The sequence below is a fragment of the Bacillus sp. FJAT-29814 genome (genome assembly GCF_001510715.1).
Taxonomy (GTDB): Bacteria; Bacillota; Bacilli; order Bacillales; family Cytobacillaceae; genus Neobacillus.
The window spans coordinates 198,031-255,701 of sequence record NZ_LMTJ01000005.1 but is presented as its reverse complement, the minus strand read 5'-3'; the positions used below and the strand labels follow the sequence as shown (position 1 = coordinate 255,701).

Annotated in this window: 51 protein-coding genes, 1 tRNA gene, 1 riboswitch and 1 other annotated feature (2 of these 54 only partly in view); of the genes, 3 read left to right on the top strand and 49 right to left on the bottom strand. The window is 42.0% G+C overall.

The genetic code is table 11. The annotated features are described in order from the left end of the window. From radC to AR334_RS13530, 21 genes are all read right to left on the bottom strand, one after another. Nucleotides 1-363 carry the 5' portion of a DNA repair protein RadC gene (gene radC / locus AR334_RS13630; RefSeq protein WP_066311615.1) on the bottom strand. 327 nt of this gene lie to the left of the window's left edge, so the window shows 363 of its 690 coding nt (coding positions 1-363); its start codon is at nucleotides 361-363; its stop codon lies beyond the left edge, outside the window. Between the two features lie 33 nt (nucleotides 364-396). Continuing rightward, nucleotides 397-969 carry a nucleoside triphosphate pyrophosphatase gene (locus AR334_RS13625; protein ID WP_066311613.1) on the bottom strand — a complete coding sequence of 191 codons (573 nt, stop codon included), beginning with the start codon at nucleotides 967-969 and terminating at the stop codon, nucleotides 397-399. Between the two features lie 383 nt (nucleotides 970-1,352). Then, complete coding sequence (locus tag AR334_RS13620; protein ID WP_066311611.1) at nucleotides 1,353-2,435, bottom strand: hypothetical protein; 1,083 nt, start codon at nucleotides 2,433-2,435, stop codon at nucleotides 1,353-1,355. A 129-nt stretch (nucleotides 2,436-2,564) separates the two neighbouring features. After that, on the bottom strand, nucleotides 2,565-3,377 hold the full coding sequence (locus AR334_RS13615) for a hypothetical protein (protein ID WP_066311609.1): 813 nt from the start codon (nucleotides 3,375-3,377) through the stop codon (nucleotides 2,565-2,567). Then, nucleotides 3,374-4,162, bottom strand: coding sequence for a PilN domain-containing protein (locus tag AR334_RS13610; RefSeq protein ID WP_066311607.1), 789 nt, complete (start codon nucleotides 4,160-4,162; stop codon nucleotides 3,374-3,376). The genes AR334_RS13615 and AR334_RS13610 overlap by 4 nt, the downstream gene beginning before the upstream one ends. Continuing rightward, the gene (gene pilM / locus AR334_RS13605; RefSeq protein WP_066311604.1) at nucleotides 4,162-5,157 is read right to left on the bottom strand and encodes a type IV pilus biogenesis protein PilM; all 996 of its coding nucleotides are present in this window, start codon (nucleotides 5,155-5,157) and stop codon (nucleotides 4,162-4,164) included. Before pilM ends, AR334_RS13610 begins: the two co-directional genes overlap by 1 nt. A 16-nt stretch (nucleotides 5,158-5,173) precedes the next feature. Beyond that, nucleotides 5,174-5,935, bottom strand: coding sequence for an A24 family peptidase (locus tag AR334_RS13600; protein ID WP_066311601.1), 762 nt, complete (start codon nucleotides 5,933-5,935; stop codon nucleotides 5,174-5,176). Between the two features lie 3 nt (nucleotides 5,936-5,938). Beyond that, nucleotides 5,939-6,412, bottom strand: coding sequence for a prepilin-type N-terminal cleavage/methylation domain-containing protein (locus tag AR334_RS13595; protein WP_066311598.1), 474 nt, complete (start codon nucleotides 6,410-6,412; stop codon nucleotides 5,939-5,941). 140 nt (nucleotides 6,413-6,552) lie between these two features. Beyond that, nucleotides 6,553-7,764 (bottom strand): type II secretion system F family protein, encoded by a 1,212-nt coding sequence (locus tag AR334_RS13590; RefSeq protein ID WP_066311596.1) that lies wholly within the window; start codon nucleotides 7,762-7,764, stop codon nucleotides 6,553-6,555. Then, nucleotides 7,757-8,806: a type IV pilus twitching motility protein PilT gene (locus AR334_RS13585; protein WP_066311594.1), complete on the bottom strand. Its 1,050-nt coding sequence runs from the start codon at nucleotides 8,804-8,806 to the stop codon at nucleotides 7,757-7,759. The genes AR334_RS13590 and AR334_RS13585 overlap by 8 nt, the downstream gene beginning before the upstream one ends. Nucleotides 8,807-8,818: 12 nt before the next feature. Further along, nucleotides 8,819-10,480 (bottom strand): GspE/PulE family protein, encoded by a 1,662-nt coding sequence (locus tag AR334_RS13580; RefSeq protein ID WP_066311586.1) that lies wholly within the window; start codon nucleotides 10,478-10,480, stop codon nucleotides 8,819-8,821. Nucleotides 10,481-10,494: 14 nt separating this feature from the next. Continuing rightward, entirely contained in the window at nucleotides 10,495-11,796 is a 1,302-nt protein-coding gene (locus AR334_RS13575) for a VanW family protein (protein ID WP_066311583.1), read from the bottom strand. A 27-nt stretch (nucleotides 11,797-11,823) separates the two neighbouring features. Continuing rightward, nucleotides 11,824-12,744 carry a hypothetical protein gene (locus AR334_RS13570; RefSeq protein ID WP_066311580.1) on the bottom strand — a complete coding sequence of 307 codons (921 nt, stop codon included), beginning with the start codon at nucleotides 12,742-12,744 and terminating at the stop codon, nucleotides 11,824-11,826. 251 nt (nucleotides 12,745-12,995) lie between these two features. After that, a complete protein-coding gene (locus AR334_RS13565) occupies nucleotides 12,996-14,369 on the bottom strand; it encodes a PilX N-terminal domain-containing pilus assembly protein (RefSeq protein WP_066311577.1) in 1,374 nt (457 codons plus the stop codon). An 8-nt stretch (nucleotides 14,370-14,377) separates the two neighbouring features. Next, complete coding sequence (locus tag AR334_RS13560) at nucleotides 14,378-14,767, bottom strand: prepilin-type N-terminal cleavage/methylation domain-containing protein (RefSeq protein ID WP_066311575.1); 390 nt, start codon at nucleotides 14,765-14,767, stop codon at nucleotides 14,378-14,380. An 11-nt stretch (nucleotides 14,768-14,778) separates the two neighbouring features. After that, nucleotides 14,779-15,222, bottom strand: coding sequence for a prepilin-type N-terminal cleavage/methylation domain-containing protein (locus AR334_RS13555; RefSeq protein ID WP_066311571.1), 444 nt, complete (start codon nucleotides 15,220-15,222; stop codon nucleotides 14,779-14,781). Between the two features lie 185 nt (nucleotides 15,223-15,407). Then, nucleotides 15,408-16,829 (bottom strand): hypothetical protein, encoded by a 1,422-nt coding sequence (locus tag AR334_RS13550; protein ID WP_066311568.1) that lies wholly within the window; start codon nucleotides 16,827-16,829, stop codon nucleotides 15,408-15,410. Nucleotides 16,830-17,008: 179 nt separating this feature from the next. Beyond that, nucleotides 17,009-18,727 carry a sensor domain-containing diguanylate cyclase gene (locus AR334_RS13545; RefSeq protein WP_082692936.1) on the bottom strand — a complete coding sequence of 573 codons (1,719 nt, stop codon included), beginning with the start codon at nucleotides 18,725-18,727 and terminating at the stop codon, nucleotides 17,009-17,011. 69 nt (nucleotides 18,728-18,796) lie between these two features. Next, the gene (locus AR334_RS13540; RefSeq protein WP_066311565.1) at nucleotides 18,797-20,119 is read right to left on the bottom strand and encodes a folylpolyglutamate synthase/dihydrofolate synthase family protein; all 1,323 of its coding nucleotides are present in this window, start codon (nucleotides 20,117-20,119) and stop codon (nucleotides 18,797-18,799) included. A gap of 64 nt (nucleotides 20,120-20,183) precedes the next feature. After that, nucleotides 20,184-22,826: a valine--tRNA ligase gene (locus tag AR334_RS13535; RefSeq protein ID WP_066311562.1), complete on the bottom strand. Its 2,643-nt coding sequence runs from the start codon at nucleotides 22,824-22,826 to the stop codon at nucleotides 20,184-20,186. 61 nt (nucleotides 22,827-22,887) lie between these two features. Then, nucleotides 22,888-23,122: a binding site (T-box leader), on the bottom strand. 101 nt (nucleotides 23,123-23,223) lie between these two features. Next, the gene (locus AR334_RS13530; protein ID WP_172799217.1) at nucleotides 23,224-24,171 is read right to left on the bottom strand and encodes an O-antigen ligase; all 948 of its coding nucleotides are present in this window, start codon (nucleotides 24,169-24,171) and stop codon (nucleotides 23,224-23,226) included. Nucleotides 24,172-24,724: 553 nt separating this feature from the next. On the opposite strand from AR334_RS13530, the gene AR334_RS13525 reads away from it, so the two are divergent. Beyond that, a complete protein-coding gene (locus AR334_RS13525) occupies nucleotides 24,725-24,913 on the top strand; it encodes a hypothetical protein (protein WP_066311554.1) in 189 nt (62 codons plus the stop codon). A gap of 30 nt (nucleotides 24,914-24,943) precedes the next feature. Here AR334_RS13525 and ysxE read toward each other — a convergent pair whose 3' ends face one another. From ysxE to hemA, 8 genes are all read right to left on the bottom strand, one after another. Continuing rightward, on the bottom strand, nucleotides 24,944-25,984 hold the full coding sequence (gene ysxE / locus AR334_RS13520; RefSeq protein WP_066311552.1) for a spore coat protein YsxE: 1,041 nt from the start codon (nucleotides 25,982-25,984) through the stop codon (nucleotides 24,944-24,946). Between the two features lie 106 nt (nucleotides 25,985-26,090). Beyond that, nucleotides 26,091-27,242 (bottom strand): stage VI sporulation protein D, encoded by a 1,152-nt coding sequence (gene spoVID, locus AR334_RS13515; RefSeq protein ID WP_066311550.1) that lies wholly within the window; start codon nucleotides 27,240-27,242, stop codon nucleotides 26,091-26,093. A gap of 138 nt (nucleotides 27,243-27,380) precedes the next feature. After that, nucleotides 27,381-28,667: a glutamate-1-semialdehyde 2,1-aminomutase gene (gene hemL, locus AR334_RS13510; RefSeq protein WP_066311547.1), complete on the bottom strand. Its 1,287-nt coding sequence runs from the start codon at nucleotides 28,665-28,667 to the stop codon at nucleotides 27,381-27,383. 68 nt (nucleotides 28,668-28,735) lie between these two features. Beyond that, on the bottom strand, nucleotides 28,736-29,716 hold the full coding sequence (hemB, locus tag AR334_RS13505; RefSeq protein WP_066311544.1) for a porphobilinogen synthase: 981 nt from the start codon (nucleotides 29,714-29,716) through the stop codon (nucleotides 28,736-28,738). 366 nt (nucleotides 29,717-30,082) lie between these two features. After that, nucleotides 30,083-30,856 (bottom strand): uroporphyrinogen-III synthase, encoded by a 774-nt coding sequence (locus tag AR334_RS13500; protein ID WP_066311541.1) that lies wholly within the window; start codon nucleotides 30,854-30,856, stop codon nucleotides 30,083-30,085. Further along, the gene (gene hemC / locus AR334_RS13495; protein ID WP_066311538.1) at nucleotides 30,849-31,787 is read right to left on the bottom strand and encodes a hydroxymethylbilane synthase; all 939 of its coding nucleotides are present in this window, start codon (nucleotides 31,785-31,787) and stop codon (nucleotides 30,849-30,851) included. Before hemC ends, AR334_RS13500 begins: the two co-directional genes overlap by 8 nt. 9 nt (nucleotides 31,788-31,796) lie before the next feature. Further along, nucleotides 31,797-32,630, bottom strand: a complete 834-nt coding sequence (locus AR334_RS13490; protein WP_066311534.1) for an inner membrane protein YpjD — start codon at nucleotides 32,628-32,630, stop codon at nucleotides 31,797-31,799. Between the two features lie 18 nt (nucleotides 32,631-32,648). After that, on the bottom strand, nucleotides 32,649-33,989 hold the full coding sequence (gene hemA / locus AR334_RS13485; RefSeq protein ID WP_066311531.1) for a glutamyl-tRNA reductase: 1,341 nt from the start codon (nucleotides 33,987-33,989) through the stop codon (nucleotides 32,649-32,651). Nucleotides 33,990-34,204: 215 nt separating this feature from the next. On the opposite strand from hemA, the gene AR334_RS13480 reads away from it, so the two are divergent. Then, entirely contained in the window at nucleotides 34,205-34,693 is a 489-nt protein-coding gene (locus AR334_RS13480) for a DUF5668 domain-containing protein (protein WP_066311528.1), read from the top strand. A 41-nt stretch (nucleotides 34,694-34,734) separates the two neighbouring features. Here AR334_RS13480 and yihA read toward each other — a convergent pair whose 3' ends face one another. The 18 genes from yihA to AR334_RS13385 form a co-directional block, all read right to left on the bottom strand. Beyond that, nucleotides 34,735-35,316: a ribosome biogenesis GTP-binding protein YihA/YsxC gene (gene yihA, locus AR334_RS13475; RefSeq protein WP_066311524.1), complete on the bottom strand. Its 582-nt coding sequence runs from the start codon at nucleotides 35,314-35,316 to the stop codon at nucleotides 34,735-34,737. Then, complete coding sequence (lon, locus tag AR334_RS13470) at nucleotides 35,313-37,646, bottom strand: endopeptidase La (protein ID WP_066311521.1); 2,334 nt, start codon at nucleotides 37,644-37,646, stop codon at nucleotides 35,313-35,315. The genes yihA and lon overlap by 4 nt, the downstream gene beginning before the upstream one ends. Before the next feature lie 217 nt (nucleotides 37,647-37,863). Continuing rightward, complete coding sequence (gene lonB, locus AR334_RS13465) at nucleotides 37,864-39,531, bottom strand: ATP-dependent protease LonB (RefSeq protein ID WP_066311518.1); 1,668 nt, start codon at nucleotides 39,529-39,531, stop codon at nucleotides 37,864-37,866. Between the two features lie 298 nt (nucleotides 39,532-39,829). Continuing rightward, nucleotides 39,830-41,089 (bottom strand): ATP-dependent protease ATP-binding subunit ClpX, encoded by a 1,260-nt coding sequence (gene clpX, locus AR334_RS13455; protein WP_066311512.1) that lies wholly within the window; start codon nucleotides 41,087-41,089, stop codon nucleotides 39,830-39,832. A gap of 374 nt (nucleotides 41,090-41,463) precedes the next feature. Next, the gene (gene tig, locus AR334_RS13450; protein ID WP_066311503.1) at nucleotides 41,464-42,750 is read right to left on the bottom strand and encodes a trigger factor; all 1,287 of its coding nucleotides are present in this window, start codon (nucleotides 42,748-42,750) and stop codon (nucleotides 41,464-41,466) included. Between the two features lie 159 nt (nucleotides 42,751-42,909). Continuing rightward, a complete protein-coding gene (locus AR334_RS13445; protein WP_066311501.1) occupies nucleotides 42,910-43,974 on the bottom strand; it encodes a lipopolysaccharide assembly protein LapB in 1,065 nt (354 codons plus the stop codon). A 103-nt stretch (nucleotides 43,975-44,077) separates the two neighbouring features. Next, nucleotides 44,078-44,154: transfer RNA gene (locus tag AR334_RS13440), tRNA-Arg, on the bottom strand. A gap of 107 nt (nucleotides 44,155-44,261) precedes the next feature. Beyond that, nucleotides 44,262-44,777, bottom strand: coding sequence for a metallophosphoesterase family protein (locus AR334_RS13435; protein WP_066311497.1), 516 nt, complete (start codon nucleotides 44,775-44,777; stop codon nucleotides 44,262-44,264). Beyond that, nucleotides 44,774-45,385, bottom strand: a complete 612-nt coding sequence (locus tag AR334_RS13430) for an XTP/dITP diphosphatase (RefSeq protein WP_066313825.1) — start codon at nucleotides 45,383-45,385, stop codon at nucleotides 44,774-44,776. Before AR334_RS13430 ends, AR334_RS13435 begins: the two co-directional genes overlap by 4 nt. A gap of 19 nt (nucleotides 45,386-45,404) precedes the next feature. After that, nucleotides 45,405-46,160 carry a ribonuclease PH gene (rph, locus tag AR334_RS13425; protein WP_066311491.1) on the bottom strand — a complete coding sequence of 252 codons (756 nt, stop codon included), beginning with the start codon at nucleotides 46,158-46,160 and terminating at the stop codon, nucleotides 45,405-45,407. Nucleotides 46,161-46,253: 93 nt separating this feature from the next. Beyond that, nucleotides 46,254-47,303, bottom strand: coding sequence for a GerMN domain-containing protein (locus AR334_RS13420; RefSeq protein WP_066311487.1), 1,050 nt, complete (start codon nucleotides 47,301-47,303; stop codon nucleotides 46,254-46,256). A gap of 110 nt (nucleotides 47,304-47,413) precedes the next feature. Next, nucleotides 47,414-48,208, bottom strand: coding sequence for a glutamate racemase (gene racE, locus AR334_RS13415; RefSeq protein ID WP_066311483.1), 795 nt, complete (start codon nucleotides 48,206-48,208; stop codon nucleotides 47,414-47,416). Between the two features lie 67 nt (nucleotides 48,209-48,275). Continuing rightward, the gene (locus tag AR334_RS13410) at nucleotides 48,276-48,725 is read right to left on the bottom strand and encodes a MarR family winged helix-turn-helix transcriptional regulator (RefSeq protein ID WP_066311479.1); all 450 of its coding nucleotides are present in this window, start codon (nucleotides 48,723-48,725) and stop codon (nucleotides 48,276-48,278) included. A 498-nt stretch (nucleotides 48,726-49,223) separates the two neighbouring features. Continuing rightward, nucleotides 49,224-49,448 carry a spore germination transcription factor GerE gene (gene gerE, locus AR334_RS13405; protein WP_019154738.1) on the bottom strand — a complete coding sequence of 75 codons (225 nt, stop codon included), beginning with the start codon at nucleotides 49,446-49,448 and terminating at the stop codon, nucleotides 49,224-49,226. A 167-nt stretch (nucleotides 49,449-49,615) separates the two neighbouring features. Then, a complete protein-coding gene (locus tag AR334_RS13400) occupies nucleotides 49,616-50,197 on the bottom strand; it encodes a class D sortase (RefSeq protein WP_066311475.1) in 582 nt (193 codons plus the stop codon). 125 nt (nucleotides 50,198-50,322) lie between these two features. After that, nucleotides 50,323-51,084: a succinate dehydrogenase iron-sulfur subunit gene (gene sdhB, locus AR334_RS13395; RefSeq protein WP_172799235.1), complete on the bottom strand. Its 762-nt coding sequence runs from the start codon at nucleotides 51,082-51,084 to the stop codon at nucleotides 50,323-50,325. Nucleotides 51,085-51,103: 19 nt separating this feature from the next. Next, entirely contained in the window at nucleotides 51,104-52,855 is a 1,752-nt protein-coding gene (gene sdhA, locus AR334_RS13390; protein ID WP_066311470.1) for a succinate dehydrogenase flavoprotein subunit, read from the bottom strand. A 44-nt stretch (nucleotides 52,856-52,899) separates the two neighbouring features. Beyond that, nucleotides 52,900-53,508, bottom strand: a complete 609-nt coding sequence (locus tag AR334_RS13385) for a succinate dehydrogenase cytochrome b558 subunit (protein ID WP_066311468.1) — start codon at nucleotides 53,506-53,508, stop codon at nucleotides 52,900-52,902. Between the two features lie 421 nt (nucleotides 53,509-53,929). Between AR334_RS13385 and AR334_RS13380 the strand changes: the two genes are divergently transcribed. Then, nucleotides 53,930-54,382 (top strand): YslB family protein, encoded by a 453-nt coding sequence (locus AR334_RS13380; RefSeq protein WP_066311465.1) that lies wholly within the window; start codon nucleotides 53,930-53,932, stop codon nucleotides 54,380-54,382. A 174-nt stretch (nucleotides 54,383-54,556) separates the two neighbouring features. Here AR334_RS13380 and AR334_RS13375 read toward each other — a convergent pair whose 3' ends face one another. Both AR334_RS13375 and uvrC read right to left on the bottom strand, forming a co-directional pair. Further along, nucleotides 54,557-55,774: an aspartate kinase gene (locus tag AR334_RS13375; protein WP_066311463.1), complete on the bottom strand. Its 1,218-nt coding sequence runs from the start codon at nucleotides 55,772-55,774 to the stop codon at nucleotides 54,557-54,559. Between the two features lie 127 nt (nucleotides 55,775-55,901). Beyond that, nucleotides 55,902-56,079: riboswitch (Lysine riboswitch) on the bottom strand. 68 nt (nucleotides 56,080-56,147) lie between these two features. Next, a protein-coding gene (uvrC, locus tag AR334_RS13370; RefSeq protein ID WP_066311461.1) for an excinuclease ABC subunit UvrC crosses the window boundary here: on the bottom strand, nucleotides 56,148-57,671 show its 3' portion. It continues 252 nt past the right edge of the window; only the last 1,524 of its 1,776 coding nucleotides appear in the window; its start codon lies beyond the right edge, outside the window; the stop codon is at nucleotides 56,148-56,150.

Below are 57,671 nucleotides of genomic sequence, written 5' to 3'. Positions count from 1 at the left end.
ATCGTTCATGACATATTTAGCGCCATCCTCTGGTGATCGAATCACATACCGATCGTTATAGTTGAGGTTGGCAATCCTCCGGCCGATTTCTACAGCGGCCAGAACTTGGATTGCCTTTGCCGAACCAATTCCTTTGATTTCGGTAATTTCCTCCAATGTTGCCGACTTTAATAGACGTAACCCTTCAAAATGGGTCAAGAGCCGATTGGATAATTGCAGTACCGATTCTTCCTTGGTTCCTGTCCTAAGCAGGATGGCAATTAGTTCATGGTTCGATAGGCTTTGCGGGCCATGGTTTATAAAGCGTTCCCTTGGCCGTTCGTCTTGAGGAAAATCACGGATCATTAATGTATTTGTGGACACTTTTCTTCCTCCCTTTGATTCGGGAGTAGAAGATTAATACGGCAATTGATAGCCCAGCTGCCGCAATTCCCGCACCGTTCTTGCGACCGGCAAGCCGACAACCGCAAAATAGTCTCCATGTATTTTCTTGACAAGCATGCTTCCAAGTTGCTGAATGCCATATGCTCCTGCTTTATCAAACGGTTCGCCGCTTTTCACATATGACCGTATTTCATCGTCACTTAACTCCCAGAACCATACTTCTGTTTTTTCATAAAACTTTGTGGAGTTCGTTGGAGACACAATCGAGACACCAGTAAACACATGATGTTGTTTTCCAGATAAACTTTGTAGCATTGTAAAAGCTTCGGCCTCATCTGCTGGCTTTCCTAAAATTTTGTTATTCGCAACCACAATCGTGTCAGATCCAATCACAAATGCATCCCGGTTGTTTTGAAAAACTGCCTGGGCCTTGCGATCAGCCAATTCCATCACTACTTCCTCGGGGGAGAGTGCCGGATCAAAGCTTTCATCCACATCACTGCTCGAAATTGCGAATGGTAAGCGGAGAGTTTCTAGAAGTTCTTTTCGCCGTGGAGAAGAAGAGGCTAAAATGAGGTTTTGCATGTCATCACCTTACCTTCTTGCAACGCATTAGGGAGATACAAATCAATCGTATCAGAAATGAACGCTGCAAACAATTTTTATATGATTAAATTTTGAAGAAATATGTCAATTTATGCAAATATATATATAATGTTGGGATACTTGCAAGGCATAGTTTTGGGTCATCGCAGATAAATGCTGATTATCGCAGATATATTTGTTTTTTCGCAGATATATTGAAATTACCGCAGATATATTAATTTTTCCGCAGATAAGTTGTAATTTATCGCAGATATAATTTAAAAAATTTTAGTAAATAAAAACCTGCCCACGTTAGGGCAGGCAATATGCTAAAATAATTTCCCGGAAAATATCAAGTGTTGCATTTGTATGTCGTTTTAGTGTCACATGGAGTAATAGGCGGACAGAAAGTTCAACAAATGTTGCTGTGCTTCGCTAAGATCCTTTTTGTTCTTTGACTTTTGAAATGCCTTCACGCTATCATTGGCCGAAGTTAATTCAGCATTCAATTTTTTTACGTTGTCATTTTTTAGCCCAGTTGCCTTCAGTTGCGCTTCTATTCCCGTCAGTGTCTTGGTCGTTTCCTCTGAGATTGATTTAGTCGCGATAGCTGCAGAGGTTGCATTCGAAAGAGTTTGGTAGATTGTTGGTATCGCTTCAATAAAACTCTTTTCACTCTCACTTAACTCCGAAATTTTCTTTTCCTTAATTACTAGCGGTTTGGCAAAAGCATCTTCGACTCCAGTTTCTTTATATTGACCGCCGATTGATTTGGCTGTTTCAATGGAGTCCGCAACACCGAAAAAGAGATAATGCTTGCCATCCATTTCGATGATTTGGGCTGGAATACCACTTTCTTTTACTTCATTCAAAGTTTCACTTGCGCCATCTTCAGAGCTAAATACCCCACCTTGAATCATATAGGTGGATAACTCGGGCACAGCTGCGGACACTGCCTTACTATCCTTACTACCAGGTTCCTCTTTTTCACCGCCCTGATCTTCCTCCACAACAGTAGGCAGTGCAGCCGGATTTTCAGTTGAGTCTGTTATGACAAGGTTATACATAAAAACTCCAATGGTTGTGCCTATTAATACAGCAAACACTACAATAGAAACAAATTGACTGATTGGCCAGTTCGGCCTCTTTTTATTTTTAAACGAAAAAGGAGTGATAATTTTATTGCTGCTCTTTTTGGGGCTTTTAGGCGGAACGATTTTATATTCCTCAATATCGTCGTCAGAGGATTCCGGAATGATCCAATCGAAGCTTTCATCGACAGATTCTTGCGCTGCCGCTGTTTCCTTGTCAGCATCTGATTCAGATAGTACAGGGTCTATTTTTATCACTCTTGGAATAGGTTCAATAATAGGTTCCGGTTCACTTTTTGTTCGTTCTTCTTTAAACTTTTTAGTTTCCCCATTTAATTTAATTGTTATTGTATGGCCTTTTTTAGGCTTGTCCACTATTTGAGCTCCTTTCCGTTCGACAGTGATTTGTTCCATCCTATCATACCGGCAAAAAAAAATAACAAGACTTTTGTCGTCTTGTTATCATAGAGTTTCGTCAAAATATTTGTAACTTCGTAATGTTGTTTATGGCTGTGAATTCGTTGCTGCCGGCTGCTGAAGTAATGGATTGGTTTTACCTGCAGGTGCCGGGGCATCAATTTTTGGCAGGTCTGCTGCCAGGTCAGCCAAGTCAGGCATGTAAAATGCCGAAATGGTCAGTGAATAGGTCAATTTTTCAGCCTGTTGCTCGGCAGTTGTAGCCTCCTGTCCGCCTGAATAATTAATGGCTTCCACGACAACAATCCGTTTTAAGGCTTCCAGTGTTTGTACAAATTTTTCTAGTTCCACATAGCTCGGTGATTCCACCGATAGCTGCACAGTCAATTTTTTTAATGTAGGTGATGCCGGCTGTTGCGCAGCTGCCGGGTCAGCTGCATTCTGGGAAGCAGCACCTTCTGAAGCGGCTGGTGTTTGACCGGCTGCATTAGGATCTGCCTGACCATCAGGATTTTGCTGGGCGGCTTCCCCTTCCCCTGCAGGCTGAGAAGTTTCCATGGCCACTTCGCCGTCCTTGGAGAAGGCCATCGATAGGATTTGGCTGTTTGAAACTGCTTCCGCTTTTTCCAGGTCCAAGATCAATTGCTCTTGTAATGGCAAGATTGGGAGCACCTTTTGCAGCTCTCTTGTGCCTTCGACAACCTGGTTCGTATTGTCCACTTTCTTTTGCGTAACAGCTTCCAGAAGTTTTTGTTCCGTTTTCAGGGATTGCTGCTTGGTTTCCAAATCAGTTTTTAAAGGCGACAGCTTAATAAATTGAGCATAGACAATTACCAGGATCACAACAAGAGCCACAGCGGCCAAGATTAAATTGTCCCGTTTAGAGAAATGAAGCTTCATGAACCGCTCACTCCCTTCTCATCCTTTTGGGCAATTTCCTTCACCTTGGTCTTGTTAAGAGTAATTTCAAACTGTCCGTTATACCGCGGCAAATATGGACTTATCACTTGGTTGTTTCCTGATTCAGCAGTAGCAGATGAGTTATTAGAACCGGTTGTATTTGTCTCAGTCCCAGACGGTGCAGTTCCTCCAGTCGAAGTGTCAGTAGGACTTGTCGGGCTTTGAGTTGCTGGATTTGCAGCAGCGCTGGCAGTTGCATCTGTTCCGGTTGTACCGGTTTGAGTTCCCTCTGTATTTTCATCTTTTTGCTCAACTGCAGCTAATGAACTTAGGTTTACATCAGCAATCCATTCTGATTCTTTTAAACTATTCAAAAAGTAAGCAGCTTCTCTGGAACTGTCAAATTGTACGGATAACGTTATTGTCCCTGCCTCTGTATAGCCAAAGGACTGAATAAATCCACGGTCTGGCAATAACGAGGTAAGGTGACGCATGACAGGGATGGTTTGAATTGGATACGTATCAGCCCAATCAATCGCACTTTTCAGCTTGCTTACTGAATCAGCAGACTCAACAACATCGCTTTTTTGTTCTTGTTTTTCCCTGACTTTTTGGGTCATGGAAATTTCGCGGCTTACAGACTCGATACTAATCTTTGTTGAACTGATTTGAAAGTAATAGAAGACACTCGCAAAAATCAGCGCAAGAACGAAGACTGCTAGAACAATAAAAAACGCTATTTTCTTCGGTTCCTTTTGGGGCAGCAGGTTAATTTCAACTAACATTAAACCACCCCTTTTAAAGCAAGTCCAAGCGGTACCAATAAATGATCTGGAACGGTATCTTTTTTATCCGTAAATTCTGGGTTAAATGTAATCTTTTCAACCGGCACCTCAAAACGTTCATTGATTTCAGCTTCCACCGCTTGAAGCATCGGATGATCACCTAGCAAGAGAATCTTTGAAATGTCATGAATTTCATTATTAAGCGTATATCGGTAGTAATCGATTAGTTTATTCATTTCTTTAAAAATGTCTTCAAACTGGAGAACAAGTTCATCAACATCACCCAAGTATTTACAGGCAATTAAGCCTCTAAGGTCACGCTTTACCTCCCATTGATCAACATTAAATGCCATGGCAAAGGTCCGCATGACCAATGGAACAGTCCCTTCAAAAATACTGAGATTGACACTTGTTAAATCGAATTGAACCGAAAACAGAACTTCATGTTCAGTTGGCTGATGTATTTGATGGTATAACCGATACAAAGCCAACGGCGATATATCCGCAGCCACGGAATGGAGTTTTTGCCGTGAGAACAAATCTTCATATCCCATTACATGTTCCTCAGGTGCAGCGAATAAAAGCAGTTCTCTTGTCTTACCGTTTTTGCCAAGCGGATAAATGTCAAAGACAGGTTCTTCGAACGGCAGATGAATCGTTGAGCCAAGTTCCAAGTACAAATAACCCTTTAACTCATCATCCTGAATATCGACGGGTACATTGATTTTCCTGATGATGACAAGCTGGTCTGGCACAATAAAACGAATCGAACGCTTCTGAATTTTCCATTCATCGATACACTCTTCCAAGATACTCGAAAGCGCATCGAGATTGACGATTTTTCCATCAGTGATGATGCCCGGTGTCAGGAACCGTTCACCCCACCTAAGTGCAACAGGAGGATTGGCCTGCTTTAACTCTAGAAAGCGGATGGAGTGGTCGTTAAGCATCAAATTTATTATGCGGTTTTTGGTTGAAAACAGGGAAAAAGCCATGTAAAAAACCCCTTAGTTAAAATCCATTATTTAAAAAATTTATATAAAAATCGATAATTTCCGAACCCCAAAAATAAGCTGACAGCGTCCCTGCTGCAATGAATGGACCAAACGGGATAGGCTGCCTTCTCTTGACAATCCTGAATAACATTGCCAAACCGCCTAAAACGGCACCATATAAAGTGGATAAAAAGAATGATAAAAGAACAAGTTTAAAGCCAAGTACAAAACCAAGGACCGCATAAAGCTTTACATCGCCAAAGCCCATTCCACCTTTGCTTACAAGCGCAATAACCAGCAGAAGGGTAAAGCCGGTCACAGCCCCTAAGAGGCTGTCCCACCATGGGGATAACGGAATAAAAATTCGTTCCAATAAAAAAATCCCTGCAAACCAAATTAAAATTTTATCAGGGATGATCATATAATGAATATCGGAAACTATGATAATCATAAACAACGAAATGAGTGTTAACGCAACTACTAACTCTCCTGACCATCCTACTACAAGTGGTGCTGCTGCAAACAGAATGCCCGTAAGTAATTCCATTATCGGATAGATAGGAGAAATCCGCGACTGACAGCCGCGGCATTTCCCCTTTTGAAGCAAATATGATATTACTGGTATAAGTTCGTAAGCTTTTAATTGATGTCTGCAGGTTGGACAAGCCGACCTTGGAGCAACAATTGATTTCTTTAATGGAATCCTTAGGCCAACAACATTAAAGAACGAGCCTAAGACTAAACCATATATTAAAAGAAAAAAATAAATTGTAATCATTATTTATGGAGTCACGACGCCTCTCGCTAAGTTTTTAGCTTCAATAGCATCTATATGAAGTCCATTATTTTTACCTTTTAAGGTTACTTTATAGGTAAGTGAGCTATCGGCGTTTAAGTGGACATTAACAAAACTATCTGTTTTATCAGTTAAATAACCACCATCATCAGTTGGATTCTTAGGTAATTCCATTAATTGCTTAGTAACCAATTCCCCTAAACCAATCTGTATATCATCGGCTGTAGCTGTAGAAGTTGGTGCTGTAAATTCGCCATTCGCAATACCATTTCGAGCAGATGCAACCATTTGTTGAGCATTAGCAACGTGTGCATCTTTCTTAGTATTATTAATGATACCCATAATTGACGGAATTGCAATTGCAGCGATGATTCCCAAGATAACAATAACTGCGAGTAGCTCAATAAGTGTCATACCTTTTTGATCTTTTTTAAGCCTGTTGCTTAATTTTTTCAACATAGTTTTCTCTCCTTTTAGGTTCTATTAACCTAGTAGTTATTTCTCTTGTATTATACAGTATTTTACAAGCCAAAGAAAAGAGTATTTTATGGCATTTTGTCACTTTTTCGCAATTTTTTTGTAATTTTGTTATATTATTGTTACATTTGCTGAAATTGCTCGAACATGCCAAACATTGGTACCATTATTGATGTAACAATTGTACCGACTAACCCAGCTAATACAACAATCATTAATGGTTCAATCATCGATTTTAGTTGGTCAGTTCCATTCTCCACTTCTTTTTCATAGAATTCTGCAATTTTTGATAGCATGGCATCAAGTGCCCCCGTTTCCTCCCCAATTACAATCATCTGGGTTACAAGAGGCGGGAACGCCCAATGTTTTTCCATCGGTTCAGTCATTGACCGCCCTTTTTCAAGTGTGCTCCGAGATTCACGAATGACTTTGGAAAGTACTTCATTCTCTACTACTTTTTCCACTATGGCCATTGCTTGAAGTATTGGAACAGAACTTGAAAAAAGGGAACTTAGTGTCCGCATCATTCTAGCTAGCGCTGCCTTTTGAAGTAAATTACCAAAGACAGGCATTTTCAATAAAAAATAATCCATGTAGTACTTTGTTTTCTTATTTTTGTTTAAATAGATAATTCCCCCGGTTAATACTAAAATAAATAATAATATTAGCCACCAATATGATTGCATAAAATTACTGGCACCTAAAACAACTTTTGTGATAGTCGGAAGTTCTCCACCCATATCATCAAACATAGTAACAAAAGTCGGAACAATAGATACAAGTAAAAAGATAGTAACAGCGATTGCAACAATCCCAATAACTATTGGATAGGATAATGCAGATTTTATCTTTTGTTTTGTATAATGTTGCTTTTCAAAATGGTCACCCAAACGATCTAACGTTTCATCTAAGTTACCACTAACTTCCCCGGACTTCACCATATTAATAAACATAGTTGAAAATATTTTTTTATACTTAGCTACAGCTTCAGAAAGCGGATTACCTTCTCGCAAGTCTTGTTCTACAGCAAATAACGCTTTTTTTAACGCTTTACTCTCTGTTTGCTGGGCAAGTATCCCAGTGGCATCCACAACGGTTACCCCAGCCTTCATAAGAGTCGAAAATTGCCTTAAATAAATGACAAAATGCTCCAACTTCACTGGATTCCCAATTGAAATTTCTTTAGTAAACATGGTTTCAGGAATTTCTGTCATTTCAATAACCCGGATACTTTGCTCTTTCAGCTTCTCCATTGCTTCACGCCTGGAAGCAGCTATTACGGTGCCCTGCCGTTTCCCCTTCCGGTCTCGTCCAGAATATTTGAATTTAGCCATTCATCTGCATCTTTTCATGTAAATATTGGGCTGCTGCTTCCTGTTCGATTAATCCACGTTCAATTAGGTCACGGATGCTCATTTCAAGTGTATGCATGCCCTGGGCACGGGACGTTTGCATTGTGCTTGAAATTTGGTGAATCTTTTCACTTCTTATTAAGTTCGCTATCGCCGCATTATTAACCAATATTTCCGTAGCGGCTTTCCGGCCCTTTTTATCAGCGGTCGGAAATAACCGCTGCGAAATAACCCCAACCAAAACGGACGCAAGCTGTACGCGAATTTGCGGCTGCTGTGCGGGCGGGAATACGTCAATGATCCGGTTGATGGTTGTCGGTGCACTTGACGTATGGAGTGTCCCTAGAACCAAGTGGCCGGTTTCGGCTGCGGTAATCGCGATACCAATCGTCTCTAGGTCACGCATCTCGCCGACCAGGATAACATCGGGGTCTTGTCGTAAAGCTCCTTTTAAGCCGCTTGCATAATTCTTCGTGTCGAAACCAACTTCCCTTTGATCAATGATTGAATTTCCATGCTTATGAAGAAATTCGATTGGGTCTTCAAGCGTAATAATATGCTTGCGCATATGGCGATTCATGTAATCAATCATTGACGCCAAAGTTGTTGATTTACCACTCCCCGTAGGTCCTGTCACCAATATGAGGCCCTGTGGTTTTTGAACCAGCTTGGAGATGATTTCCGGCAATTGTAGTTCTTCCAGCGTTGGCGCCTTGGACGCCACTGTTCTAAGGGCTATCGAGACACTCTTCCTCTGATGGTAGGCATTAACACGGAAACGGGAACTGCCTGGAACACCGTAGGAGAAGTCGAGCTCTCCCTTTTCCTTAAACAATTCCCACATGTCTTCAGGAACGATGGCTTTAGCCATCGCCTCCGTATCATCCGGCAATAATTTTTCGGTACCATAGCGTTTCAAATCACCATTAATCCTCATTACCGGAGGAACACCGACAGATATATGAATATCTGACGCTTTATATTCAACAGCTGCTCGTAAAATTGCATCTATTCTTTCCTTCATAATTTGTTCTCCCTAGTCTGGAATAGCTACTCGTAAAACTTCTTCGGTGGTGGTTAGGCCTTGTTTTACTTTCAATAGTCCATCATCAATTAAGAAAATGGTTTTATTTTTTATAGCGATTTCCCTTAAACTTTGGAAGGAATCACCATTCATGATCACCCTGCGCATATCATCACTCACCACAAGGACCTCATGCAGTGCAACTCGGCCTTTGTATCCAGTCATGTTGCAGGATGGACAGCCTTTGCCACGATGCACTTTATCAATTTTCATGCCTCGTTTTGCGAAGATTTCCTGTTCACGCTTCGAAGCTTCATGTTCTTCCACACAATCACGGCATACCCGGCGGACCAGGCGCTGGGCGACGATTCCACTTAGTGTGGCTGCGAGTAGAAAAGGTTCTACGCCCATGTCCAATAGACGTGTTACTGTCCCAAGGGAATCATTGGTGTGCAGTGTACTAAGGACTAAGTGACCTGTTAACGAAGCGCGAATCGAAACCTCGGCCGTTTCTTTGTCCCGAATTTCCCCGACCATGATGATATTCGGGTCCTGACGGAGAATCGACCTTAATCCTGCCGCGAACGTCATGCCAACATTCTGATTCACCTGTACTTGATTGATGCCTTCCAACTGGTACTCAACAGGGTCCTCGACTGTGATAATGTTGACTTCATCACTGTTTAATTTATTTAGTGCAGCGTATAGGGTCGAAGATTTCCCCGAACCTGTTGGCCCTGTAATTAACACAATTCCCGTTGGCTTTTCAACCATTTCTTTAAAACGTTTCAGGTTAAGTGAATTAAATCCTAATTTATTTATGTCATTTAGAGTTGAGCCCATATCAAGAAGACGCATGACAACCTTCTCGCCATAAACGGTTGGCAGAGTGGAGACACGCAGGTCAACCGGATGGAAGTCAAGATTTAGTTTAATTCTGCCATCCTGGGGAATTCTATGCTCTGTAATATCCAAGTTAGACATTATTTTAATTCTTGCCGTTAATACGCTTTGCATATTTTTTGGCAGGACCCGTTCCACTTTCAAAACACCGTCAATCCGGTAACGAACAATGACTTTCGTTTCCTGTGGGTCAATATGGATATCACTTGCTCTTTGAATCACTGCGTTGGATAACAACTGATTGACGAGGCGGACAATCGGCGAATCCAAGTCGGTAATATTATCAGTTTGGCCGCGTTCATTTTGCGGCAGTTCATCGAGAAGCTCATCCAAGCCATCGTCGACCTCATAATATTTGTTGATGGTCCGAAGAATTTCGTCTTTTGTAGCAATAGTCGGTTCAATTTGGAACCCTGTCGATAACCGTAAATCGTCAATCACAATGAAATCCATTGGATTTGCCATTGCAATAAAGAGTTTATTACCTTCTCGTTTTAACGGAATGATTAAATTCCTTCTAGCTGTCTCTTTTGAAATTAAATTAAAAAGGTTAGCCTCAAATGGATATTGAAACAGGTTAACATGAGGAATTCCGAGCTGTTGTTCCAACACTTCTATTAATTGCTGCTCTGTTAAAAAACCTCGCTGAATCAATGCTTCACCAATCTTCTGGTTTGGATCCTTTCCATTCAAAACTGTTTGAAGCTGTTCGGCTGTAATCAAGCCTTCTTCAATTAACAGATCACCAAGTCGTTTTCTTGTTTGCCTCATTTTTCACCCCTGCTTTACTTAGGTTGTTCATTTGGCTTACCCCATATATCGCTATCAGTTGTTTTTGGACCTGTTTCTGTTGTATTTGTCTCCGAATTTGTTGAATTACTTGTTCCGGTGTTTGTTTGGCTATCAGCAGTACTGGTTGTAGGTGCCTTAGTTCCCGCAGTAAGTCCATGGATTTCCACTTTATAAACGGCCGGATAGTAGTCCTCCGAAACAAACTCACTTTTAATCAATTGGGTATCTAGGTAAATATCACGGTAAATTTTGATAATCTGTCCATCTGCACCATTGGCTTGAATCTTAGTTTCCCCTGGTTTAACAGTTGTACTGTACTGTATGATCGTTTTCGGTGTAAGCTTTTGTTCATCCTTTGCGGTCAGTTTATAATTATAAAGTAGTTTTTGGCCTTTAAGTGTGACCTTTAACTGATTGTTGTCCACTTGCATTTCAAGGGAATAGCTTCCCTTGTTTGGATTTTTGACAATTAGGTCTGCCTTTTTGTCCTGTTTTACCATTGCTTCATATCCTAGTTTTGCATAACTAGGCAGTGAAGAGCTAAGATTCCGCTCAACTATTCCAAAGTTTGAAGCTAACACAGCCTGATAAATTCCAGTAGCTAGTAAATTAAGAGTCTGCAGGTCGGTCAGATTATTACTCGCAGCGAAGGAAAGTAATGAAAAATTGGAATCAGCAGCAATTTCAATCTTTGGAGATTGATTAACAATCGACAGCAGCTCACTAGGAGAATTGTCCATTTGCACAACTGTTTCACTAATGACAGCATCGTTTTGGATTTGGTCAGCCATTAGATAATCAGGGTAAATATTGTAGCTATGTGTACCAGACTCGAAAAGTGAAGCCGTTTGATTTAATGCTTGTGTGAGTTTCTCCCAATCTATCTCTTCCGCTTTCAAAAGTGGAAAAAGGCCTTTTAGGTGTTCTTCGACTATTGTTTTGTCAACGGTAATGCTGGCCGTATTTTTTTGTCCATCATTGATGGCTGCAATAGTAGCGTTAGAATCTAAATCAAACAAATTAACGTCAAATGGAGCAGACTTGTCTCCGTACTGCATATCAAATGAAATTCCTTTTATCCACTCCACGTATTTTTCCTCGAGCAGGTTTACGGCTTCCTCTTTTGTCTTGTCAGAAATATCTATCGTGCCAATCGTGGTTCCAACGGCAAACTTGCCGTCTACCTTGGCTAATCCATTTATCGCTTTAGCACCAAAATGGGAGGAGCTAAATATAAATGCCGTACTGAAAAACAGTACAACAAACAATTTTATCAATTGCTGATGCTTGCCCAAATTCCTTGCCTCCCTCAATTTACCCCTCTACATGTTGGCTATTTTCTTTCTATCATCGATTATCTCTAACGTATCCTCTAGGTCTGCAGTATCTTCTTTAGAACGATTTAAGAAGTCGAATAGTGACTCGTCAATAGGATTGTTATCTTCTTTAATGTCTAGGAGAACATCGTCTTGATCTCCTTCAGCATCATCAACGTATTTAGCTGATTCCACCGATTCCAATTCTAGTAAGCTTTCAATATCTGACAAATATCCTTTCTCTTCTGTCAAGATTTCAGGATCATTATCATCAATCTGTTCTGTTTCTCGTTCGAGTAAAAAGGAGATATCTTCTTCCTCAACAGATACAGCTACCTCTGCTAAAGAATCCGTAGTAGGCCCGGTTGATTCAATTATTTCCTTAGCCAAAAGACTTTCAATTTCCGATAAAGAGACAGAGTCAGGAACTAATTCTTCCTTTGAAATGCTGTTGGCAACCAATACATCTTCCTGATCATCCAATACCCCAATTTCTTCTTCCAAGACATCGGTAACGCTAGCGGCAGTTATTTTAAGGTCAGGTAATTCACCTGCCTCTTTTGCCAATATCGAATTACCAACAGGTATTAATAGATCCGGTTCCTCGTAAGCTGGCAATTCATTCTTAATAGACGATGCAAACTCAGGTTCTTCCTCATCTTCTTCTTCGAAACTAACTGCTTTTTGGTAGACCATTCCATTAAATTTTTTATCAATAAAATAAGCTGAAATAAACACAAGTACAAATAGCAATAATCCTACTTGCACAAATGGAACTACAGTGACTGCCGCTATGCCACATAGTGCAAGAATAAAACTTGCCAAAGAGATTAGTATCTTCCCTTTCATTGTAAACCCAAGCGGCAAAGCGAGTATAATTAAAAAAGTTATCAGCAAGGACCCTGCAGCCAATATCATCGTTTGCATTTATCCACTCCCCTTTTTATCTATAACTTTTATACTATCAAACTACATATTTTAACAAATTATCATATTTTTTAACCTTTTCTGCAAAAATAAGACAAAATTCGTCTACTAAATATTGTATAATATTTTCTATCACATTAAAAGAAGCTGGAAAATATTTAGTTTAGAAATAACAAAAACAACCACTTCATAGGAACATAGTACCAAGGTAAAATACATTCCAATGAAAGTGGTGTTTTTTTAATAATTATTTATTTTTCACGGACCGGATCAATCTTAATCGGATTTACTTTAAAAGAAGGTAATGGCAGCAATGCATCTTGTTCTACGAAGGTAATGCTGGAACTCCCTTTTAAATGCATATTTTTTGCAATAATTGCCCCTTCAATCACATTATTTCCACCAACTTCAACATTTCCCCCAGTTACAAATCTGCCACGGAAGGTCCCTCCAGTAAAATCAAATAGTGCATCTTCTGCAAAAATACTGCAGTTAATGCCTGTTCCGCTTGAACTGGCGGTTACTGTTTTAGGGTTGTTAGGATCCGATGACTTCCTCAGGTAAATTATTATTTTGTCCTTCTGAGAATTTTCTGTTTTAATTTCAGAATTATTAATTTTAAGTGAACCATCGACATAGATGTGAAGTTTTCCAGAACCCTTAACATAAAGTACACTATTGTTCTTTAACTCGAAATTCTTTACAAACATTTCTACATCTTTTGCCCCAACGTCTATAGTTAGTGTAGTGTTATTATCAATTATTACATTATTTATAGAAACTACATCTGGCATACCACTGATAGTCGTATTGGAAGAAATATTCATGTTGCCATCCTGACCAATCGGAAAAGTCCCCCCCAAAGTCATTGGGTAAGTAGGAGCAGGAGTTGCTTTAAAAGGTTTCAATTCTAGTGATATTTCTTCGTCCAATACTTTAATCTTTTGAGAAGAATAATAGGGATAAACAACACCTTGCCCTTGCCTAGGTGCATTTGGTCCAACAATAATTTCAGATCCGTTTTGTAGGCTACTCTCATTAAACAATTCTATCGCTTTATCAACTATAGAATTTGTTCCGATCGAACCATTGATTATGGATGCATTTGAATCTACTTTAATTTTATTATCAACAAAAACAGCTGTCTTTGGAAAATTGACGCTCCAGCGGAGTTGAAATTGTTGCTCTACTGTTTTTGTTCTATTATCTACTGTTCCTGAGGAAATAATTTTATATATTCGATTTGTAAGATCAATAGGTTCAACTTTCAATTTTGCAACAGGTTGACTCCCAAAATTTTTCTCAAAGTTGGTTTCTTGCCGTTCAACTTTATAATTATCTACAATTGGTACGGCAGCGCTGTAAAATTCACTACTAGTTTTTGCATTTTTATAGATATCATTTATTTTCGTGGTAATCTCACTCATAAGCAGAGTGGCCCCCGATTCAGCAATGTAATAAGAAGATTGATTATCCCTTTCTCCTGTACTCATCTTGACATTCGAGGCAGCTAATCCCATCAAACTTAGTCCAAGGATCGAGGCAACTATAATGACAATTAAAACAGCAATTAAAGCCATGCCCTTCTCACTATTGGAAATTTTAAATAGGGGTCTTTTTTTCATTATCTCACCTATTTTCTCAAATAAATTGTTGTAGAATTTGTTCCTATTTTTATAGTTATTTTGTCGCCGCTCTGTGCTGGTGTAAATGTTTCTATATTAGATACAAGAACCTGGTCTCCTTTTTTTAATGAGGTACCCTCCAAATAATAGTTAATGCCATCAATTGTTAAAATGTTATTTTTCGCCTCTACTTTTGTAGGGTCCGCTTTCCTAATTTCTTTTGTTAAAATATTCATGGCAAGGCGGTAATCTGTTTGTTTTTGGATCTCCGTTTTTTGGGCATTTGATTGCTTTACACTAAAGATATGAATAGAATTTGCCAATAATAAAACCATTGAAAGAAGAGCAAGGGAGGCTAATAATTCCACTAAGGTTATCCCTTTTTCATTATTTTTCATTTCATCACCTACTACTTTTTCCAGGTTACGATCATCTCCATTTGCGCTTCCTGGCTAGTTTTAGAATTATCTTTGTACACTTTTATTAAGACTTTTCCTAAATCTGTTGAAACAGTTGAAACATTTTTAAATTGCACTAACACATAGTGTCCACTTATTGGTTTACCATAGCAATTACTACAGCTGCTATTTGCTGTATATCCATTTTTATTTTTAATTTCATCCGCTAAATTTGCCAAGGAAGGGGAGGATAACGATTTATTGAGATTATTAATTTCCTCCATTTGTGTTTCTGCAACATAGGTGGCATCGACAATTCTTTTGGAAAAATTATTAGTCCGTGATGATTGAACAAACATAGACAAGAATGATACAACGATTAAGGATAATATTACGATTGATGCTAATATTTCTATTAATGTTAACCCTTTTTCAGTAGAAAAATAGTTCTTCATGGACATCATCCTTTAAAAAGCAGATTTCTCATCCTACCCTAAATATAACAAATTTTTACTTCTTTTTACAGTATCTTTTGAAATCAAACAAACTTCTCCACTTTCTAGTGTATAAGTATTATTAATACTTTGCAAACAAGGAAAAGAAGTCGATTTAACTCGAATCGACTTCTTTTCACAGCTCCTTATTTTTCCCTAACAGCCAAGGTACTTTCAATGTTGACAGTGGCATTTTGCCCACTGGTTTCAAAAAATGATAAATCATCAATGTTCGGCATACCGTAGTTAATAACACTTGCCCCGGAAACCCGGACTGTATTTGCGATAACTGCCCCTGAAAGATTTGCACCGTTGGAGAAAGAAATAGTTGCATTTGGAGCGTAAACCATGCGAATATTCACTACGGTACCACCTGAGAATGTCAAATTTTTCCCTAGTGAAACGATATGCCCTTGAAAACCCGCCCCATTTGTTATATTCACATCTGCTTTCTGCACAAACAAAGAACCATAGACTTTGGTGTTGCCACCAACATTAATGCTATTAGTACCTCGATAAAAAATTTCTAACTGATTTGTTTTATCCTCACTGTTAATCCTACTTGATGAGCTCATGGTAAATTGATTATTTACATAAATTTTTAGTTTACCAGTTCCGATAATATTAATAATGCCATAAGGCAAATCAAGCTGGTCAACAACTATACTTCTATCAACGTTGCCGATATTAATGTTTAGGGTGGCACCTTTTGCAAGGGTGATAGAAGAATAATAAAAGTTTTGGTCCATTGTTATGGGAGTAGTGCCTGATGATTGATTGATTGAGGCTTTATTAACCCCGATTGGATTACTAGCAGGAAAATCAGGCATAATAAACTTGGTTTCTGGTACAGGAACCGGTGTTTTTATCCTATTTGAAGTAGAATTGGAAACAACATCACTTTTTGAATTGGGTCCGACGTATATATTCCCCGTAATATTTGCGGCGCCCCCAAGAACAATGGAATTTGTCTTTGATGAATTCGTACCTACATCGCCATTAATAGTTGGTCCCCCATCGGGCATTTCTATTTTTTCATTCGCGAAGACACCGGCATTTAGGATCCCTTTAACATTCGCGCCTGAGCTCCATGTAATCGAGAATGGTTTTTCAACAGTTCTAGATTGGTTATCAATCGCCCCAATAGATGTCATGAGATAATTTCTAGTGTTGGAATTAGAATTATACGTGGAGGCTTTCGTAATTTTAACTTTGCCTATAGGTGACTGACCAAATGAATCTTCAAAGATGCCTCCCGGAATGGAGACCAATTGATCTAATTTCAGTAATACTTCTGCATTAGTAAAATATTGATTCATATTGCTTCCAGGAGTAAGACCAGAAATAGTTCTTTGAATTTCATTCATTTTATAGGTAATCCCTGATTCAGCTATATAATAGGTTGATTGATTTTTTCGTTCGATCGAGCTCCATTTCATGTTATTGGCTGCAAAAGCGGTAATCGATAAACATAATATCGAAACAACTACCAAAACAACTAAAACGATTACTAATGCAACCCCTTGTTGATTGTTTTTTCGTTTTAATAACGAAAGGTATTCTTTCATATTTTTCTCCTCTTTTTTAGGTAATTGGAAAATAGTAATTGTAGTTTAGCAGGTGGGCAATTGCTAATCAATAAAATCATGTTCCTGTAAGGCTCCCAAAAGTTACTGTGTCACTTTTTGGACAAAAATAAAAAGAGGGACCATAGAGAACCCTCTTTTTGATAATATTAATAGAAAATTTAGCTCGAAGAATACTCCGCCACCCGATTTCGTCCCGCACGTTTCGCTCCAACGTACAAAGCCCTGTCAGCATGGCGAATTAAGGATAATGAATCCTCCGCATCCTCTGGTGCAGTTGCCACTCCAATTGAAACGGTTACCTTTACTTGGATTTTCTTTTGTTCCTGATCAAGAGCTTGATAGAGGATAAATGGCCAGTTGGCTATCGATTGTCGGATTTGCTCCGCTATTTGATATGCTTCTGCTTTCGAAACATCCGGCAGGAGCACCACAAATTCTTCGCCACCATAGCGGGCAACGGTTCCGCGGACTGCTACCAATTTACTGATCCGATTGGCGATATCGGCAAGGATTTCGTTACCACTTTGATGGCCATAGGTGTCATTAATACTTTTAAAATGATCGATGTCCAGAATGATTAACGATAGCATCCGATGTTCGAACCTTGTAAGCCGTTCAAATTCATTATTCAATAATTCCTCAAAATAGCGATAATTATATAAATTTGTTAGTGCGCAGCGTTCGCTTTGGTTTTTGGTCCGTTCATAATGCTTGGCATTTTCCATTGCGACCGCAAAGTAAGAGCAAAGAATATCTACAATCGTAAGTTGATATTTTTCATAAGCTCGTTTCGTTCTCGAGGCAAGCAATATGATCCCGATTACCTTTTTATTGCGGATGATGGGTACGCATAAAATTGCTTCTATGTCACCAGGCAAATACCCTTTTGTTTTCTGCCTCCAGTCTTTTTTGGAGGAAAATATTTGGGCCTTCTGTTTGTCCCATACTAAGCCGCAAATTCCTTCCCCTTTTCTGATCGGGGGCATATCCATACATATCCCTTTACCTGATTCAACCCTGCGATTTAATTTTAGTTCATCGCCCGTCACTTCAAAAATATAAGCATAATCAACGGGAAGCATTTCTCCAAGCTTTTGAATAAACAAATTAATGACATCATCGACCCGCAGCCGTTCCGCCATCTGGTGGCCGATTTCGGCAGCTCCTTGCAGGTAATGATTAATTTTTTGACTAGAATAATAGAGTTGAAAAATAAGTGATAAACCTACGAACGGAACGCCAACAAACAGAACCGAAAGTAGCCCCACCTGGTTGTACAAGATGTAAAGGACAATCCCAATCGGTAATGTGATTAAAGTCGTAACCGTTTCCACAATGAAGTCTTTTCCAAAGTAGGATTCTTTACTCTTGTATATATAGTAAAGACTAAAAGAAACAAGCACTTCATTCACAAAATAATATAGGACTGAATACAAGATGGCGAGCCATAAGGACTTGGCGTCAGATGCCAAATGCGGGGATGTTTCTCCACCTAACGAATAATAGACTGCACCGCTGACAAAGGAGACGATAAAAAACATAATCAAATTGAGCGGCAAGCGGAAGAGCTGTTCCTTAGGTAAGCGTAATTTTATCATTAAGGCCACGACGGCAATCTGTGTAATTACTATTTCAACAAATAGGCCAAACGTTAAAAAAGTGGCCAATGCCACCCATTGGATTAAGAAAATGGGAGTATTATTAATCACGATCGGCATGGCGGCAACTAGTACTGTCAACACCAAAAATGCCAGTAGTTTTAGCCAATTACCGGAAAATTGGGGAGGGTAGGCCTGATAGGTGAACCACATTCCCGCAGGAACCAGTAAAAGCCAAACAAGAAATATCGTCTTTTGAATATGCGGTTTCACACCCATCCGACCTGCCTCCTTCCTAAATTTGGTTATAACAAGATAATTCCATTTTACCAAATGTCAAAAATTCTGTCATAAAGAAATCGTCATATTTTTCAAATATTTATGCACAAATGGTTTCGCTTCCGATATAAAATACAACGATCCTGTGATGACTAAAATATCTATTGACTTGAGGGACTGAATTTCTTCAGGGATATAGGTCTGCCAGTCATCAACAGCAAGTTTATTAGGGGATTGGCTGAGTTTCACCAGCTCTTCCGCTTTTGCTGCCCTTGGGAAATCAAAGCTGACAAAAGAAATTTGGCTGGCAATTTTGTCGAGTTTTGCAATCATCGCATCCAGTTTCTTATCTTTTAGGGCCGCAAACACTACATGAATGCTTTTGCCTTCATACCGATTGGTTAATTCCTCTACCAATGCCGTGATTCCCTCGTCATTGTGTGCCCCATCAATGATGACTAGCGGGTCTTCAGACAAAATATCAAATCGGCCTGGCCAGTACGCTTGTTTTAAGCCATTTCGAATAGCTTGCTGGTTGAGAATGAGGTCGCCTTGTTGAGTTAAATATTGCGCGGCCGTGACGGCAAGCGCGGCATTTTCCGTTTGATGCTGACCTATCATCGTTATTTCAAGCTGCTCCAAGTTATTGAATCTGGTCTGCAAGGTGAACTGTTCCCCATGGGTTAGTGACTCATGATGGCTTATCGAGAAATCATGATTTAGTTTAAAAATCGGAGCTTGCATTGTGTCAGCCTGTTTTTCGATGACTTTCAGAGCGCCGGGATGCTTAACAGCAGTGAAAATTGGTGTATGCTCCTTGATGATTCCCGCTTTTTCGAATGCTATTTCTTCATACGTGTTCCCAAGGATATTTGTGTGATCAAGCCCAATATTGGTAATAATTGATGCTAATGGGTTAATAATATTGGTTGAATCAAACCGACCACCTAAACCAACTTCATATAGTACGATATCAACGCTGCTGTTATTGGCAAAATAATAGAACGACATCGCCGTAATAACTTCAAACTCAGTTGGCCCGCCGAGTTCTGTTTCCTCCAACTCATCTGCCAACGGGCGGATGATATTGGTGAGATCCAGAATTTCCTGATCGCTGATTGGCTTGCCATTAATACTTATCCGCTCATTGAACTGCTCAATATAAGGCGAGGTAAAAGTACCGACCGTATATCCGCCAGCCTGAAGAATACTGCGAAGGAAGGTAACAGTTGACCCTTTACCGTTGGTTCCTCCAATATGGATGGTCTTAATTTTTGCCTCCGGATGTCCAAGCTTGTCCATCATCCATTCCATTCGCTTCAGACCGGGTTTAATGCCAAGTCTCAGTCGTCCATGAATCCAGTCAAGGGCTTCTTGATAGGTAGAAAACATTTTTGTTACCCCCTTTTAATAAAGCTGAGACGAACCCTAAGTTGGATTCGCCTCACTCCCCTTTTTATCCTTTTAATTCTTTAATACGAGCTTCAACAATTCCGCGTTTTTCTAGATAGTCTTTTTCCTTTGCCCGTTCTTCGGCAACAACATTTTCAGGCGCTTTTTTCATGAATCCTTCGTTGCTTAATTTCTTTTGGACTCTTTCCACTTCTTTGTTTAGTTTATCCCATTCTTTTTCAAGACGGGCAATTTCTTCGTCAATATTGATGAGCCCTTCGAGAGGCAGAATAATTTCCAAGCCGGTAATAACCGCTGTCATCGCTTTGTCGGGAATTACAATGTCTGTACTCATTTGGAGTTCTTCCGGATTACAGAAGCGCTCAATATAACTGCGGTTTTTCTCGACAGATTTTAGAACTTTTTCATCCTTCGCTTTCACAAGCATTTTAATTTTCTTGCTTAATGGTGTGTTTACCTCGGCACGAATGTTACGAACAGAGCGAATCATTTCTACTAGCAGTTTCATTTCCTGTGCTGCTTCCTCATCGGTGAATTCCGGTTTTACCACTGGCCAAGCGGCAGTAGTAATTGACTCGCCAGCATGAGGCAGGTTCTGCCAAATTTCCTCGGTGATAAATGGCATGAATGGATGAAGCAGACGCATGGTATTGTCTAGGACATAAGCAAGAATCGAACGAGTTGTTTTCTTGGCTGCCTCGTCTTCACCATATAGCGGAAGCTTCGCCATTTCAATATACCAGTCACAGAAGTCATCCCAGATAAAGTTGTATAGTGCGCGGCCAACCTCGCCAAATTCATAACGCTCGGAAAGCTTTGTCACATGTTCAATCGTTTCATTTAACCGTGTTAAAATCCACTTATCAGCAACTGACTTCTCGCCGCTAAAATCGATTTCCTCATAGGTGAGTCCATCCATATTCATAAGGGCAAAACGCGAAGCGTTCCAAATCTTATTAGCAAAGTTCCAAGTTGCTTCCACTTTTTCTGTGCTATAGCGCAAATCCTGACCAGGTGAAGAGCCGGTGGACAGGAAGTATCTTAATGCATCCGCACCGTATTTGTCGATAACCTCCATCGGGTCAACACCGTTTCCAAGCGACTTACTCATTTTCCGTCCTTGTTCGTCACGAACGAGACCATGAATAAGAACATCTTTGAACGGACGCTCGCCAGTAAATTCGATACTTTGGAAAATCATCCGAGATACCCAGAAGAAGATAATGTCGTAACCTGTTACAAGAACATCGGTTGGGAAGTAACGCTTGAAATCGGCTGCTTCCTTGTCCGGCCAGCCCATTGTCGAGAATGGCCATAGTGCCGAACTGAACCACGTATCCAAAACGTCTTTGTCCTGTTCCCAATTTTCAATGTCTGTCGGCGCCTCTTGACCAACATAAACCTCACCGGTTTCCTTGTGATACCATGCTGGAATACGATGGCCCCACCACAATTGTCTTGAAATACACCAGTCGCGGATATTTTCCATCCAATGCAGGTATGTCTTTTCGAAGCGATCCGGAACAAAGTGAACTTTGTTTTCTTTTGCTTGCAGAGCGATTGCCTCATCAGCAAGCGGCTGCATTTTTACAAACCACTGGGTCGATAAATAGGGCTCAACTACAGCGCCGCTACGCTCAGAGTGGCCAACGGAATGAAGATGATCTTCAATTTTAAATAGAACGCCTTGCTCTTGAAGATCTTTAACAATTTGCTTTCGGCATTCGAACCGATCTAAGCCTTGGTACTTGCCGGCGTTCGCATTCATCGTGCCGTCCTCGTTCATGACAAGAACACGCTCAAGATTGTGGCGATTACCTAATTCAAAGTCGTTCGGGTCATGGGCTGGGGTAATTTTAACCGCACCGGAGCCGAATTCCATATCGACATAATCATCGGCAACGATTGGGATTTCCCGGCCAACAATCGGAAGTTTAACAGTTTTTCCAATTAAATGCTTGTAACGATCATCTTCAGGATGAACAGCAACCGCTGTATCGCCGAGCATCGTTTCCGGACGAGTTGTGGCAACTTCAATATGTCCTGAACCATCGGTAAGCGGATAATTCATATGATAAAACGCACCTTGAACATCTTTATAGATAACCTCGATGTCTGAAAGTGCTGTTTTTGTTGATGGGTCCCAGTTGATGATATATTCACCGCGGTAGATGAGGCCTTTTTTATAAAGAGTTACGAAAACCTCACGAACAGCCTTTGAAAGACCTTCGTCAAGGGTGAATCGTTCCCGGGAGTAGTCCAGGCCTAGGCCTAATTTGGACCACTGCTGGCGGATGTGGGAGGCATACTCTTCCTTCCACTTCCAAGTTTCCTCAACGAATTTCTCGCGACCAAGATCATAACGGCTTTTGCCTTCAGCACGGAGCTTTTCTTCAACCTTTGCCTGGGTCGCAATCCCAGCATGGTCCATTCCCGGCAGCCAAAGAACATCATAGCCCTGCATTCGTTTCATCCGGGTGATAATATCCTGCAATGTCGTATCCCAGGCATGCCCTAAGTGAAGCTTCCCTGTTACGTTTGGCGGCGGGATTACAATTGTATAAGGCTGTTTTCCCTCGTCATCCTTCGCTTCGAAAAATTTACCGTTTAGCCACCAGTCATAACGCCCCTTTTCAATACTTTGCGGGTCGTATTTGGTCGGCATCGTTAATTCTTTTGTTTCCATCCGATTTTGCCTCCTTTATTTATTCCTAAGGTACCAAAAACACAAAAAACCCCATTCGTCGTAAAAGGACGAATGGAGTTTGCTTCGCGGTACCACCTTTTTTCCAATCAAAACTCTGATTGGCACTTAAATCGATAACGGATTTGATCCGTCTTCAACTACAAGGATTCTTGAATCCGTTCGCAGAAGAAGCTCTTGGGCGACATTCCGATGGTCCGCTTAGGAAATCTTTCAGCTAATGATTTCCCTCTCTTTAAGCCGGCTGGCACCGTACTCTTCCCGGTCAAAGCTTGATTTTAAATTATATAGTTATACTACCCAAAATAAGGGGTTGTCGTCAATCATGATAACCAAATTTTTTAGATTCTATACTATATTCATATTCGAGGGATGTTGACTATGCACTTTGAATCTTATTAATTAGTTCCTCATGTAATCTTTTGCTCTTATTTAGTGCGAATTCAGACCTTGCCAGAGTAATGCCAAGAAATGCCCAGAATAATGGGGCAACTGGTACGACACTAATATTAAAAAATGCCTGGGCAAGGTATCCGATGATAGTCGCCAGCAAACAAAGCAAGAAGATTTTTTCATTTCCTTCAGCTACCCTTACTGCAGATAGTGCTTTGTATAATATTGCCGCTATTAAAGAAAGGTAGATTAATAACGCTGGGACACCCAATGTAATTGCCATATGTAAATATTCATTATGTGCTTTGTCTACTATCATATCTCCAAATATTTGTTTTTTCTCTTTATCATTTGGAAAGACGTATTCAAATGTATCAGGCCCCGAACCAATCCAAAAATAATCATCGATTAATGGCAAGGACTTTTTCCATATAAAAAAGCGGTAAGAGCCAATTTGTTCTACATTTTCTTTTGATGCCAATTTGATGGAATCGGTAAAAAACGTATTAAACCGTTTTGAGTAATTTCCATCCTCAAAAATATTGATAACTGCAAAAATTATTCCCAGCGTTAAAAGCAGCTTAATCCATTTTCCCCAAAGGAATTTTCTTTTATATATGACGAAATTTGTAATCAATAAAATACCAAGAAAAACTCCAACATACCCGCTTCTGGTTTCGGAGAAGGTCAAGGCACTAAAAGCAAAAGCAATTGCAATTAAATAAAAGGATAATAATTTTGTTCTGTTTTCAATTAAATATAATGATATCGAAAGTAAAATAATTAAAACCAGATATGAGCCAAAGAAATTTGCGTTATCAAAAAATGAATAACTTCTTGGGTCATAAAGCTTCACACTATTTTTAGGGAGAAAATCGATAAAGTAATGTTGTAGTATCCCGTAAATGGAAGCCAGAATTGATACTCCAGCCATGCCGGTAAACAGCTTCTTTATATTCTTAACCTCAATCAGCCTATAGGAAAAAAGAAAAATACTGCAATAGGAGAAAATGGTTAAAACCCCTTCATACCTGTATTTTGTCCCATATAAGGATGTCTCAACATTCACAGAAAAAACAGTCGAAATGACCACTAAGGACATAAATATAAGGATAAGAGTCTCCACATTTGCATGGGGTTTTTTCAGATTAATTGTCCAATATTTTCGTTTAAAAATAATATATAACCAGTTTAAAAGGACAAATATCTCTAAATAAGCTACCTTAGGCTGTGTATAATACGGATCATATCCCCAAGGATAAATCATCAGCGGAAATAACAAAATGAACCAATACATATAAAAACCCCTTATGCATTTGAAAAAAATATGCCAAAATAACTAGTCCTTTAAGCACTTCTAATTATTCCATGTCCTTTCAATTATTTCAATCCGGATTTTCAGATTTATTTTATGGATTTCGGAGAATTCACACATTTTAGGAATATACATAAAATAAATGCAACAAATAAAATGGGGAGGTTTGTTGGTGAAGAATTTCCACAAGTATAAATACCGTCCCTGGTTCAGAACGTTTCGGAGGTTGAGCGGACAGTTAATTATTCCGTTTATTATTTTTCAATTCTTGAGGACCATATTTTTGCCGACTGTTTTTGATGTGTTGTTGTTATCATTCTTTATCGTTATTGCCATCTCGATTTATTTTGAAATTATTTAAGGAGCCCATTTAGCAGTTTAAATTCATCTGCTACTGGGCTCCTTCTTTTGCCTGCTGTTCAGCGACTTTCCGCTGATTTTCGATTTCTGTCATTTTTGAAACAACATACTCGATATTTTTCAGATGGAAGTAACGTTGCTGGAGCTGGCGGACTAATTTCAGCTCATTCCTTGGCCTCTTTTTTCGATAGTACTTCTCAACAATCTGGATCACCTGGGTTGGATAGGCCAAATAGCTGTAGAATAATAGTTTTTCGTCATCCTTAATCGGAAAATATTTATAGTAATGATAAATCCAATCAATGACGTCATCATTTCGTTTCGGTCCGGTATTTAATGCCCGCGATACATATGGCAGCAAGTCGTGAATCGGCGAACCGTAGCTGGCATTTTCGAAGTTGATAAAATAGCCGTAGCCCCGCTCATCATAGACAAAATGATCGGACGCCACCTTGCCGTGTACAACAACCATTCGCGCTTTTTCATTATCCTTTGTTTTCTCGTACCACTCTTCAAACTTTGCTTTTGAAAATCGGAGTGCCTGACTGATTTCATTGTAGTAAAGGCTGTATAACAACTCAAATGGAGACATGTAGGTCTTTTTTTCACAAACATCAATAAAACCATCTAAGAATTCCTGATGTTTTTCGAGCTGCTGAATTGTTTTTTCATAATGCTCTATGCGTTCCTCTTTATTAATGGTAATTTCTTTTGCAGAAAGGGTGTGCAGTCTTGCCAGCTCACGAAACAGTTGGTGATGTGCCTGGCGGTTGCCCCTGCTGTCATTTGACATCCAAGGCATGAGATAATATAAATTATTTTCATGGAGTACAGCATACCTGCCATCCATGGTGGGATAAATCGGCACGATGCGGTTATAGCCCTTTTGATAAAGGTAATGAACATGCCGGATAAAATCCGTCCCCGTCGTCGGGGCAATTTTTTTTAAAGCAAAGGTGCCTTTGTTTGAGTAAATCTTTTGGATGCTGCCGTAATCCTCAACAAAGTGAGGCTGGACTTGATAATGATCTAATATGGGTGTCAGGGCATCAAGGCGATTGGAGTCATTCATAAAACTCAACCTTCTTTCAAAAGGAGAAACAAATATTAACTACCAGATAAGGTATGAAAAAAGAAGGAGAGCAGGTCTAAAAATAAACCCGCTCATTCTCTTGGAACTACATTAGTTTTTTCGCAAGGGCTTTTGGCACATATAGTACTTGCCCTTCATAAACATCCTGATTCAAATCAAGATTGTTAACACGGAGCAGGTTTTGAACAGACACATCATATCTCTCAGCAAGGCTTTCGACCGTATCGCCCTTTTGGACAATACATACCTTTAAAACAGTTTGGGAAGAGCCTTCATCCTTTCGGGCGAAAAACTCTGTTAGCGTCATGGATTTCTTTTTGCCGCCAAACAATTTCTTCTTTTTCTTATGTTCCACTTCTGGTGAAGATGATGATGAGCTTTCTTCATGTTCCATATCAACTGTTTCCAGTTTAACCTCGACTTCCTCCTCCACCTCTACCTTAACGACCTTAGCCTCCTCGTTTCTTTCCTGATAACGCCATGCTGGTTGATTGGCTTCGGCATTATACTCCTGGAATTGCCAAGGCTGTGGGTTGGCAGGTTGGTCGTTTTCCTCGAACTGCCATGACGGGGGCTGGTAAGTATCTTCTTCATCCTCAGGCGGTTGATAGTTGAACGTTGGGAAGTTAGGAAACGCTTCTGTCTTCGGCTGTTCTTCCTGTTCTTTTCTAGCTTCAGTTTCAAACAAGAAATTAGGCTGGTAATTGCTTTGGAACGCTGCCGGATTTACCGGAATTTCCTCTTGCTCCTCCACTTCACTTCCACGGTGAAGCAGCTCCAGTTCTGGTTCCTGTTCCTGCTGCTTATCAGGCCCGTATAAGCCGCTAATCGTCAGTTCTGCGGAAAGCTTTAAGCAGCTGCGCTCTGGCAAGGAATAATCAAACGATTCCACGAGAACATCAATATCATAAACACTTTGAATTCGATTGTTCGGAATCGTGATATCAACCGGGAAGCGATGGGAAAATTCACACGTCCCCTCCTCACGTTCGGCAACTCTCTCTACAAATTTTTGCGATGCTACCCCTTCACCCTGATAGTCCTGATCGTCCTGAAGGCTTTTGTATTCGCCCGTTAGGTCCAGCGAACCGCGTATAGTGACGTACTGATCGTTTTCCTGGATGGTAATATCGGGGTCTAGGGAAATGGAGATAAGCTCCTCGACTTCCTGTCCTTTTCTAAACCACAACGACTCCTCCACGGAAAATCTAAGGTACGATTGATTCTCCTGGGACAAAGCGACTCCTCCTTTCGTTTCCTTTACGCAAAATCACTATGTCACTTACACTTTATGAGACCATTTTTTTATTTATGATAAAAAAGCGAGATTCTGAGAAAAAGAAAAAACACCCACCTTATGGTGAGTGCTGAAAGTTTATTTTAATTTTGAAAAAGCAACCTCAACTGCTTTGATGGTTTTTTCAATATCCTCGTCTGAGTGCTCAGTCGACAGGAATAATCCCTCAAATTGAGATGGCGGCAGGAACACGCCTTGGTCAGCCATTTGACGGTAATACTCAGCAAAGAACTCCAAATTTGATGTCTTCGCTGTTTCATAGTTGATGACATTTTCATTGGTAAAGAAGAAACCAATCATCGATCCGGCACGGTTAAAGGTAACCGGTACATCATATTTCTCCGCGGCACCCTTGATGCCTTTTTCAAGCATGTCGCCTTTGCGGATAAACTCATTGTAATGCTCAGGTGTTAATTGGCTTAAGGTCTCATAACCTGCCGTCATCGCAAGCGGATTGCCTGATAGTGTACCAGCTTGGTAAATCGGTCCGCTTGGCGCAATACGTTCCATGATTTCTGCACGGCCGCCGTATGCACCAACTGGAAGCCCACCGCCGATTACTTTTCCTAAACAGGTCAGGTCAGGTGTGATGCCAAAATGGCCTTGAGCACAATTATAACCGACGCGGAACCCAGTCATAACCTCGTCAAAAATAAGCAATGCGCCATATTCGGTGGTAATGTCACGCAGTCCTTGTAGGAACCCTGGCAGCGGCGGAACAAGTCCCATGTTGCCGGCAACCGGTTCAACGATGATACAAGCGATATCATCGCCAAATTGTTCAAATGCGTATTTTACCCCTTCAAGGTCATTGTATTGCACTGTAATGGTATTTGCGGCAACGCCTTCAGGCACACCAGGGCTGTCAGGCAAGCCTAGTGTGGCAACGCCGGAACCTGCTTTAATTAACAGGGAATCACCATGGCCGTGGTAGCAACCTTCAAATTTTAAAATCTTGTTTCGGCCGGTGTAGCCGCGCGCCAGACGTAGCGCACTCATGGTTGCCTCTGTTCCCGAGTTAACCATTCTGATAATTTCAATTGAAGGTACGCGGTCTTGCACAAGCTTGGCCAGTTTATTTTCTAGCAGGGACGGTGCCCCAAAGCTGGTCCCTGACTCAGCTGTTTTTTTCAACGCTTCGACAACCTGATCATTGGCGTGACCAAGAATCAGCGGCCCCCAAGACAATACGTAGTCAATATATTCATTGCCGTCGATATCGTAAATTTTTGAGCCTTTGCCACTTTCCATGAAAATTGGATCCATGTTAACGGACTTAAAGGCACGCACTGGGCTATTTACACCGCCAGGCATTAACGTTTGGGCTTCTTTAAATGCTTCAATCGATTTTGTATATGAACGCATCTTTTTCCCTCATTTCGAAAAATTGATAAGACTCCCCAACCCGTTATCGTTGGGCTGGTAGGGAGTAGTTATTGCTGTTCTTTCAACCAGCGAATAGCATCTTTTGCATGATACGTAATGATTAAGTCAGCACCGGCGCGCTTCATGCCAAGTAACAGTTCAAGAACAGTAGCTCGTTCGTCCAACCAGCCGTTTTGCGCTGCCGCTTTAATCATGGCATATTCTCCACTCACGTTGTATACAACAACCGGCAAATTAAAGTTATTTTTAACATCACGAACAATATCAAGGTATGGCAAACCAGGCTTCACGATTAAGAAATCTGCTCCTTCTGCCACATCAGACTCTGCTTCACGGAACGCTTCCATGCGGTTAGCAGGGTCCATTTGATAGGTTTTGCGGTCGCCAAATTTCGGTGCACCCTCAGCCGCTTCGCGGAATGGACCGTAGAAGGCTGAAGCGTATTTAACAGCATAGGACATCACAGGGATTTCGGTAAAACCTGCTTCATCAAGCCCCGCGCGAATGGCTGCAACAAAGCCGTCCATCATGTTGGATGGGGCGATAATGTCAGCGCCTGCTTTTGCTTGACTGATGGCTGTTCTAACAAGCAAATCAAGTGACTGATCGTTGAGAATCTTCTCCCCTTCGACAACACCGCAATGGCCATGGCTTGTAAACTCACACAAGCAAGTATCGGCTACGACAAGGATGTCAGGGAAGTTTTGTTTAATATAGCGTGTGGCCTCTTGGACAATACCATGGTCATGGTACGCCTGCCCGCCACATTCGTCCTTCGTTTCCGGAATGCCGAACAATAATACCGCTTTAATTCCATGCGCGGCGATATCTTCCATTTCCGCATGAAGGTGATCGAGCGAAACTTGGTAAACACCTGGCATCGAGGATACTTCTCTGCGGATGTCACTGCCTTCGTATATAAATAACGGGTAAATGAAATCCTCAGCTTTGAGGTGGTTTTCTCTGACTAACGCACGCATACTTGCACTTGAGCGCAGGCGGCGGTGACGTGAAAATTGCAAATCCATATGTAAAACCTCCAAAATTAGTTTGTGCGGGTGGTGATTTATCTGTTACTGTCGGATAAACCATTATAACTGTCGCATAGCTCTTCCTAACTGTCGGATAGTATGCTTTTACTGTCGGATAGCACTCGTTAACTGTCGCTATCCACTTTTACTTGCGGATAACACTCTCCAACTTGCAGATAGCACACTTCAACTCGCGGATAACGCCTCTCAACTTGCGGAAAGCTGATTCCAACTTGCATAAGCCTGTTCAACTTGCGGATAGCACTCTCCAACTTGCGGATAGCACACCTCAACTTGCGGATAGCGCCACCCAACTCGCGGATAACCCCACCCAACTTGCGCTAACCATCTATTTAAACAACCTTACCCTTTTTCAAGATAAGCAATCGTACTCTTAATCATTTCCTCAACTGTATACTCTTCTGGAGCGGCATGCACCGGCAGTCCGTATTCATTAAGCCTATTTTCAGTAATGGGCCCAATGCAGCTGATGATGCACGTCTGTAGTCTGGTTTCCAATCCGTTTGCCGAAACTACCTCCATAAAATGGTCAACGGTTGACGGGCTGGTAAACGTTAAAATATCGAGCTCCCCGTCGTCAAGCATGCCCACAAGCTTCGCCCGGCTCTCTGCCGGCATGTAAGTTTCATAAATGACCACTTCATCGACGATGGCTCCAGCCTCCGTCAAAGAATCAGCGATATACTCCCGGGCGAGATTTCCTTTTGGGATTAAAACCCGGGACCCGGAACTCACAATAGGCAGGAACTCCTCAACAAACACCTCAGCCACATAGGCGGAAGGAACGAAGTCAACCGGAAACCCCAGCTCGTTCAAAACCTTCGCCGTCTTTTTCCCAATGACGCCGATTTTAGGAAAATCCGGCCGGACTTCTCCAAGAAAGGAAAAGAACGTCTCCACCGTGACATTGCTGGTAAAAATAATCCAATCATATGTACCCAGTTTCTCCAAACACTCGGAGAGGCGCTGGTTTTTTTGGATCGGCCGGAACGCAATCAGAGGGATTTCAACTGGAATCCCTCCATACTTTGCGACAAGCCGGGAGAAAGAGGCTGCTTGGCCTTTACCTCGAGGCACAAGCACCTTTTTATCAAGAAGAGGCGGTGATTTAAGCATGACCTTCAAGCTCCAGCTTGACACGATCAATCAGATCCTTCGCTCCTTTTTCAATCAATAAATCTGCGGCTTTGATTCCAAGCTCTTCAGGATTTTGCCCGCGAAGCTCTTCACGGTAGATTTCTGTCCCTTCAGGTCTTGCCACTAATACATTCAAGACAAGCTCATCGTTATCTTCCGCATAGGCAAAGCCCGCTATCGGCACCTGGCAGCCGCCCTCCATTTTTTGCAGGAAGGCACGTTCTGCGCGAACGGCACGTTCTGTTTTCTTGCACGTGAATTTTTCAAACAGCTCAAGCAGTTCATGATCATCTTCACGGCATTCAATCGATAATGCCCCTTGGCCAACTGCCGGAATGCATACATCAGCATCTAAAAATTCGGTAACAACATCACTTGCCCAGCCGAGTCGGGAAAGACCTGCAGCTGCCAAAATAATGGCGTCGTACTCTTCACCCTCAAGTTTTGCTAGTCTTGTATCGACATTACCGCGGATCCATTTAATTTCTAAATCAGGACGTTTCGCCAACAATTGAGCGCTGCGGCGCAAACTGCTAGTGCCGATAATCGCACCAGGTTTTAAATCAGCCAATTTCACATGCCCCTTGGAAATCAAGGCATCACGGTGATCTTCACGGAACGGCACGCAACCGATTGTAAGCCCTTCTGGAAGTACAGCTGGCATGTCCTTCATGCTGTGAACCGCCATATCAATCTCTTTATCAAGCATTGCCTGCTCGATTTCTTTAACAAACAGTCCTTTGCCACCGACCTTGGAAAGGGTGACATCCAATATTTTATCGCCTTTTGTGACGATTTCTTTTACCTCAAATTCAAAACGGGGATCCAGCTTTTTTAGCTGTTCAATCACCCAGTTTGTTTGTGTCAGCGCCAATTTGCTGCGTCTGGAACCTACGATAATTTTTCGCATGACTGCCTCCTATGAGTACCAAATATGAAATGTTGATAATTGACCAAATAAGAAAAAGTTGATTAATACAATCAAAAATGATGCTGTATTCCAAATGGCGAGTTTTTTTCCTGACAGATTTCTCACTGTCCGTAAATATAAATAAATGCTGTAGGCTGTTAGCAGGATAAACGAACCAATAATTTTGATATCGTACCAAGGCATTCCCGGGAGCTTCAAAAACGCCCACTGCAGGCCGAGAATTAAGCTTAATAGCAGCATCGGTACACCGACTACAGCAAGTATGTAAGACAGCCGTTCAAGTTTCTCCAAATCGGCAATCCTTAACAGCCTTGGACCCCATTTTTTCCGTTTCAATAAGTCGTATTGGAACAGGTACAAAAGGGAAAAAACAAAGGAAAGTGAAAATGCCCCGTAGGACAAAATCGCCATTGTGATGTGAATTAACAAAAGCTCCGATATCAGCTGTTTGGCCATTACATGGGAATGAGTATCCATTGGTGCAAACGTATGAATCGCCATGACGGTAAAGCCAAGAATATTGGTAAAAAAGACGATAAAATCTACTCGCAGCAAGTGATTTATTCCTATTGATAATGTTACTAATACCCAGGCATAAAAATAGAGTCCCTCAAAAATTGTCAGTACAGGGAACCTGCCCATTTTGAACATATAGGAAATGAGAAAAACCGTCTGCAACACCCATACAAATGCAAGTAACCAGAAGGCAACTCGGTTTGCCTTCCGGTTATGGTGAATGAAGTCGAAAAAATATAACAACACACTGAAGGCGTAAAAAACAACTGTAAATTCATGTAGCCTTGTTATTAAATCATTGAACATAATAGGGAGCCCCCTAAATTAAAAGGAAGCCTGCGGTTCATGAACCGATATTTTGTTAGTCGATTCAGCCGCTTTTACTTGATGTTCCTGTGCCAACTCTTCAATGTTAAAAATTTTCATAAACAAATCCATCGCCTGTTCTGCATCAGGTCTTGAAGCAATTTCTTTTGCTTGCAAGATTGGATCCTTTAATAGCTGGTTAATGATACTCTTCGTATGCTTATTTAATACTTTTTTATCACGATCTGTTAGATTCGGAAGCTTGCGTTCCAAACTGACCATTGTTTCAGCCTGGATTGTCAGTGCTTTTTCCCTTAGAGCCGAAATAACAGGAATAACCCCAAGCATGCCGAGCCATTGTTTGAAGTCGACGACTTCTTTTTCAATCATCAGCATGATCTTTTCGGCAGCCTTCTTGCGTTCCTGGAGGTTTGCCTCGACAATGCCTTCCAAATCATCAATGTCATATAAAAAGACATTTTCCAAATCGGCAATTCTAGGATCGAGGTCACGCGGCACGGCGATATCGACCATAAACAACGGCTTGCCTTTCCGCTGTTTTTCCACCTTCGCCATCGTTTCCTTCGTGATTACGAAGTCCTTTGCTCCTGTGGAACTGATAAGAATATCAGCATCGACGAGGGCTTGGTTCAATTCTTCAATCGTTCTTGCCTCCCCATTAAAGCGGCCGGCAAGGAGTTTTGCTTTATCATATGTCCGGTTTATAACCGTGACTTTTTTAACTCCATTACCGTGCAAATTCTGAGCGGCCAATTCCCCCATTTTTCCTGCGCCAAAAATCAGCACATGTTTATTTGCAAGGGAACCAAAGATTTTCTTGGCCAATTCTACAGCCGCATAGCTGACAGAAACGGCATTGGCGCCGATTTCTGTTTCCGAATGGCCTCGTTTTGCCACAGTGATGGCTTGCTTAAATAAATGATTAAATACAGTGCCGGTGGTTTTTTGCTCTTGGGCAAGCATAAAGCTAGTTCGAACCTGTCCCAAAATTTGCGTTTCCCCGAGCACCATTGAATTTAAACCGCATGTTACATTAAATAAATGCTCTACAGCACCGTCATCTTCATAAATGAAGAGAAATGGAGAAAATTCCGTTTGATCCATTCCGAACCATTCTGACAGAAATTCCTTAATATAATAACGGCCCGTATGCAATTGATCGACTACTGCGTAGATTTCCGTACGATTGCATGTTGATAAAATCACATTCTCCAAAATGCTTTTCTTGTTGTTGAGCTTTTTAATGGCATCCACAACATCGGTTTCACTAAAAGTCAGCTTTTCCCGGATTTCTACGGGGGCAGTTTTATAATTTAGACCGACCACGACAATATGCATTTGTTAAGGACACCCCCAATATGATTACATTATTAACTAGATTGATTATATCACGAACAATTTTCCGCCTATCACGAAAAATGTGAACATAAAACGACACTATATGTTATGATAAGAAAATAAAAAGAGCGGTTTTTATCGAGAATACTTCCCTTTGTACAGTATCAAAAAAATAGACTTGATTCAAGTGAACCTTACTGGAAGTGGTGTTTATCATGAAAAATCAACGAATTTTTCCCGGAATCATTCTTATTGGATTTGGGGCCTACTTTTTATTGCAGCAAATGGGAGTTACTATATTCGGTGAATTTTTCACCTGGCCAACCTTGCTGATGATTGTTGGGATTGCGTTTTTAGGCCAAGGTTATTCTGCTGGCGACTCGGAGGCGATCCTCCCGGGAGTCATTATGACAGGGTTCGGTCTTCATTTTCATTTGGTGGGAGACGTGAGTTTTTGGCCGAATAACCATATCGGCATGCTAATGCTAATCATTTCAATTGGCTTTTTTCTGCGGTTTCAAAAAACGAACTCAGGTTTATTTCAAGCCTTTTTATTTCTGGTTATAGCGGTCTTGCAGCTTTTTTATGATAAAATCACTGGATATTTTGGATTATTACAAAATGGAATGAGCATTGTCTGGAAATTCTGGCCTGTCCTTTTCATTCTCGTTGGTATTTATTTTCTCTTAAAAAGGAAAAAATAATCAAAAAACCGCCTTGCACTTATGTGCTTGGCGGTTTTTGTCTACATATAACTCTCAAGTATCGCCCATGCCTTGTCTTTCCCCTCGCCCGTTTCCGATGAGAAAAGGACAATATGGTCACCTGGGTCAAGCTCTAATGATTCGCGAGTCACTTTCAAATGCTTCTGCCACTTGCCCTTCGGAATCTTATCTGCCTTGGTGGCAATCACGACACAGGGGATTTCATAATGCTTTAGAAAATCATACATCATGATATCGTCCTCTGTAGGCGGGTGGCGCAGGTCGACGATCAAAACCACGGCACGCAATTGCTCACGAGTCGTAAAATAGGTTTCAATCATCTTCCCCCAGGCCGCACGTTCGGTTTTTGAAACCTTCGCATAGCCATAGCCCGGAACATCAACAAAATGCAGCAGTTCATTAATCAGGTAAAAATTCAGTGTTTGTGTTTTTCCGGGCTTGGAAGAAATTCTCGCCAAGCCCTTTCGATTTAGCATTTTATTTATGAATGAAGATTTTCCGACATTGGACCGGCCCGCAAGAGCAAATTCCGGCAAATCGGATTCCGGATACTGTTCCGGTTTTACGGCACTGATGATAATCTCTGAACTCGTTACCTTCATGCTTGAGTGCCCCCGCCTTCAAGCAGAGCATGCCGCAACACTTCATCTACATGGGTGACCGGAACAAATTGAAGTCCGCTGCGGACACTTTCCGGAATATCGTCAATATCCTTTTCATTGTCCTTCGGTAAAATAACCTTCGTTAATCCGGCACGATGGGCACTTAATGTTTTTTCCTTCAAGCCGCCTATCGGCAGAACCCGGCCACGGAGGGTGATCTCTCCTGTCATTCCGACTTCACGGCGAATTGGCTTGCCTGTCAACGCAGACACGAGCGCAGTGGCAATTGTGATTCCGGCAGATGGCCCGTCTTTTGGCACAGCGCCTTCAGGAACGTGAATGTGAATATCATATTTTTCATGGAAGTCTTCTTCAATCCCAAGCTCAGCGGCCTTTGAACGAACATAACTGAATGCGGCCTGAGCCGATTCCTTCATGACATCGCCAAGCTTGCCTGTGAGTACAAGCTTGCCTTTGCCCGGTGCCAAGGACACTTCAATTTGCAGCGTATCGCCACCAACTGTCGTATAGGCTAATCCGGTTGCCACACCAACCTGGTCTTCCGCTTCAGCCTGACCGTAGCGGAATCTTGTTTTTCCTAAAAATTCTTCCACATTCTTTTCGGTAACGACTACTCGCTTTTTCTCGCCTGAAACAATGATTTTTGCTGTTTTACGGCAAATCGTCGCCATCTGGCGCTCCAAACTACGTACACCGGCTTCACGGGTGTAATAACGGACTACTTTTAAAATCGCGTCGTCACGAACCTGCAACGTATTTTTAGATAGGCCATTTTCTTTAATCTGTTTTGGAAGCAGGTGATCCCTTGTAATATGAACCTTTTCAAGCTCTGTATAACCGGCAATCGTGATGATCTCCATCCGGTCAAGCAACGGTCCCGGAATGGTGCTGAGATTATTCGCCGTTGCAATAAACATAACTTTCGATAAATCGTAAGTTTCTTCAATATAATGATCGCTAAAGTTATGATTCTGTTCAGGGTCCAGAACTTCTAACAGCGCCGCCGACGGGTCGCCGCGGAAATCACTCGACATCTTGTCGATTTCATCGAGCAAGAACACCGGGTTAATCGTACCCGCTTTTTTCATCCCTTGGATAATCCGCCCTGGCATCGCTCCGACATAAGTTCTCCGATGGCCGCGAATTTCAGATTCGTCGCGAACGCCGCCAAGCGACACTCGGACAAAATTACGGTTTAGTGAAGTGGCGATCGACCGGGCCAAACTGGTTTTACCAACACCCGGAGGTCCGGCGAGACAGAGAATCGGGCCTTTTAAGGAATTGGTCAGCTTTTGTACCGCCAAGTATTCCAGTACCCGTTCCTTTACTTTTTCAAGACCGTAATGGTCCTGATTGAGTATCTTTTCAGCACGGTGGATATCAATGTCATCCTCGGTCTTTTTCGACCATGGCAAGGAAATCAGCCATTCAAGATAATTGCGGATCACCGCGCTTTCAGCAGAACTGGTTGGTACCTTTTCATAGCGCTCCAGCTCCTTCATCGCAGCATTATAGACATGCTCGGGCATTCCCGCATCCTCAATTTTCTTGGTGAGGTCGGCGATTTCACCGGTTTTCCCTTCTTTATCGCCAAGTTCCTTTTGGATTGCCTTCATTTGTTCGCGCAGATAGTATTCCTTTTGCGTACGTTCCATCGAGCGTTTGACCCGCTGGCCGATTTTCTTTTCGAGATTCAACACTTCTTTTTCATTAAAAATGATATTGATAACCCGGTTCATTCTTTGTTTTACATCAATCGTCTCTAGGATTTCCTGTTTTTCCTTCAGCTTGATTGGCAAATGGGATGCAATAATGTCAGCCATTCTGCCTGGCTCTTCAATATCTGCCACGGAGGCAAACGTTTCTGAAGATATTTTTTTCGATAGCTTTATGTATTGTTCAAAATAATCCAGCATTGTTCTCATCAACGCCTGGTCTTCTACGTCTTTTGTATCTTCGTCCTCGTGGGTGATGACGCTGACCGTATAGTAATTTTCTTCCTCATGGAACGAGACTATTTCCGCCCTGGATAAACCTTCAACCAGCACGCGAATCGTACCGTTTGGAAGCTTTAGCATTTGCTTAACCTTTGTTAAGGTCCCAAATTTGTATAAATCCTCTTCGGAAGGCTCATCGATGGAGACATCCTTTTGAGTTGTTAAGAAAATGATATGGTCATCTACCATTGCTTTTTCGAGCGCCTGGACCGACATTTCCCGGCCAACATCCAAGTGCAAGACCATTGTCGGATAGACAAGCAATCCCCGAAGCGGCAGGAGGGGGACGAGCAATTCGTTCTTTTTCGCCAAAACACTGCACCTCCACATGCAAACATTCATTCTTCTGATAAAACATTAAGTCTTTGTACAAATTCTATCCTATTTATTTTTTTGTGTCTATTTTATCTTCCCCAAACAATGAAAATAACTATCTTTTCTCCTTATTTCTGTTCTAATGAAAAATTTTTCAAGTCGACCAAATAAAAACTTCGGTTTGAGTCAGAACACAAACCGAAGTTATATTAAGCTAAATACTTTCCTTTTTAGATAACTCAATGGAAGCGGGAATAGATGTATTTTTTTGGAATTGATTTACCAGAGCAATCTCAAATACTTCGTGAAGATGGGTAACCGGAATAATCCGAATCCCTTCTATCTCATTTAAGATCGTTTGATTGTTTTCTTCCGGGATAATGACTGTTTTCGCGCCGGCTTTTTTGGCGGCCTTTATTTTTGGATAGACGCCGCCGATTGGCTTCACATTCCCGTGAATGCTGATTTCACCAGTCATTGCGACTGTGTTATCGATTGGAATCTTATAGATGGCCGAATAGATTCCTGTTGCCATCGCAATTCCCGCCGATGGGCCGTCAATCGGAACCCCGCCGGGAAAGTTGACATGAATATCATAGTCATTGGCCGGTACACCCATCGACCTTAACACAGTTATCACGTTTTCAATCGAGCCACGCGCCATACTTTTGCGGCGAATCGACTTACCTTGGCCGCCGATACTTTCTTCCTCGACAATCCCGGTTATATTAATCGTTCCTTTTTCCTTTGCCGGGATGACGGTGACTTCGATTTCGAGAAGCGCTCCCGAATTCGGCCCATACACGGCAAGGCCGTTGACAAGCCCGACTTGGGCTTCTTCATTGATCATCCGTTCCATTCTTGGCGTCATCTGGCTGGAATGGATGACCCATTCTATATCCTCATCTTTAATGTACTGGCGGTCTTCGGTTATCGCCAATCCAGCGGCAATCTGAATCATATTGACGGTCTCCCGGCCATTTCTTGCATATGTAGAAAGAGTATGGACACCGGAATCTTTAATCTGCATATTTACCTTAGCAGCCGCTTTCTTGGCAACCGTGACGATTTCTTCTTGGTTTAAATCCCGGAAGAATACTTCCATGCATCGTGACCTGATGGCTGGCGGGATTTCGCTTGGCGTCCTTGTGGTGGCGCCGATTAGCCGGAAATCGGCAGGAAGTCCATTTTTAAAAATATCATGGATATGCGTTGGGATTTGGTGATTTTCCTCATGATAGTAGGCACTCTCCAGGTATACCTTGCGATCCTCCAAAACCTTAAGCAACTTGTTCATTTGGATCGGATGCAGTTCCCCGATTTCATCAATGAACAGGACACCGCCATGGGCATTTGTCACTGCTCCTTGTTTTGGCTGCGGAATGCCTGCCTGCCCCATCGCACCGGCACCTTGATAAATCGGGTCATGCACTGATCCAATTAACGGGTCGGCAATCCCGCGCTCATCAAACCGTGCGGTAGTGGCATCCAGCTCAATAAAGACAGAATCCCGTTTAAATGGTGATTTTGAGTTCTTCTTCGCTTCCTCCAAAACGAGCCGGGCGGCTGCAGTTTTACCGACACCAGGCGGGCCGTAGATGATTACATGCTGCGGATTAGGCCCGCATAATGCCGCCTTTAACGATTTGATGCCATCTTCCTGCCCGACAATATCCTGAAAGCTTGTCGGCCTTACTTTTTCTGATAATGGCTCTGTAAGAGAAATGGACCGCATTTTCCGAAGCTGCTCCATTTCTTTTCGCGATTCACGGTCAATGGATACCTTTTGTGTCCGTTGATTTCGGAGCAAATTCCAAAAATATAGTCCGATAATGATTCCAAAAAATAGCTGTATAAATAAAGCAATCCCCGTCCAACTCATATTATTCCTCCTGCACCAAATTACTCAACTGATATTAATAAGTATTTCCTGCTGCATGGAGGAATAAACCACAAAATACAAAAACTCACCAACCGCAAGTTATAGTGCGTTATCTGCAAGTTGAAGTGCTTTATCCGCAAGTTGGCGAGCGTCATACGCAAATTGGCGCGCTTTCCGCAAGTTAGAGCATGTTATCCGCAAATCGGCGAGTGCTATACGCAAGTTGGCGAGCGCTATCCACAAGTTGACCCACCACCAAAACAAAGAACCCAGCCAAAGGCCGGGTTCCCATAAAACGTTATGCAGATTTTTCTTCTTTAACAACAGTGCCATCCTCTAAAATCAGCTTTGGCAAGCTGTTGTTCGCAACCGTTTCGTTCGTGATGATACATTTTGAAATATCATCGCGTGAAGGAAGGTCGAACATGACATCTAGCATGATTCCTTCGATAATAGAACGCAATCCGCGGGCACCTGTTTTGCGCTCGATTGCTTTCTTGGCAATCTCTTGCAACGCACCCTCTTCGAACTCTAGCTCAACATCATCGATTTCAAGCATTTTTTGATACTGCTTGACGAGCGCATTTTTTGGCTTCGTTAAAATTTCAATCAACGCAGCTTCGTCGAGCTGTTCAAGGCTGGCAATAACCGGAAGACGGCCGATGAATTCAGGGATTAACCCGAAACGCAACAAGTCTTCAGGCAGCACTTTGGAGAGAACCTCTTTTGATGAAATTTCCTGCTGCTTTGGATCGGCTCCAAAACCGATTACCTTTTGGCCCAAACGGCGCTTGATAATTGGTTCAATGCCATCAAAGGCTCCACCACAGATAAACAGGATGTTCGTTGTATCAATTTGGATAAACTCCTGATGCGGATGCTTTCTTCCGCCTTGTGGAGGAACACTGGCAACTGTTCCTTCCAAAATTTTCAGCAACGCCTGTTGAACACCCTCTCCGGAAACATCCCGTGTAATAGAAGGATTTTCAGATTTGCGGGCGATCTTATCAATTTCGTCGATATAGATAATGCCTTTTTCTGCTTTTTCCACATCGTAGTCAGCAGCTTGAATTAATTTTAATAAAATATTTTCCACGTCTTCCCCAACGTAACCAGCCTCTGTAAGGGAAGTGGCATCGGCAATCGCAAATGGTACATTCAAAATCCGTGCCAATGTTTGAGCCAATAATGTTTTACCGCTACCAGTCGGTCCAATCATACAAATATTACTTTTTGACAGCTCAACATCATCGATTTTGCTGTTGGAGTTAATCCGCTTGTAGTGATTGTAAACAGCAACCGATAACGCTTTTTTCGCTTTATCCTGACCAATGACATATTCATCAAGAATTTCACAGATTTCCCGCGGCTTTGGAACATCTTTAAATTCTACTTCTTCCTCAGTTCCTAGCTCTTCCTCAACAATTTCTGTGCAGAGTTCAATACACTCATCACATATATAAACCCCCGGGCCGGCTACCAGCTTGCGGACTTGATCCTGTGTTTTCCCACAGAACGAACACTTTAATTGTCCTTTTTCATCGTTAAATTTAAACAATCCCTTTCACCCCTCGACACTTCTAAATCTTTAAAAAAAGCTGGCGAATTTCCAACAAATCCGAGTTTTCTTAACATTACTTCAATAGTATGTATTTTGCATTGTAACACATTTTACAGGCCGACTGGAAATAAAACGCTTTAAAACAATTATGGTATTATTTGTTGGAAATGCCAATAAATGAAGCATATGTACTCAAATCAGGATAACCAAATTTTTAATAAATCAACCTTAGCTTTATTTAATTCGCCGCAAAAAAATTTTCTCCTGCCGCCTGTTATAGAAAAGGTTTCCCTGTCTTTATTATAATATGTAATTGAAAAATTAGCTAAAACGAGGCACGACAAATATCGTGCCTCGTTCCTATTTAATGATTATTTTTTATTAGCAATAAGAAAATCTACTGCTTTTTGGAGTTTGAGGTCATCTTTGATGCTGTCAGTTCCGCCTAATGCCTTTTTAATGTCGTCAACAGACATGTTGTACATTTCAGCCATTCTTTCTAGCTCAGCATTCACGTCTTCCTCAGTCACTTCAAGGTTTTCAGCTTTAGCGATTGCTTCTAATGTTAAGCTGTTCTTAACGCGCTTCACAGCATCTTCATTCATTTGCTCGCGAAGAGCCGCTTCGTCTTGACCAGAGAACTGGAAGTATAACTGAAGGTTCATGCCTTGCATCTGCAGGCGCTGTTCAAATTCTTGAAGCATACGGTTTACTTCGTTTTCAACCATTACTTCAGGAATTTCCACTTCTGCATTTTCTGCAGCTTTATCGACTAGAGAATCACGAAGGTGGTGCTCTGCCTCATGCTTCTTGTTGTTTTCTAAACGAGTCTTGATCTTTTCTTTTAATGCATCCAATGTTTCAACTTCATCGTCTACATCTTTTGCAAACTCGTCGTCTAATTCAGGAAGCTCTCTTCCCTTGATTTCATGAACAGTAACCTTGAATACAGCCGGCTTACCTGCAAGCTCTGCAGCATGGTATTCTTCAGGGAATGTAACTTCCACATCTTTAGATTCGCCAGCTTTAACGCCAACTAACTGCTCTTCGAAACCTGGAATGAATTGGCCAGAACCAAGCTCAAGAGAATGGTTTTCGGCTTCGCCGCCTTCAAATGCCTCGCCATCAACAAAGCCTTTAAAGTCGATTACTACAGTGTCGCCGTTTTCAGCAGGAGCATCTTCTTTCACAACAAGCTCTGCATGTCGGCCTTGAAGAGTTTCTAATTCTTTTTGAACATCTTCATCTGTAACAGCAGTATCAAGCGCTTCGATCTCAAGGCCTTTGTATTCGCCAAGTTTTACTTCAGGCTTCACTTGTACAGTGGCCTTGAAAGTAAATTCCTTGTCTTTGCCCATTTGGTCAAGGTCAAAGTCAACATCTTCAGGCTGAGCGATTGGCTCAATGCCAGCTTCTTCAATTGCACTCATATATGCTTCTGGAAAAATAAAATCTAATGCATCTTGAAAAAGTGCTTCTACACCAAAGCGCTTTTCAAACATCGGACGAGGCATTTTGCCTTTACGGAAGCCAGGTACATTGACTTGTTTTACAACCTTTTTGAATGCTGCGTCCAATCCTTGGTTTACTTTTTCCGCACTTACCTCAATTGTAAGGACGCCGCGGTTTCCTTCTAATTTTTCCCATTGTGCTGTCATGCTTTTTTCCCTCCAACATCTATTCTCATTTCATTCGTGACGAAATTTAATTTCGGAATATGTACTAAGCCATTTTCCACTTTTTTAATGTAAAAATAGATTTTTACACAATGCAACCCTTACATTATACCACATGATTTTTTTCTTTCAACTGTGAGCCTATAGATTCGGATAAGAAATTTGTTCAATTCTCTCAATCTGCCAGATGGCGGTTGTTATTTCATCCGCCGCAGTCCCATACTTAGTTGCCAATACAGTTATTTCCGGGTCACCGCCCATGTATACGTGCACCAAGTAGTGAAAAGCTGCTGCCCAGGCCCTTGGGTTAGTAGGTTCTAAGTCGAATGGATAGCTAATGAAAAAAATTCGCTCGACCATATCAGATATATTTGTAAAAAGGACAGGGTCGCTGCTTTCTAGCACATTTTCCAGAAGTGATTTGATTTCTATCATTTTAGGCTGCTCTTTGATTTCAGGCATTAGTGTAGGAGAAACCTTTAGCTCAATAGCAAACTTCTTGATGGTTACTTCCAGAGCGATTTCCTGTTCTTTTAATAGCGTTAATAAAATCGTTTTTAAAAATGGGTTTCCTTCATCATCCTGTAAATAATCCTCGATCTCCTGCAAATAAGGCCTGACATTTTTTTCTGCAAGGCTTGATACCAGCAGCATTTGTTCATTTAAAGTCTTTAGTGAAGTTAAGTTTAGCGCCTTTCCCCCAGAAGGTTCATCAAAGTTGCCCTTGTAGTCAATTTCAGCCGGATTTGTCATTTCCTGCTCAGCTATACTCGCATCATGGTTATCCGCCATTCTTTGGCTGAATTGCAAGATGGTTAAAAAATGCTGTATTCTATCCGGCGGGATTTCCTTTTCATCAAGAAGGGCCTCAATCGTTGAGGCGATTTCCTGATATTCATGAAGCTGAAGCAGGACCGTCAAATACAAATCTACGGCCTGAAAATAGTCGCCAATGCCTTTATGTAAAATCTCCTTTGAAAGTTCCTTGGCTTTCAGGTAGCTTCCCGCTTCGAAGTAAGCCAGGACAAGTCCAACCAAAATATCATCGTTATCTGGATCCAATTCTTTTGCTTCCTCTAGCAGCCTAATCGCTTCGGTAAAATTTTTATTTCGTAGGCTTTCCAAGCCCTCGTCCATTAATCTTTTTTCAATACCGGGAAAGAAAATGATATTATCTTTTCTTTTTGCACGCTCCCGTTTCTTCATAAGAGTACCGTCCTTCTGGATTGTCATTGAAAAATAGTGTAGCATAAAAAACAAGCAAAAAAAACTCACCAGATAAGGTGAGTAGATGTTTTGGTATGTAGTATGGCGTCCCAGGAGAGATTCGAACTCCCGACCGTACGCTTAGAAGGCGTATGCTCTATCCGGCTGAGCTACTGGGACGTAGTCAGTTATCAAAGACAAGATTTATTATATTACCCTACTAATTAAATGTCAACAGGTATTTATCCTTTTTTGCAAATAAAGCAGGGGGAGAAATTCCCCCCTTATTATTTTTCTAGTACAAACTCCCGTGACAATCCTGCAATTTCCCGGCCGTTTAATTCGTATACCGACATTCTCACGCGACCGCCTTGCAAATCTAAAAGCACATATGTTTTTTCAAGGCGTTCCCGCGGCATGCGAATGCTTCCGGGATTAATATATAACCGGCCGTCAACCACCTCTGCCCCAAGTACATGGGAATGTCCAAAGCAGACAATATCGGCACCAGTCTCTTCCGCCTTGTATTTTAAGCCCATTAAAGACGTCTTTACCGAATACAGATGACCGTGGGTAATGAAAAATTTTCGACTGGCAACATCCGTAACCAGTTCATTGGGAAATCCGCCCCAGTCACAGTTTCCCGCTACCGTAAAATACCCGGTTAATGCTAGATGATCGGGAGTCAATTGTGAGTCGCCGCAGTGAATCATTAAATCCACTTCCTGCTGATGCCTGTCCCTGATCACTTCGAGTTCCTTTGTGAGCCCGTGGCTGTCACTGACCACCAAAACCTTACTCATGACTGACTCGCTCTTTCCAAAATGGAATCAAGCACTTCATCAAGCTTCTTTAAGGCATTGGCTCGATGGCTAATTTTGTTTTTTTCATCAGAAGACAGCTCGGCCATTGCCACACCCTTTTCCGGTACGTAAAAGACCGGGTCGTAGCCAAACCCGTTAGTGCCCCTAGGCTCCTCCAAGATTCGTCCTTCACAGGTGCCTGACACCGTAAATGTTTCCTGTCCCGGCACGGCCACAGCCAATGCACAGTAAAATCGGGCTGTCCGGTTTTCCTCTGGCACACCCTCAAGCTCCGCTAAGACTTTTTTCGTATTGTTGGAATCATTTTTCGGTTCCCCGGCATAACGTGCCGAATAAATACCTGGTCTGCCTTCGAGGGCATCAACCATCAATCCGGAATCATCGCCAATGACCATTTTATTTAACGCTGCTGACACAGCCTCCGCTTTCAAGGTAGCATTTTCCTCAAATGTCGTCCCGGTTTCTTCAACATCAGGAATTTCCGGAAAATCCAATAATGTTTTGACGGCAATCCCCCTGGATGCAAAAATATGCTCAAATTCCTTGGCTTTACCGGGATTTTTCGTCGCAATAATAACTTCCTTCATAACAGTAATCTCCCTAACTTTATTTCTTTCGTCTGACATCAATTTTCTTGGTAATCTCCTCGCCAAGCGCAGCTTTTTGCACCTCAAACAGCTCCATTAACCCTTCCTGGGCCGCGTGCAATAACCCTTGGAGCTGGTCATAGGAAAACGTCGCTTCCTCCCCGGTGCCTTGCAGCTCGACAAACTCACCGCCGCCGGTCATGACCACATTCATGTCAACCTCAGCCTTGGAATCCTCCGCATAATTCAGGTCAAGAACTGTCCGACCGCCTGATAATATGCCCACACTTGTGGCTGCCAGGTAATCCGTAATCGGGAATCTCGCTAAAGACTTTTTCTCCGACAAGCCATTTAACGCCATAGTCATCGCAACAAACGCACCAGTGATCGAGGCAGTCCTTGTCCCGCCATCCGCTTGAATGACGTCACAGTCAATCCATACCGTTCGTTCGCCAAGTGCCCCAAGGTCGACAACCGCACGAAGCGCCCGGCCAATTAAACGTTGAATCTCCATTGTTCTTCCTGTCACTTTGCCTTTTGACGATTCCCTGATGTTCCTTGTTTCCGTCGCCCGCGGCAACATCGAATATTCGGCGGTAATCCAGCCCTTGCCCTCGCCCCGCATAAATGGTGGCACTCGCTCTTCGATACTGGCGGTGCAAATCACCTTGGTATTGCCGACCGAAATGAGACAAGAGCCTTCCGGATGCATTAAATAATTTGTTTCAATATGTATAGGCCGTAATTGCAGTTGCTCTCTTCCGTCAACTCGCATCACATATCCCTCCTCGATAAAAGCAATAAGAAAGAGGCGGCCCTCTAGCCAACCTCTTTCATTGTCACTATATAGTATAACAAAAATCCACTTTTAAAAACTACCTGTATTGACTTTTTCTGGACGAGTTACCGGCGCAGACAGTTTTTTCCCTTGGTCATTTTTTAATTCAGCCTTGCCGTCGACTTTGACAGCCACTTTTTCAATCCCTTTCTGCTCTGTCAACGAAAGGACAATGGAATCCAAAATAGATTGGGAAATTACTTTTTCCTCAAAGCTTCCATAAATATTCTTGTTGAAGTTCAAGGTGACGGTGCCGTTTTCGTACTTCGGTGCCTCAAGCAGTTTGACATCCGACATAAACTCGGAGACAAGGTTTGAATGATCACTTGGCCCTTTCACGAGCTCGTTGACAGCAGCTGCGATTGGATCCTTTTCTTTACTGCTGATCCGTTTGGTGACCGGAACATAGTAATAGGACCCCTCCTCACCGCCGATATAGTAGACAGTGATTGGTTTGGTATTTGTAATATCCATTACATCTACCGTATCAATATTTATACCGGTTGCTCTTGTGAGGTTATCGCTGATTGGCGTACCGTTTACTGGCATTTCTGTCAGCTCATGGCCGTTCATTTTCAGTTTGACATTTTTGACATTATCAAACTGTGTCAGCGTCCAGGTGATAGATTGCAGGATTTTCTGCTCATCCGCAGCCTGATAGTCTTTAAATTCCTTTGAAAAATTAACCGTGGCAACCCCATCCTTAATATCGACAGATAGCTCGGTATCCTCTGGGATGACTGCCCGGAAATCATTTGGGAGCATGTCGGTGACCTTTCCATTTACGACTAAGTATTCAAGTGCTTGCTTTGCCACAGATTTCGTTTTTGGCAAATTCAGGGTTTGCGGGACGACATAGCCGTTCTTGTCAATGAGATATAGTTCAGTTTGCACCACATCTCCTGCATTTTCTTTTGTTTTCGCGGTCGTTTCCTTGCTGGCCGGTTTCTTCTCTTCTGTTACAGTTTTCGGCGGATCAATTTTTTTCGTTGTTTCCGTGCCAAATAAACCGCACCCCGATAAGAGAACGGCGGAAGACAGCACTGTGATTCCCAAGATTTTTGCTTTATTTTTAAACATATTTTTCCCCCCTAAGACAGTTTGTACTATTATGTATACGAGCCTTATAAAAAAATAGACCGTCTAAAGGGAGAAAACTGTAAAAAAAATAGAGCCTGGATTGGCTCCGCTTAAATCTTTATTTTTTTTACATTTTCAATTGGCTGGCCAAGCCACTGTGAAGCGATTTTTGAAAAAATCCACCTCGAGCCGGTTGTATAAAACTCATGCTGCGGTTCTTCCCCACTCTCATCCAGCTGGCCGTTAAACTGTAAGATGGCGCTGATTTCCCTCGCGGTTTCGTCACCAGAGCTGATGACACTTACCTTCTCGCCCATGACATTTTTGACGAGCGGTTCGAGTAATGGATAATGAGTGCAGCCAAGGATAAGGGTATCCAAATTTTGATTTAACAGCGGTGTCAGGGCTTCCTGAACGATCCTTTCAGCAATGGGCCCATCGTATTCGCCGCTTTCTACGAGAGGGACAAATTTGGGACACGGTTGACTTGTCACGTAAAGCCTGCTGTGCAATGATTTCAACGCCTTCTCATAGGCGCCGCTCTTTACGGTCCCTATCGTTCCAATCACCCCGACACGGTAGTTTTTCGTCTGCTTGATGGCGGCGCGTGCCCCCGGGTTAATAACGCCAAGAACAGGAATATTCAATTCCTTGCGAATGTCATCAAGAGCGGCTGCAGTTGCCGTATTACAGGCAATAACAAGCATCTTGATATTTTTTCTCAATAAAAAATTTGTCAATTCCCAAGTAAATCTTCTAACTTCAGCGGTTGTTCTGGGACCATATGGACAGCGGGCGGTATCTCCAAGGTAGATAATTTTCTCGTTTGGCAGCTGCCTCATCACTTCTTTGGCAACTGTCAATCCGCCAACACCGGAATCAATCACTCCAATTGCTTGTTTCAAAAGCCCTTCGCCTCTTTTTCTCTATTGGCGCCAAATCGCGTGCCCCTGCCAAATCGGCAGGTTCCACTTAGCGCATTTCTTGATGCAGTTTCATTAGGTTGTTTTGCAGAAGAAGAACTTCTTCCCCCGAGAAATCTTTTAACACTTCTTCAAGATAGGCCTGACGTTTTTTTATCACTTCGTCAATAATTCTATTGCCTTCCTCAAGCAAATGAATCCGCACAACGCGGCGGTCATTTGGGTCTTTCACGCGCTCGACCAAAAGGTTTTTTTCCATCCGGTCAACCAAGTCAGTGGTGGTGCTGCATGCCAGGTACATTTTGGTAGACAGCTCGCCGATCGTCATATCCCCATCTTCGAACAGCCATTGCAGCGCGACAAATTGGGGCGGGGTAATCTTATAATTGGCAAGCATTTCTCTGCCTTTTTGTTTTATTATTCCGGAAATATAGCGTAAGTCCTTCTCAATATTGGCAACAATATCCCCGTTTAGCTTTTGGGTATTTTCGAGTTTCATGTTCATACACTCCTAAAATATGCGTCTCCTCAGCCTTTGATTATCTATATAAATAAATATCTATGGTGGATCACTTGGATGCTTGTCCTTATTTTCTACTTTTTCCGCTAAAATTTCAAGCTGAAACTATTGCATTAAAAAAACCCTCTTTTAGAAAAGGGTCTGTTATTAATTATTGTTGATTTTTGTGTAGGTATGATAATTCATAGGCGGAGAATTCCGACTAATGTATATAGGGAAAGCTTAAGAAGCGGAAATAAACGGAGAATTCCGATTAACTGCTCAAAATAAGACAAAATCCAATGATTTGGTTAATTTAGACGGAAAACTACCCTTATTTATTAGGAAATATGGGTATTTCCCAATTTAGACGGAATTTTCCGTTTATTTTTCATACGTAGTGAAATCAACATTCAGTTATAACAGATCCTTAGAAAAATAAGGTTGTGTTACATAAGTAAAGTATGAACCGGCGTCCAAAATGGATGCCGGTCATGATTAAAGTTCTAGCTCTCCCATTCGAAGGAGCTCTACAACTGCTTGTGAACGCCCCTTAACGCCAAGCTTCTGCATAGCATTAGAAATATGATTTCGAACCGTTTTCTCGCTTATGAATAATTCGCTAGCGATCTCTTTTGTAGTCTTGTCTTGTACCAACAGTTCGAATACTTCTCTTTCTCGTTTGGTGAGTAACGGCTTGTGAGTATATTCATTCTCCTTCAAGTATTGTGACCCTCCTTGCCTTCGCCAGTTATGCACCGGGGGTGGGTATATATTTAGTCACCATATCATATGTGAAGTATGCATAGGTAGTGACTATAATTACTTGTGGAAGATGATTTTTTAAAAAGGATAAAAACACGTTAAAAAAATGAAAAAGCCCCATCAGTTTAGGAGCTTTTCAATTTCGCATAAATAATATACCGGTCAGGCGCATTTCCAACATATCGAAACGGATAACAGGTGGTTAAGATTAACTCTTCCTCTTGGTTTTGAAGCGTGATAATGCTGGTATCTTCTGCTTTGACGATTTTAGTGTGGGTAATTTCGTATGTGTAATTCCCATATGGCATTTGCATATTTAATGAATCGCCTATTTTAAGTTCTCCCAATCGCCTGAATACTGTGTCCCGATGCCCAGATAAAACGATTTGACCATGATCACCAGGAAAAAAGGACCCCTTGTAATGGCCGACGCCTTTTTCCAGATCATCCGGATCCGTCCCTTCAATAATGGCAAGTTCTGCCTTAATTTTTGGAATATCCAGGATGCCGACAGCGTCACCAAAGTCCGGCGGTGTTTCTGAAAAGGTTTGGGCTTTCTCGGGACTAGAGGCATTCGCTTTTACGAGTTTCTTGGCTGTCTCAAGGGAAGCATTCGTTTGCATTTTGGTATCAATGATTTGCCAAACCCCAATTCCTAAAACAATCAAACCTATTAAAATAATGAAAAGCGGAAATTTTGATTTCAACTTTCGTACCTACCTTTTGCATAAGGACATTGTTAGTACTAGTATAACAAACAAAAGACGGACCGCCTATTGAAAAAACAAAAACCTTCCTTTCCAAGTATAGAAAAGAAGGTCTTTATGTTGGATTAATCCTGGTCGCTTCCGAAGAAGTTTCTAAATGCTTGAATGGTCGTTTCACGGTTCAAGGCTGCGATGGAGGTAGTTAACGGAATACCTTTCGGGCAGGATTGAACGCAGTTTTGCGAGTTACCGCAGTTTGCAAGGCCGCCTTCACCCATAATCGTTTCAAGGCGCTCTGCTTTATTCATCGCACCAGTTGGATGGGCATTAAACAAACGAACCTGCGATAATGGCTGTGGTCCGATAAAGTTGGATTTGCTGTTGACGTTCGGACACGCCTCAAGGCAGACGCCGCAAGTCATACATTTGGAAAGCTCATATGCCCATTGGCGTTTTTTCTCAGGCATACGCGGCCCAGGCCCCAAGTCGTAGGTTCCATCAATTGGGATCCATGCTTTAACCCGCTTCAACGCATCAAACATTCTGCTGCGGTCTACCTGCAGGTCACGGACTACTGGGAATGTTCGCATTGGTGCCAAACGGATTGGCTGCTCTAATTGATCGACAAGTGCCGAACAAGATTGGCGCGGCTTGCCATTAATCACCATCGAACACGCACCGCAAACCTCTTCTAGACAGTTCATATCCCAAGTAACTGGGCTTGTAGCTTGTCCTTTTGCATTGACAGGGTTTCTCTGGACTGTCATTAATGCCGAAATAACGTTCATACCCGGGCGATATGGAACTTCAAATTCCTCCTCATAAGGGGCAGAATTCTCGTTATCCTGACGTTGTATAATAAATTTCACTGTTTTTTCAGCCATAATTGTCTACTCCCCTTTCCCTTTAGTGTTTTGTAGTATAATCGCGCTTCCGCGGTTTGATCAAGGAAACATCGATATCTTCATAATGGAAGGCCGGAGCAGATTTAGCATCAACAAATTTAGCCATTGTTGTCTTCATGAATTCCTCATCATTACGTTCAGGGAATTCAGGTTTATAATGAGCACCGCGGCTTTCATTACGGTTGTATGCACCAAGCGTAATGACCCGTGCCAATTGTAGCATATTTTGCAGCTGTCTTGTAAACGCAGCTCCTTGGTTGCTCCATTTGGATGTGTCATTGATGTTAATATTTTGATAGCGCTCCATAAGCTCTTGAATTTTCTCATCTGTTTTTAAAAGCTTGTCATTGTAACGAACAACAGTAACGTTATCTGTCATCCATTCGCCCAACTCTTTATGGAGGACATAGGCGTTTTCAGTACCATTTAAAGACATAATGTTGTTCCACTTTTCTTCCTGTTCTTTAACATGGCGGTCAAAAACAGTAGAAGCAACTGCATCGGAACTTTTTTCAAGACCGTTAATGTAATTAACTGCATTAGGTCCTGCCACCATTCCGCCGTATACGGCAGAAAGAAGTGAGTTGGCTCCTAGACGGTTTGCGCCGTGCTGAGAGTAATCACATTCCCCAGCAGCAAATAGCCCAGGAATGTTGGTCATTTGGTCATAGTCAACCCATAGTCCGCCCATTGAATAGTGAACAGCAGGGAAAATCTTCATTGGAACTTTACGCGGGTCATCGCCAACGAATTTTTCGTAAATCTCGATGATTCCGCCAAGCTTTACATCCAATTCATGTGGGTCCTTGTGGGATAGATCAAGGAATACCATATTTTCGCCATTTACGCCAAGTTTTTGGTTAACGCAGACATCGAAAATTTCACGTGTTGCAATATCCCGTGGTACAAGGTTTCCGTATGCCGGATATTTTTCTTCAAGGAAGTACCATGGCTTACCGTCTTTATAGGTCCATACACGGCCGCCTTCACCACGTGCCGATTCACTCATCAAACGCAGTTTGTCATCCCCGGGAATAGCGGTTGGGTGAATTTGAATCATTTCACCGTTTGCATAATAGGCACCCTGCTGATAGACGATGGAAGCTGCAGAACCAGTGTTAATAACCGAGTTAGTCGATTTTCCGAAAATAATCCCAGGTCCGCCGGTTGCCATGATGACTGCATCAGCAGCAAACGATTTGATTTCCATTGTTTTCAAGTCTTGAGCAACAACTCCGCGGCAGACGCCTTCATCATCTACAATAGCGCCGAGGAACTCCCAGCCCTCATATTTAGTAACAAGTCCTTCTACCTCATGACGGCGCACTTGCTCATCTAATGCGTATAGCAATTGCTGACCTGTTGTAGCGCCGGCAAACGCTGTACGGTGGTGCTGAGTGCCTCCGAAACGACGGAAGTCTAGTAGTCCTTCCGGTGTACGGTTAAACATAACACCCATCCGGTCAAATAGATTAATAATGCCCGGCGCCGCCTCACACATTGCTTTAACAGGAGGCTGGTTCGCCAAGAAGTCTCCGCCATAAATCGTATCATCAAAGTGGATCAACGGGGAATCCCCTTCACCTTTTGTATTTACTGCTCCATTAATACCGCCCTGGGCACAAACAGAGTGAGAGCGCTTAACAGGAACTAGTGAAAACAATTCTACAGGTGTTCCGTGTTCCGCAACTTTAATTGTTGCCATCAAGCCGGCCAATCCGCCGCCAACGATGATCACCTTACCCTTACTCATTCTGACTCACTCCTTTAATCCAAAATCCTAGATTGGCCAATTTTTTAAACAAATGCCAATAAAGTCTGTATTCCTACAATCGAAAGAAGAACAAAAACTGCCATTGTAACATATGTAGAAATGGCTTGTGAACGTGGAGATTGCGTAATGCCCCAGCTAACCAGGAATGACCATAGGCCGTTTGCAAAATGGAAAATGGCCGAAAGTATTCCGACTACATAAAATGCAAACATTAATGGCGAAGATAAAATATCCTGCATCATTTGGAAGTTGACTTCTGCCCCAAATGCCGCAGCTACACGAGTTTCCCAAACATGCCAAGTAATAAATATAAGAGTAATAACGCCTGTAATACGTTGCACTAGGAACATCCAGTTTCTGAAATGTCCAAATCTGCTAACATTGTTTTTTGCTGTAAATGCGATATACAGCCCATAGATTGCATGAAAAAGCAATGGTAAATAGATTACTACTGTCTCTAGGACATAACGGAATGGAAGATTCCCCATAAAGTTTGCTGCCTTGTTGAAGGCATCCACACCATCTGTTGCGAAGTGGTTCACTGTAAGGTGCTGCAAAAGAAATAGCCCAATCGGAATGACCCCGAGCAGCGAATGCAATCTCCGATTAAAAAATTCGCGATTCCCCGCCATTGATTTACCCCCTTTAAGTTTTAAAAAAATGCTGTTAGGTTTCATAAATCCCCCAAAACCTACAACACTGTGACAATTATGTGACATGTCCATTTTACTCCCAACATCATAGAGCGTCAAGGAAACGGATACATAATTACAATAGAAAAAATAAAATTTTTAAAATATATTGATATTGTAATAGAGTTGAAAATCAATCTCTTCGAACAATGGTGAAGTTGGACAATGCTTTTTAATTGCCAACATTTTACTTAATGAAATTACCCCTCATTTGGCAATGATAATTATGACAATAAAAAAGAGAAGGTATTGCGCGATAGTAAAAAATCCCAATTGTTATGTAAGCGTTTTCCAGAGGTAAACCTGTACTGAAATTTGCCCCAAATTGTATATAATAGAATGATAGAAAGTGGGGAAACATATGAAAAATAGTCCTGTTGCAGAACAAGATGCAATTACATTGGAACCAAGAAGCATCTCGATGTTTGGTTATGAACTAATTAGAGAAGTCCTGCTGCCCGAGATTCTTGGAAAAGATACACCTGAAATTCTATACTGGGCCGGTAAACGTCTTGCTCGAAAATATCCGTTGGAAACCATGGAGCAAATTATTGAATTTTTCACCAAGGCCTCTTGGGGAGAGTTGGCAATTAAAAATGAAACAAAAAATGTCCTAGAACTAGAGCTCGTCAGCCCGCTCATTGTCTCCCGAGTCAAAACAAAAGCAGAACACTTCTTCCAGCTCGAAGCAGGCTTCCTTGCCCAACAAATCGAACTTCAGAAGGATGCCATTGCCGAAACCTTCGAGCACCCAATCAAGAAATCCAACAAAGTTCTCTTTACCGTCAAGTGGGATCGGAAAGACCAACCATAATTTGGAATTCGGTGTCAGGCACCACAAAAAGACAAAATCGTCAAAATGTCCTTGTACGGCGGACAACCATGTCCACCGTACAAGGACATTTGTCCACGAGTGGTGCCTGACACCATTTTTGAATGACACTTTTTTCGAAAGGTGACAGAGCGCTATCTGTCGCCTTTTTTATTTTTATTGATTGCCTAGTTCAAATGCTTTGTGCAGAGCCTCGACTGCTGAGAGCATATGTTTTTCTTCGACGACTGCTGAGACTTTGATTTCGGAGGTACTTACCATTTTGATTGGGATGTTGTGGGACGCAAGGACCTCGAACATTTGCGCGGCTACCCCCGGATTAGAAATCATTCCGGACCCGACAATTGAAACCTTCGCAAGCTTGTTTTCGGCATCAAGCTGCTCATAACCCAGCAACTCCTTGTTTTCTTCAAGAACATTTAAGGTTTCGAGCCAATCATTGGTGTGAATGGAGAACGACAGATTGGCAGTTCCGGCTTCAGTTGTACTTTGAATGATAATATCTACGTTAATATGATTTCTTGCCAATGTCGTAAAAATTGTTGATAAGCTTGTTAACGAGTTGGTAAGTCCGAGCACTGTCACCCTTGTAATTTCATCTTCAAACGCGACTCCGCGGACAACTAAATTTTGTTCCATCGATGCTTCCCCCTCAATTACTGTACCTTCTGTTTTTTCTATACTTGACCGAACCTCAAGGCGGACCTCATAGTTCTTGGCAAACTCCACTGCTCTAGGATGAAGCACGCCTGCTCCTAAATTCGCAAGCTCGAGCATTTCATCATACGAAACCGATAGCAACTTACGCGCGTCCTTTATGTACCGTGGGTCGGTTGTATACACGCCGGTCACATCGGTATAGATATCACACTTATCCGCTTTTAATGCGGCTGCCAGCGCAACGGCTGTGGTATCTGACCCACCGCGCCCCAGCGTGGTAATTTCACCGTCTTCCGTTATTCCTTGGAACCCTGCAACGATGACAACCTTGCCTGCATCAAGCTGCTCCCTGATTGATTCCGTTTTGATGTTGGAAATTCTGGCATTGCCATGGACAGGTTCAGTTTCAATACCTGCTTGCCAGCCAGTAAAGGAGACAGCCGGAAGCCCTTTCGCATTTAAGGCCATCGACAGCAGCGCGATCGTCACCTGCTCGCCAGTCGAAAGCAGCATATCCATTTCCCGCTTATTAGGCTGCGGTGAAAGTTCCTTCGCCATACCTACAAGCTGATCAGTCGTTTTTCCCATTGCCGAGACGACTACTACAACCTGATTTCCCCTTACAGTTTCTTCACGTATACGCTCGGTAACATTTAAAATTCGTTCAATGCTGCCAACGGATGTTCCGCCAAATTTCTGTACAATTAATCCCATCTCTTCCCCTACTTTCAGTTTTCCTCATTCGCTATCTTTTGCTTTATTTGCTCAAAAAATAAAAAAAGCAATGAGAGAGTCTCTCATTGCTTAACTAAACACAAAAAAATAGATTCCTGTGCAAACAATAAAAGATAGCTCTCCAAGACCGAAGTCCTGACAATCCTGCATTTATTCAATACAGAACCAGCAGAAAAAGCTATGAGCCTTTCTCCACTTCGGCGAACATCCCCTTTCAAAGCCCATCCTTGAAGCTCATTCTTCTCCGGACCTTTACTCTTGAAGCTCGCACCTCTACCTTCACTTTAACGTATAAAAGTGATAGATTATTAAATTTTCAACTTATTATAGCATAGCCTGTTTTTTCTGACAATCACTGTGACTGTAGTTTTTTCATTAATTCTTCAGCGACGGGTAGCGGAAGCCCGGCTGCCCTAAATTCTTCCAAGGTCGCTTCCTTCATCTTTTTGACAGAGCCAAATTCCTTTAGCAGCTGTTTTTTTCGCTTTTCACCAATTCCAGGGATATCATCCAGTATTGACTGAAACGCGGTTTTTCCTCGGGTTTGTCGATGGAAAGTGATCGCAAACCGGTGGACCTCGTCCTGGATTCGCTGCAGCAGGTAAAATTCCTGGCTGTTTCGTGCCAAAGGAACAATCTCCAATGGATTCCCATACAAAAGCTGTGATGTCCGGTGCTTTTCATCCTTCACCAAGCCGGAAAGCGGGATGTCCAAGCCCAATTCATTTTCCAGGACATCGCGAACTGCCTCGACATGGCCTTTACCACCGTCGATAATAATCAAGTCAGGCAGCGGCAAATTCTCCTTTAATACCCGAGAGTATCTTCTTCTCGTCACTTCCCGCATCGATTCGTAATCATCCGGCCCTTTAACTGACTTAATCTTGTATTTGCGATATTCTCGTTTATTCGGTTTCCCATCGATAAATACCACCAGCGCCGAAACCGGGTCGGTTCCTTGAATATTGGAGTTGTCAAATGCCTCAATCCTGTGCGGCGTATAGATGCCAATCGCCTCACCTAGGTTTTCGACAGCCTTAATGGTTCGCTCCTCATCTTTTTCTATTAGTGAGAACTTTTCCTTCAACGCAATTTTTGCATTTTTTATTGCCATTTTGACGAGGTCCTTTTTTTGCCCGCGTTGTGGTTGGAGAATCTTTACTTCAAGCAGCTGTTCTGCCATCTGCAAATCAACATCGTCTTGAATCAGTATTTCCTTCGGCTTAAAGTGATTGGACTGTTGATAAAATTGTCCAAGGAACGTCAGGATTTCTTCCTCCGGTTCATTGTAAACCGGGAACATCGAAACATCCCGTTCGATCAACTTGCCTTGGCGGACAAAAAAGACTTGGACACACATCCAGCCTTTATCGACCGCATAGCCAAATACATCGCGGTCAGTAAAATCAGTCATCGTGATTTTTTGCTTTTCCATAATTGTTTCAATATGGACGATTTTATCGCGATATTCTTTGGCCCGCTCAAAATCGAGTTCTTCGGCGGCCGCCGTCATTCTTTCCGATAATTCCTTTTTAATTTCCTTATAACCGCCGTTTAAAAACCGGGAAATCTCATCGGTCATCTGTTTATACTGCTCTTCCTCCACCTGATTGACACATGGTGCCAAGCACTGGCCCAAATGGTAATACAGGCAGACCCTGTCAGGCAGGGTTGAACATTTGCGCAGCGGATAAATCCGATCGAGCAGTTTTTTAGTTTCATTTGCTGCTCCCACATTCGGATAAGGTCCAAAGTATTTTCCCTTGTCCTTTTTGACTTTCCTGGTAATAATTAGCTTCGGATGACGTTCTGCCGTCAGTTTAATAAACGGGTAGGTCTTATCATCCTTGAGCATGACGTTATATTTTGGATCATA

Coding starts and splice junctions, on each gene's coding strand:
- AR334_RS13625 (WP_066311613.1), bottom strand. CDS start 969: ATGCAAAACCTCATTTTAGCCTCTTCTTCTCCACGGCGAAAAGAACTT.
- AR334_RS13615 (WP_066311609.1), bottom strand. CDS start 3,377: ATGAAGCTTCATTTCTCTAAACGGGACAATTTAATCTTGGCCGCTGTG.
- AR334_RS13610 (WP_066311607.1), bottom strand. CDS start 4,162: ATGTTAGTTGAAATTAACCTGCTGCCCCAAAAGGAACCGAAGAAAATA.
- pilM (WP_066311604.1), bottom strand. CDS start 5,157: ATGGCTTTTTCCCTGTTTTCAACCAAAAACCGCATAATAAATTTGATG.
- AR334_RS13600 (WP_066311601.1), bottom strand. CDS start 5,935: ATGATTACAATTTATTTTTTTCTTTTAATATATGGTTTAGTCTTAGGC.
- AR334_RS13595 (WP_066311598.1), bottom strand. CDS start 6,412: ATGTTGAAAAAATTAAGCAACAGGCTTAAAAAAGATCAAAAAGGTATG.
- AR334_RS13590 (WP_066311596.1), bottom strand. CDS start 7,764: ATGGCTAAATTCAAATATTCTGGACGAGACCGGAAGGGGAAACGGCAG.
- AR334_RS13585 (WP_066311594.1), bottom strand. CDS start 8,806: ATGAAGGAAAGAATAGATGCAATTTTACGAGCAGCTGTTGAATATAAA.
- AR334_RS13580 (WP_066311586.1), bottom strand. CDS start 10,480: ATGAGGCAAACAAGAAAACGACTTGGTGATCTGTTAATTGAAGAAGGC.
- AR334_RS13570 (WP_066311580.1), bottom strand. CDS start 12,744: ATGCAAACGATGATATTGGCTGCAGGGTCCTTGCTGATAACTTTTTTA.
- AR334_RS13565 (WP_066311577.1), bottom strand. CDS start 14,369: ATGAAAAAAAGACCCCTATTTAAAATTTCCAATAGTGAGAAGGGCATG.
- AR334_RS13560 (WP_066311575.1), bottom strand. CDS start 14,767: ATGAAAAATAATGAAAAAGGGATAACCTTAGTGGAATTATTAGCCTCC.
- AR334_RS13555 (WP_066311571.1), bottom strand. CDS start 15,222: ATGAAGAACTATTTTTCTACTGAAAAAGGGTTAACATTAATAGAAATA.
- AR334_RS13550 (WP_066311568.1), bottom strand. CDS start 16,829: ATGAAAGAATACCTTTCGTTATTAAAACGAAAAAACAATCAACAAGGG.
- AR334_RS13545 (WP_082692936.1), bottom strand. CDS start 18,727: ATGGGTGTGAAACCGCATATTCAAAAGACGATATTTCTTGTTTGGCTT.
- AR334_RS13540 (WP_066311565.1), bottom strand. CDS start 20,119: ATGTTTTCTACCTATCAAGAAGCCCTTGACTGGATTCATGGACGACTG.
- AR334_RS13535 (WP_066311562.1), bottom strand. CDS start 22,826: ATGGAAACAAAAGAATTAACGATGCCGACCAAATACGACCCGCAAAGT.
- AR334_RS13530 (WP_172799217.1), bottom strand. CDS start 24,171: ATGGCTGGAGTATCAATTCTGGCTTCCATTTACGGGATACTACAACAT.
- ysxE (WP_066311552.1), bottom strand. CDS start 25,984: ATGAATGACTCCAATCGCCTTGATGCCCTGACACCCATATTAGATCAT.
- hemL (WP_066311547.1), bottom strand. CDS start 28,667: ATGCGTTCATATACAAAATCGATTGAAGCATTTAAAGAAGCCCAAACG.
- hemB (WP_066311544.1), bottom strand. CDS start 29,716: ATGGATTTGCAATTTTCACGTCACCGCCGCCTGCGCTCAAGTGCAAGT.
- AR334_RS13500 (WP_066311541.1), bottom strand. CDS start 30,856: ATGCTTAAATCACCGCCTCTTCTTGATAAAAAGGTGCTTGTGCCTCGA.
- hemC (WP_066311538.1), bottom strand. CDS start 31,787: ATGCGAAAAATTATCGTAGGTTCCAGACGCAGCAAATTGGCGCTGACA.
- AR334_RS13490 (WP_066311534.1), bottom strand. CDS start 32,630: ATGTTCAATGATTTAATAACAAGGCTACATGAATTTACAGTTGTTTTT.
- hemA (WP_066311531.1), bottom strand. CDS start 33,989: ATGCATATTGTCGTGGTCGGTCTAAATTATAAAACTGCCCCCGTAGAA.
- AR334_RS13480 (WP_066311528.1), top strand. CDS start 34,205: ATGAAAAATCAACGAATTTTTCCCGGAATCATTCTTATTGGATTTGGG.
- yihA (WP_066311524.1), bottom strand. CDS start 35,316: ATGAAGGTAACGAGTTCAGAGATTATCATCAGTGCCGTAAAACCGGAA.
- lonB (WP_066311518.1), bottom strand. CDS start 39,531: ATGAGTTGGACGGGGATTGCTTTATTTATACAGCTATTTTTTGGAATC.
- tig (WP_066311503.1), bottom strand. CDS start 42,750: ATGACAGCACAATGGGAAAAATTAGAAGGAAACCGCGGCGTCCTTACA.
- AR334_RS13445 (WP_066311501.1), bottom strand. CDS start 43,974: ATGAAGAAACGGGAGCGTGCAAAAAGAAAAGATAATATCATTTTCTTT.
- AR334_RS13435 (WP_066311497.1), bottom strand. CDS start 44,777: ATGAGTAAGGTTTTGGTGGTCAGTGACAGCCACGGGCTCACAAAGGAA.
- AR334_RS13430 (WP_066313825.1), bottom strand. CDS start 45,385: ATGAAGGAAGTTATTATTGCGACGAAAAATCCCGGTAAAGCCAAGGAA.
- rph (WP_066311491.1), bottom strand. CDS start 46,160: ATGCGAGTTGACGGAAGAGAGCAACTGCAATTACGGCCTATACATATT.
- AR334_RS13420 (WP_066311487.1), bottom strand. CDS start 47,303: ATGTTTAAAAATAAAGCAAAAATCTTGGGAATCACAGTGCTGTCTTCC.
- AR334_RS13410 (WP_066311479.1), bottom strand. CDS start 48,725: ATGAAACTCGAAAATACCCAAAAGCTAAACGGGGATATTGTTGCCAAT.
- sdhA (WP_066311470.1), bottom strand. CDS start 52,855: ATGAGTAAGGGTAAGGTGATCATCGTTGGCGGCGGATTGGCCGGCTTG.
- AR334_RS13385 (WP_066311468.1), bottom strand. CDS start 53,508: ATGGCGGGGAATCGCGAATTTTTTAATCGGAGATTGCATTCGCTGCTC.
- AR334_RS13380 (WP_066311465.1), top strand. CDS start 53,930: ATGAAAAATAGTCCTGTTGCAGAACAAGATGCAATTACATTGGAACCA.
- AR334_RS13375 (WP_066311463.1), bottom strand. CDS start 55,774: ATGGGATTAATTGTACAGAAATTTGGCGGAACATCCGTTGGCAGCATT.